The following is a 57,203-nucleotide window of genomic DNA, read 5'->3' on the forward strand; positions in this document are numbered from 1 at the left end:
AGGACGCGGCCTACGCCTACGGTGTGCGGCTCGTCGCCAAGCTGCGCGAGCTCATTCCGCGGCAGGCGTTCGAGGTGCCGATCCAGGCCGCCATCGGCTCCCGGGTCATCGCCCGCGAGACGATCCGCGCGATCCGCAAGGACGTCCTCGCCAAGTGCTACGGCGGCGACATCTCGCGTAAGCGGAAGTTGCTGGAGAAGCAGAAGGAAGGCAAGAAGCGGATGAAGATGGTCGGTTCCGTGGAGGTCCCGCAGGAGGCCTTCATCGCGGTGCTGTCCAGCGACGAGGGCGGCAAGAGCAAGAAGTGACCAGGGCGGCTTGTGCCGCCTGTCGCACCCGTACCGAAAAGCGCCCGTCCGGCTCAGGACGGGCGCTTTTCGGCCATCCAGAGAGGTGTCAATCGTTACATGTACACGGCATGGACTGGCTGCTCCGAAGAGCGGACGTGCGCTCTGTTCGTTATGAAGCGGCAGCCCGTAGGCACTTACGCGCCGCCGATGTGCGCTCTACTCTGATCGCGGCTCAATGGTTACTCGCAAGTTAAACAACCAGCCAGTCGTGCATGCTGCCGCAGGCCCGGAGGACGTCGTGAGCGAAACCCACACCCAGATCGAGAACCGACCGCCATCGGTGGCGACCCTCTTCACCGAGCGCGTGTCGGCCACGCCGAACGCCGAGGCGTACCGCTATCCGGTGCCCCCCGCCTCGGGAACGGGGCCCGATGACTGGAAGTCCCTTAGCTGGGGTGAGGCCGCCGAGCGGGTCTACGCCATCGCGGCCGGCCTGATCGACCTCGGGCTCGCCGCCGAGGAGCGGGTCGCGCTCGCCTCCTCCACCAGAGTCGAGTGGATCCTCGCCGACCTCGGCGTGATGTGTGCGGGCGGCGCGACCACCACGATCTACCCGTCCACCAATGCCGAGGAGGCGGCGTACATCCTCGCCGACTCCGAGAGCTTCGTGCTCATCGCCGAGGACGCCGCCCAGCTGGCGAAGGCCCGTGAGCGCCGCGCCGAGCTGCCCACGCTGCGGCATGTCGTCGTCGTCGACGCCGAAGGCGTCGAGCCGGACGCCGCCGACCCCGAGGGCTGGGTGCTGACCCTCGCCGATCTGGAGGCCCGCGGCGCCGCGTACCTCGAGAAGCATCCCGAGGCCGTCAAGGAGCGGGTCGCGGCCATCACCCCCGACCAGCTCGCGACGCTCATCTACACCTCCGGCACCACGGGTCGCCCCAAGGGCGTGCGCCTGCCGCACGACAACTGGTCGTACATGGCGAAGGCCACCGCCGCGACCGGCCTCATCACCCAGGACGACGTGCAGTACCTGTGGCTGCCGCTCGCGCACGTCTTCGGCAAGGTGCTGACCTCCGGCCAGATCGAGGTCGGCCATGTCACCGCCGTCGACGGCCGCGTGGACAAGATCATCGAGAACCTGCCGGTCGTCCAGCCCACCTACATGGCGGCCGTGCCCCGCATCTTCGAGAAGGTCTACAACGGAGTCGCCGCCAAGGCCCGGGCCGGCGGCGGCGCCAAGTACAAGATCTTCCAGTGGGCCGCCGGCGTCGCCCGCGAGTACGCCAAGGTCTCGCAGGACAACTTCCGCCGCACCGGCACCGCCTCGGTGCCCTTCGGTCTCGGCGCCAAGCACAAGGTCGCCGACGCGCTCGTCTACTCCAAGCTCCGCGAGGCGTTCGGCGGCCGGCTGCGCGCCGCCGTCTCCGGCTCCGCCGCCCTCGCTCCCGACATCGGCTACTTCTTCTCCGGCGCCGGCATCCACATCCTGGAGGGCTACGGGCTCACCGAGTCCAGCGCCGCGTCGTTCGTCAATCCCGGTGAGGCGTACCGGACTGGCACGGTCGGCAAGCCCGTGCCCGGCTGCGAGGTGCGTATCGCCGACGACGGCGAGATCCTCCTGCGCGGCCCCGGCATCATGGAGGGCTACCACAAGCTGCCCGAGAAGACGGCCGAAGTCCTCGAATCCGACGGCTGGTTCCACACCGGTGACATCGGGGAGCTGTCCGCGGACGGCTACCTGCGCATCACGGACCGCAAGAAGGACCTGATCAAGACCTCCGGCGGCAAGTACATCGCGCCGGCCGAGGTCGAGGGCCAGTTCAAGGCCGTGTGCCCGTTCGTCTCCAACATCCTGGTGCACGGCGCGGACCGGAACTTCTGCACCGCGCTCATCGCCCTCGACGAGCCCACGATCCTCGGCTGGGCCGAGGAGAACGGCCTGGGCGGCAAGTCCTACGCGGAGGTCGTCGCCTCCCCGCAGGCCGAGCAGCTCATCGAGGGCTATGTGCAGCGCCTCAACGAGGGCCTGCAGCGCTGGCAGACGATCAAGAAGTTCCGCCTGCTGCCGCGTGACCTTGACATCGAGCACGGCGAACTGACGCCCAGCCTCAAGCTGAAGCGTCCGGTCGTCGAGCGGGAGTACAAGGACCTGATCGAGGACATGTACGCCGGCTCCCGGGAGGCGTGACCGCCTGCACGGGCGATCTGACGGCCGGTCCCGACACCGGGACGGGCCGTACCGAACGCCTCCTCCTGACGTGACGCCGGGTGCCGAGGAGCCGTGCCCGGCAGGGGAGAACGCCGCACGACCGCGACACAGGCGTGCGGCGTGATCCTCGCAACACACCGTACGACCAGCCGGAATGCGAAAGGACCCCACCAGTTCGGTGACTCCGTGCTTATGGGCGGGCTCGGTCTGTCACCCTGTCGGTGTCAGAGCGGCGCACACAGCACCGACCAGGAGCCGCACGTGGGGTCCATTCCGTTGCAGCGAGACACCGGCAACCGGCCCGCACCCATGTCCACCGGGTTGTCAGAGCCCGGCGCGGGGGTCCGCATCAGCCTGCCCGGGAGCCTCCTGGCGCCCGGCACAGCACGGCGGCTCGTCCGCGAGGCCGTCGCCGAGTGGACCGGGCTCGGCCTGCTCGACGCATGTGCCCGCTGCGACGGGCTCGCCGGCGGCTGCCCGCCCGGCACTCCCTGCCCCGAGCGGCTCGCGGACGACGCCGCCCTCGTCGCCGGGGAACTCGTCACCAACGCCGTCGTCCACGCGGGCACGGCAGCCGATCTCGTGTGCCGGTTCGAACATCCCGCCGAAGACGCCGCCGACGCTGCGGACCAAGCCGCCGTGATCGTCGAGGTCTCCGACCACCACCCAGACCGCCCGGTCCACAGCCACCCGCACGGCTTCGACCAGTCGGGCACTCCCGACTACGGGCGCGGCCTGCACCTCGTGGCGGCCCTCGCCGAACGCTGGGGCGTCACCTACCGCGCCGCGCTCAAGACCGTATGGGCCAGGCTGCCGCTCGACGGTCGCGGCATCCGGCCGCGGACCGGCGAGCAGGCCGTGCCCCTGCACAGGCCCCCGCTCGGCGACGCCGCCCCCGAGGCCCTCGCGCCCGGGCGGGACGACCACCACTGGCTGGCGCGCGGCGGAGCGGCCTCCTTCCTGGCGGAGGCGTCGGACCTGCTCGCCGGGCAGCTCGACGAGAACATGGTCGCCGCCCTCGCCGGACAGCTGCTCGTGCCGAGGCTCGCAGACTGGTGCGCCGTCTGGCTCGACGGCGACACCGGCTGGCACGGCCTGCGCGAACCGGGCCGCACGGCGGTCGCGCCGCGCCTGGCCGGGGTCTGGCACCGCGACGAGGCCGCCGTGGAAGAGCTGCGGGCCGCCCTCGGCACGGAGGCGCCCAAACCGCCCGACCCCGGCTTCAGCGGGCCCGTACCGGTCCCGTGGCCGGCCGCGCACCAGGCCGTCCACCAGGGCGTGCACCCGGACCGGGACACGGGCGGGGGCGCGGACGGTCGGCAGAGCGGCGGGACGGCGCTGGCGTACCGGCTGGCCGCGGGCGGCCGAGGGCTCGGCGTGCTCGTCGTCGCCCAGCAGGACACCACCCGGCTGCCCGACGAAGTGACCGCGCTCGTCGAGGACTTCACCCGCCGGGTGGCCCTCGCCATCAGCGCCGCCCGCGAATACACCCGGCAGGCCACCATCAGCCGCGTCCTCCAGCGGGGGCTGCTCCCCAGCAAGGTCGGCCAGATCCCCGGCGTGGACACCTGCCTGGTCTACGAGCCGAGCGGGGACGGCGTCGCGGGCGGCGACTTCTACGACGTCTTCCGGGCCGGGTCGAGCGGCCGCTGGTGCTTCGTACTCGGCGACGTCCAGGGCAGCGGTCCCGAGGCCGCCGTCGTCACCGGACTCGCCCGCCCCTGGCTGCGACTCCTCGCCCGCGAGGGCTATCAGGTCGGCCAGGTGCTCGACCGGCTCAACGGCCTGCTCCTCGACGATGCCATGGAGGCCGCCGAGGCCGCCGCCCTGCTCGTCACGGGCGGGCACGGGCCCGGCCTGCCGGAAGGGCAGCACTCCCGCTTCCTGTCCCTGCTCTACGGCGAGGTCGTGCCCTCGCCGGACGGCCGCGGCGGCGCCCGGTGCACCCTCGCCAGCGCCGGCCACCCGCTGCCGCTGCTGCTGCGCCCTGACGGCACGGTCACCGTGATCGCCGAGCCGCAGGTGCTCCTCGGGGTGGTCGACGACGTCGCGTACCAGAGCAGCACCTTCGACCTGGCGCCGGGCGAGACGCTGCTCTGCGTCACCGACGGCGTGACCGAGAGGCGCTGCGGACGCCGCATGTTCGACGACGAGGACGGTCTCGCCGCGGTCCTCGCCGGGTGCGCGGGGCTGTCGGCGAAGGGTGTGGCGGAACGGATCAGGGCTGCGGTGCACGCGTTCGCGCAGACGCCGCCCGGCGACGATCTCGCGCTGCTGGTGCTCCAGGCGGGATGATGCCGCCGGTGACGGACAATGGGGGGCATGCCTTCCGTACTGCCCGACGGCGAGCCCGTCCCCGACGACGGCTCGCTGCCGGCGACCGCCCTCGACGACGCGGGTGACCGGCCGCTCGCCTTCTACCTGCACGTGCCGTACTGCGCCACGCGCTGCGGCTACTGCGACTTCAACACCTACACCGCGACCGAGCTGCGCGGCTCGGGCGGCGTGCTCGCCTCCCGCGACAACTACGCCGAGACGCTGGCCGACGAGATCCGGCTGGCCCGCAAGGTCCTCGGCGACGACCCCCGCCCGGTGCAGACCGTCTTCGTCGGCGGCGGCACGCCGACGCTGCTCGCGGCCGGGGATCTCGTACGGATGCTGGGCGCGGTACGGGAGGAGTTCGGCCTCGCCGACGGCGCGGAGATCACCACGGAGGCGAATCCGGAGTCGGTGGGCCCGGAGTATCTTCAGGCGCTGCGGGCGGGGGGCTTCAACCGGATCTCGTTCGGCATGCAGAGCGCCCGGCAGCATGTGCTGAAGGTGCTCGACCGCACGCACACCCCCGGCCGCCCGGAGGCATGCGTCGCCGAGGCGCGGGCGGCGGGCTTCGAGCACGTCAACCTCGACCTGATCTACGGCACACCGGGCGAGAGCGACGACGACTGGCGGGCCTCGCTGGAAGCGGCGGTCGGCGCGGGGCCGGACCACGTGTCGGCGTACGCGCTGATCGTCGAGGAAGGCACGCAGCTGGCCCGGCGCATCCGGCGCGGCGAGGTCCCGATGACGGACGACGACGTCCACGCGGACCGCTACCTGATCGCGGAGGACGTTCTCGCGGGCGCCGGCTACTCCTGGTACGAGGTGTCCAACTGGGCCACCTCCGAGGCCGGCCGCTGCCTGCACAACGAGCTGTACTGGCGCGGCGCCGACTGGTGGGGCGCGGGCCCGGGAGCGCACAGCCATGTGGGCGGCGTGCGCTGGTGGAACGTGAAGCACCCCGGCGCGTACGCGGCGGCACTGGCCGAGGGCCGCTCGCCGGGCGCGGGCCGCGAGGTGCTGAGCGCCGAGGACCGCCGGGTGGAGCGGATCCTGCTGGAGCTGCGGCTGCGGGAGGGCTGCCCCCTCGACCTCCTCAGGCCGGAGGGCCTCGCCGCCGCGCGCCGCGCCCTCGCCGACGGGCTCCTGCAGACCGGTCCGTACGAGGCCGGGCAGGCGGTTTTGACCCTGCGCGGACGCCTCTTGGCGGACGCGGTGGTCAGGGATCTCGTCGACTGATCACCCCAACGGGTGAGCCACTGCGGAACCGGGGTTCGATCCCTACTCTGATGCATAGGCTGCCGCCGTCAGCTGACGGCGGCAGAGACCGGAGGACTGCGGAGATGACCGCTGTGGACGACCGATCGATGACCACCGACGTCGTGGAGTTCTTCGAGAATCTCGAAGTTCCCGAGGGATACAAGGTGGAGCTACTCCGGGGGGAAATCGTGATGATGGCGGGGCCGGACCTGGTCCACAACGACATCGTGGACGCCCTGCTGGACCACTTTCCGCGTAAGCGGTGGAGGCGGCTCCAGACCCAGGACATCGACCTTCTGGGCGAGACCAGTGAGCCCCAGCCCGACCTGGTCGTCCTTGAGCGTGGTGCCGGGCCGGCCGCCGGTCGCCTGCTTCCCGCCCAGGTGGTTTCCCTCCTCGTCGAGGTCGTCTCCAAGACCAGCGTCCACCGCGACTACGTGGTCAAGCGCTCCATCTACGCGGCGGGCGGCGTCCCCGTCTACCTGATCGTGGATCCGCGCGGCGCCGAGTGCCTGGTCCTGACCGAGCCGAGCGGTAGCGGCGAGGCCGCCGATTACCGCTCCGAGCGGAAGTGGAAGTTCGGCGAGACCCTGCACCTGCCGGTCCTCGACGTGGACGTGGACACCAGCGAGTTCGGCGTCTACCCCGGCGCGACTCCTCCGGTCACCCGGGCTCCGTGACGAAGTCGATCTCCGTCACGAAGTCGATCAGTTCCTCGACCCGGCCCAACAGCGCCGGCTCCAGGTCCTTGTACGAACGCACCCGCGACAGGATGTGCTGCCAGGCCGCGCCCGTGTTCTCCGGCCAGCCCAGCGCCCGGCACACGCCCTTCTTCCAGTCCTGGCCGTGCGGGACCCGCGGCCACCCGGTGATGCCGAGCGACGACGGCTTCACCGCTTCCCACACGTCGATGTACGGGTGGCCCACGACCAGCACATGCGGGTCCGTGACCGAGGCCGCGATGCGCGATTCCTTGGACCCGGCGACGAGGTGGTCGACCAGGACGCCGAGGCGTGCGTCCGGACCGGGTGCGAACTCCTCGACGATCGACGGGAGATCGTCGATGCCCTCCAGGTACTCGACGACCACGCCCTCGATGCGCAGGTCGTCTCCCCACACCCGCTCCACCAGCTCCGCGTCGTGGCGGCCCTCCACGTAGATGCGGCCGGCGCGGGCGACCCGGGCCCGCGCGCCGGGGACCGCGAGCGAGCCCGAGGCCGTACGGACGGGGCGGACCGGTGCAGAGGCGGACGGGCGGACCAGCGTGACCGTCCTGCCCTCCAGCAGGAAACCCCGCGGCCGGAGCGGGAAGACACGGTGCTTGCCGAAGCGGTCCTCCAGCGTGACGGTGTCCGCCTCGCAGCGGATCACCGCCCCGCAGAAGCCGGTCGTGACCTCCTCCACCACCAGGTCGGGTTCCGCGGGGACCTCCGGAACCGGTGCCGACCGCTTCCACGGGGGCGTCAGGTCAGGGCTGTAACTGCGCATGTCGCATGACGATACGACCGGTTCCCCTACGACACGCCGAAGCGTGCCGCGAGCAGGTCACGCTGCCTCCGCACGAACGCCGCGTCCACCGCCGCACCGTGCCCCGGCACGTACAGCGCGTCCTCGCCGCCCAGCGCAAGCAGGCGGTCCAGCGCCGCCGGCCAGCGCGAAGCGATCGCGTCGGGGCCCGCCTGCGGCTCGCCGGACTCCTCCACCAGGTCCCCGCAGAAGACGACTTCCGGCTCACCGGGCACGAACAGCGCAAGATCGTGCCCCGAGTGGCCGGGACCGACGTTGGCCAGCAGCACCCGGCGGCCGCCCAGGTCGAGCGTGCACTCGCCGCTCACCGGGTGGTGCGGCAGCACGAGCAGATCGGCCGCCTCCGCGGCCGCGGCCTCCGGGACCCCGTGCCGTACCGCGTCGGCGCGGATGGTGTCCCGCTCGCGGCTCAGCAGCGCGTCCATGCCGACCGCCCCGTAGATCTCCGCACCCGCGAAGGCGGCCGTACCCAGCACATGGTCGAAGTGCGGGTGGCTCAGTGCGATGTACGTCACGCGGCGCCCGCCCGCCAGTGCCTGCGCCTGCCCACGGACCTCGGCGCCCTCGCGGATCGTCGAGCCCGTGTCGTACAGCAGGACGTGGTCGTCGCCCACCACCAGGCCGACGGTCGCGTCCCAGGTCGGCATCCTGCGCCGGCCGACGCCCTCGCCCAGCCGTTCCCACCCGAAGTCTTCCCAAGCGGCGTCCATACGGCGACGCTATCCGCATCGACCAGCACAGGTCTCGCGATAGCGTGGTCGGCCGCCCTTGCTAGGGGCGTACCCCGCCGCCGTACACTGGCCGGGGGAATGTTGGCACTCGGCCGTATCGAGTGCCAGGCCACACCTACGACCGGCAGCTGGAGGTGCGCGCGATGCTCAGCGAACGCAGACTCGAAGTCCTGCGCGCCATCGTCCAGGACTACGTCGGCACCGAGGAGCCGGTGGGCTCCAAGGCGCTGACCGAGCGGCACCAGCTCGGCGTCTCGCCGGCCACCGTCCGTAACGACATGGCCGTGCTGGAGGAGGAGGGCTTCATCGCCCAGCCCCACACCAGCGCCGGCCGTATCCCCACGGACAAGGGGTACCGGCTGTTCGTCGACAAGCTGGCCGGGGTCAAACCGCTGTCGTCGCCCGAGCGCCGTGCGATCCAGAACTTCCTGGACGGAGCCGTCGACCTCGACGACGTCGTGGGCCGTACGGTCCGGCTGCTCGCGCAGCTGACCCGGCAGGTCGCCGTCGTCCAGTACCCCTCGCTGACCCGTTCGACGGTCCGGCACGTGGAGTTGCTCTCGCTCGCGCCCGCCCGGCTGATGCTCGTGCTGATCACGGACACCGGCCGCGTCGAGCAGCGGATGGTCGACTGCCCCGCGCCGTTCGGCGAGACCTCGCTGGCCGACCTGCGGGCCCGGCTCAACAGCCGCGTCGTCGGCCGCCGTTTCGCGGACGTGCCGCAGCTGGTGCAGGACCTGCCGGAGTCGTTCGAGAGCGAGGACCGCGGCACGGTCTCCACGGTGCTCGCGACCCTGCTGGAAACCCTGGTCGAGGAGACCGAGGAGCGGCTGATGATCGGCGGCACCGCCAATCTCACCCGCTTCGGACACGACTTCCCCCTGACGATCAGGCCGGTGCTGGAGGCGCTGGAGGAGCACGTCGTGCTGCTCAAGCTGCTCGGCGAGGCCAAGGAATCGGGCGTGACCGTGAGGATCGGGCATGAGAATGCCCACGAGGGACTGAACTCCACGTCCGTCGTCTCGGTCGGCTACGGTTCGGGCGGCGAGGCAGTCGCCAAACTCGGCGTGGTCGGACCGACCCGCATGGACTACCCCGGAACGATGGGAGCGGTACGCGCAGTGGCACGTTACGTCGGACAGATCCTGGCGGAGTCGTAAGTGGCCACGGACTATTACGCCGTACTCGGCGTACGCCGCGACGCATCGCAGGACGAGATCAAGAAGGCCTTCCGCCGCCTCGCGCGCGAGCTCCACCCGGACGTGAATCCGGACCCGAAGACGCAGGAGCGCTTCAAGGAGATCAACGCCGCGTACGAGGTGCTGTCGGACCCGCAGAAGAAGCAGGTCTACGACCTCGGCGGAGACCCGCTGTCCCAGTCCGCCGGCGCCGGCGCGGGCGGCTTCGGCGCGGGCGGCTTCGGCAACTTCTCGGACATCATGGACGCCTTCTTCGGCACGGCGTCGCAGCGCGGGCCCCGTTCGCGCACCCGCCGCGGCCAGGACGCGATGATCCGCCTGGAGGTCGAGCTCAGCGAGGCGGCCTTCGGTACGACCAAGGACATCCAGGTCGACACGGCCGTGGTGTGCACGACGTGCTCCGGCGAGGGCGCCGCGCCCGGCACCTCGGCGCAGACCTGCGACATGTGCCGCGGCCGCGGTGAGGTCTCGCAGGTGACGCGGTCCTTCCTGGGCCAGGTCATGACGTCCCGCCCCTGCCCGCAGTGCCAGGGCTTCGGCACGGTCGTGCCGACCCCGTGCCCGGAGTGCGCCGGCGACGGCCGCATCCGGTCGCGGCGGACGCTGACCGTGAAGATCCCCGCCGGTGTCGACAACGGCACCCGGATCCAGCTCGCGGGCGAGGGCGAGGTCGGCCCCGGCGGCGGCCCCGCCGGCGACCTGTACGTCGAGATCCACGAGATCGCCCACCCGGTCTTCCAGCGGCGCGGCGACGATCTGCACTGCACGGTGACGATCCCCATGACGGCGGCGGCGCTGGGCACGAAGTGCCCGCTGGAGACGCTCGACGGTGTGGAGGAGGTCGACATCCGGCCCGGTACGCAGTCCGGCCAGTCGATCCCGCTGCACGGCCGCGGCATCACGCACCTGCGGGGCGGCGGCCGGGGCGACCTGATCGTCCACGTCGAGGTGACGACGCCGACGAAGCTGGACCCCGAGCAGGAGCGTCTGCTGCGGGATCTGGCGAAGCTGCGGGGCGAGGAGCGGCCGACGGGTCAGTTCCAGCCGGGACAGCAGGGGCTGTTCTCGCGCCTGAAGGACGCGTTCAACGGGCGGTAGCCCGGGGGTGGCGAGCGGCCTGCGGTAGCGGGGGCTCCGCCCCCGGGGCTCCCGAACCTCAATCCCGTCCTGTGGCCTGGCGGCGTGGGTGGTACTCCCGGCGGGGCCGGATGTCGCTGAGTGAGATCGGCCCGGCCGGCGATTGAGGGCACTCCGCCTGCGGCCTGGTGACCGGGGGCCCCGGAGAAGCCAGGGTGAGTACCCCACCCTTCGGCGAGCGCAAAGGCGAGGACGGGCATGAGAACCGCGTCGTAGTGCCAGTCGGTCGACCAGTAGTGGTCCTCGGCGGAAAGGAAGCGCCAGCCGAGGGTGGGCAGGGCCCCGACCAGCAGCGGCGAGCGCAGGGCGAGCAGGCCGGTCGTCGGAAGCAGGAGCCAGGCCGGCGTGCGGTGCGGGACCTCGGGCGCAGCCTGGGAAAGCGCCCGCCGCAGGCACCGTGTACCGCCTTCCGGAACGGGGGATTCGGCCCCGTCGCGGGGACATGGCACGATGCGTGCATGTCCTCCGCGCTGACCGATCTATGCCGTCATCCGATCGTGCAGGCCCCCATGGCGGGCGGCGCGTCGTGCCCCCGTCTCGCCGCCGCCGTGTCCGATGCCGGCGGGCTCGGTTTCCTCGCCGCCGGGTACAAGACGGCGGACGGCATGTACCAGGAGATCAAGCAGATCCGCACCCTCACGGCGCGGCCCTTCGGCGTCAATCTCTTCATGCCGCAGCCCGGCACCGCCGACCCGGCGGCCGTCGATGTCTACCGGCAGCAGCTCGCCGGTGAGGCCACCTGGTACGAGACGCCCCTCGGCGACACCGACGCGGGGCGGGACGACGGCTACGAGGCGAAGCTCGCGATCCTGCTCGACGATCCCGTCCCGGTCGTGTCCTTCACGTTCGGCTGCCCGTCCCGCGACGCGCTCGCATCGCTGGGTGCCGTGGGCACGCTCACCGTGGTCACCGTCACCACGCCGGAGGAGGCGCAGGTCGCCGAGCGGGCCGGAGCCGACGCCGTGTGCGTGCAGGGCATCGAGGCAGGCGGCCACCAGGGCACCCACCGCGACGACCCCGACGCGGACGGCTCCGGCATCGGGCTGCTCTCGCTGATCCCGCTCGTCCGCGAGGCCGTGCGGATTCCCCTCGTCGCGGCCGGCGGCCTGATGCGCGGCGCCCAGATCGCCGCCGTGCTGGCGGCGGGAGCGAGTGCCGCGCAGCTCGGGACGGCGTTCCTGGTGTGTCCCGAGTCCGGCGCGAACGCCCTGCACAAGCAGGCCATGACCAACCCCGTGTTCGTCCGTACCGAGCTGACCCGCGCCTTCTCCGGGCGGCCGGCACGCGGGCTGGTGAACCGTTTCATGCGCGAGCACGGCCCGTACGCCCCCGCCGCCTACCCCGAGATCCACCACCTGACGAGCGGACTGCGCAAGGCGGCCGCGAAGGCCGGGGACCCGCAGGGCATGGCGTTGTGGGCCGGGCAGGGCCACCGGCTGGCGCGCGAGCTGCCCGCCGGGCAGCTGGTGGAGGTCTTCGCCGCGGAACTGGACGCCGCGCGTGCCGCGCTGGCGCTCGGGGGTGCGCGATGACCGCCCCCGTGTTCGTCGTCGACTCGCTCTCGGGCGCCGCGCCGGGCGCCGTCGTCACCCTGGACGGTCCCGAGGGGCGGCACGCGGTGTCCGTGAAGCGGTTGCAGCCGGGTGAGGAGATCGTCCTGACGGACGGTCAGGGCCAGGGTGCGGCCGGCACCGTGCTGGCCACCGAGGGCAAGGACCGGCTGACGATCGAGGTGCACGCGTGCCGGGCCGAACCGGAGCCGACGCCTCGGATCACCGTCGTCCAGGCCCTGCCCAAGGGCGACCGGGGCGAACTCGCCGTGGAGACCATGACGGAGACCGGCGTCGACGCCGTCGTGCCGTGGGCGGCCGCCCGCTGCATCACCCAGTGGAAGGGCGAGCGCGGCGCCAAGTCGCTGGCGAAATGGCGTTCCACGGCCCGGGAGGCGGGCAAGCAGTCGCGCAGGCTGCGTTTCCCGGAGGTCGCGGAGGCGTCAACGACCAAGCAGGTCACGGCACTTGTGGCCGACGCCGACTTCGCCGCCGTGCTGCACGAGGAGGGCGCGGAGCCGCTGGCCACCGCCGAACTCCCCGAGCAGGGCTCGATCGTGCTGGTCGTCGGGCCCGAGGGGGGCGTGTCCCCACAGGAGTTGGAGGCGTTCGCCGCGGCGGGTGCGAAGCCGTACCGCCTGGGCCGCAGCGTGCTGCGCACGTCCACCGCCGGAACAGCGGCGACGGCGCTGCTCCTGGGCCGCACCGGCCGCTGGTCCTGACGCGGGCGGGCGGGGCTGGACAGGGGCATGACGCGGGCGGGCGGGGCTGGACAGGGGCATGACGCGGGCGGGCGGGGCCTGAACGGGAGCCTGACGCGGACGTGGCTGGGGGCCGCGAGGCACCGCGCTGCTCCTGGGACGTACGGTCGCACACTGGCCACAACCGGTCTTTTGCCGCAGCCCCCGCTGGTGGCACTCTTCCCGCCATGAGCGTGCTGAGAATCGTGGTCCCCATCGGTGCCTGCGGGATCGCCGTCGCGAGCCTTGCCGGATGCCAACCGGCGGCCGGTGGGCTCGACTCCGCCGCCGTGGCCGTCACCACCGACCGGACCGCGACCGCCACGCTGGAACGGCTGACCTTCGACGTGGCATGGCTCAGCTGCACCGCGAAGGCGGATCCGGCCACAGGGGCGTCGAAAGCGGCCTCGGGGGAGTCGAAGGCGGCCGGCGGCGCGGCCGTCGACTGCCGGGGAGAGACCGGATCCGGCCAGGACATCACCGTCAAGGGCCGGGTGACGGACGAGCGCGCCGGCAGGTGCGTACGCGGGGATATGACCGCCCGGATCGACAGGAAGATCGTCTTCCAGGCGACCATGCTCGGAGACTGCTCGGCGGTGCCGACCACCACACCGCCCCGGCCCTCCGACGGGTCCCGGCCCCGTCCCGCGGTCACCGAAACCGTCACGGTCACCGAGACCGTCACCGTGACCGCCGTTCCGGCCAAGTGATCCAAAGCCTCCCGCACAGGCCACCCACCTGCCTAGGGTGACGGTGTGACGCAGCCTGCCTACCTCCGGTTTCCCCATCTGCACGGCGAGTCGATCGCCTTCACCGCCGAGGACGACGTCTGGGTGGCGCACCTCGACGGCGGCCGCGCATGGCGCGTCAGCGCCGACGACGTGCCCGTGAGCCGTCCGAGAATCTCGCCCGACGGCACGCACATCGCCTGGACCTCGTACCGCGACGGCGCGCCCGAGGTGCATGTCGCGCCCCTCGACGGCGGGCCGTCGGACCGGCTCACCTACTGGGGCAGTGACAAGACGTCCGTACGCGGCTGGACCCCCGACGGCCATGTCCTGGCGCTCACCACCCACGGGCAGGCGTCGCTGCGCCGCACCTGGGCGCGGGCCGTGCCGCTCGACGGCGGCCCCGCCACGACCCTGCCGTACGGGCCCGTCGGCGATGTCGCCTTCGGCCCGCGCACACTGCTGCTGTCGGCGACAATGGGACGCGAGGCCGCCGCCTGGAAGCGCTACCGGGGCGGTACCGCGGGCAAGTTGTGGATCGAGACGGCCGCTGACGGAAAGCCCAGTGACGAGGCGGCCGGGGGCCGGGAGTTCATCCGCCTCCACGAGGACATCGACGGCAACGTCGAGTGCCCGCTCTGGGTCGGGGAGCGCATCGCCTTCCTCTCCGACCACGAGGGCGTCGGCGCCCTCTACTCGTCGCTGCCCGACGGCGCCGATCTCCGGCGCCACACCGGCATCGACGGGTTCTACGCCCGCCACGCCGCCACCGACGGCACCCGCGTCGCCTACGCCGCGGCCGGCGAGCTGTGGGTCCTCGACGACCTGGACGGCGCCGAACCGCGCCGGCTCGACATCAGGCTCGGCGGCCAGCGCACCGATCTGCGCCCCCGGCCGGTCGACGCCGACCATCACCTGGGCGACGCCGCCCCCGACCACACGGGCCGCGGCAGCGCGGTCGAGGTCCGCGGCGGCATCCACTGGGTCACCCACCGCGGAGGGCCGGCGCGTGCGCTGGCCGTGGAACCCGGCGTACGGGCCAGGCTGCCGCGCACGTTCCGGGTCGGCGGCGAGGAGCACGTCGCCTGGGTGACCGACGCCGAGGGTGACGACGCGCTCGAATTCGCGCCGGCGACCGGGGCAGCGGCGGGTGCCCCGCCGCGCCGGCTCGCCGCCGGCCGGCTCGGCCGCGTCCTGAGCCTCGCCGTGGCCCCCGACGGCAGTCGCGCGGCCGTCGCCTCGCACGACGGCCGGGTGCTCCTCGTCGAACGCGAATCGGGCGAGGTGCGCGAGGTCGACCGCAGTGAGCACGGCGACGCCCAGGGGCTCGTCTTCTCGCCCGACTCCGGCTGGCTCGCCTGGTCACACCCCGGCCCGAGCCCGCTGCGCCAGATCAAACTCGCCAACACAGGTGATCTGACGGTCTCCGAGGCGACGCCCTTGCGGTTCGCGGACTTCCAGCCCGCGTTCACGCTCGACGGCAGGCACCTCGCCTTTCTGTCCGAGCGGGCCTTCGACCCCGTCTACGACACCCATGTCTTCGACCTCGCCTTCATCGGCGGCTGCCGGCCGCATCTGATCACGCTGGCCGCGACGACGCCGTCGCCGTTCGGTCCGCAGCGGCACGGGCGGGCCTTCGACTCCGACAAGGACGATCCGTCCGACTCCGCCACCGACGAGGGCGCGCCCGTCACCCGTATCGACCTCGACGGACTCGCGGACCGCATCGTGCCGTTCCCCGTCGAGGCCGCCCGCTACTCGACGCTGCGCGCCGCGAAGGACGGGCTGCTGTGGCTGCGGCATCCGCTGCGCGGAGTCCTCGGCACGACCCGTGCCACGCCCGACGACCCGGGCCCGAAGACCGTGCTGGAGCGCTACGACCTGGCCCAGCAGCACGTCGAGGAACTGTCCGGCGACGCCGCCTACTTCCGCGTCAGCGGCGACGGCAGGCGGGTCCTGCTGCACACCGACGACAAGCTCAAGGTCGTCCCCAGCGACCGGCGGGCCTCCCGCGACGAGGACTCCGACACCAACATCACCGTCGACCTCAGTCGCGTGCGCCGGACGATCGATCCGGCCGCCGAGTGGCGGCAGATGTACGACGAGGCCGGCCGGCTGATGCGCGACCACTTCTGGCGCCCGGACCTCGGCGGCGTCGACTGGGACGCGGTGCTGGAGCGCTACCGGCCGGTGCTGGCCCGGGTCGCCACGCACGACGACCTGGTCGACCTGCTGTGGGAGGTGCAGGGCGAACTCGGCACGTCGCACGCGTACGTCATGCCGCGCGGCGGGTACGGCAGCGGCGCGACACGGCAGGGGCTGCTCGGCGCGGACATCTCCCGCGCCGAGGACGGGTCGTGGCGGATCGACCGCATCCTGCCGTCCGAGACCTCCGACCCGGACGCCCACTCGCCGCTCGCGGCACCCGGGGTCGCGCTGCGCGCGGGCGACGCGATCGTCGCCGTGGACGGGCGGCCCGTCGACCCCGTACGGGGCCCCGGGCCGCTGCTCGTCGGCTCGGCCGGCAAGCCCGTCGAACTCACCGTGTCCCCGGCGGGCGGCGGCGATCCGCGGCACGCCGTCGTGGTGCCCCTGGCCGACGAGGAGCCGCTGCGCTACCACGCGTGGGTCGCGGACCGCAGGGCGTACGTCCACGAGAGGTCCGGCGGACGGGTCGGCTACCTCCATGTGCCGGACATGCAGGCGCCGGGCTGGGCCCAGATCCACCGGGACCTGCGGGTCGAGGTGACACGTGAAGGTCTCGTCGTCGACGTACGCGAGAACCGCGGCGGCCACACGTCGCAGCTCGTCATCGAGAAGCTGGCCCGCCGCATCGTGGGCTGGGACCTGCCACGCGGAATGCAGCCGTCCAGCTACCCGCTGGACGCTCCGCGGGGGCCGGTGGTGGCGGTGGCGAACGAGTTCTCCGGCTCGGACGGCGACATCGTCAACGCGGCGATCAAGGCGCTCGGCATCGGCCCGGTGGTGGGCACGCGGACCTGGGGCGGCGTGGTGGGCATCGACAGCCGCTACTCCTTGGTCGACGGCACGCTGGTCACGCAGCCCAAGTACGCCTTCTGGCTGGAGGGTTACGGCTGGGACGTGGAGAACCGGGGCGTGGATCCGGACGTGGAGGTGGTGACGACTCCGCAGGACCACGCGGCGGGGAGGGACCCACAACTGGACGAGGCGATCAGGATGTCACTGGCGGCCCTGACGGAGAACCCGGCGAAGACCCCGCCGAGCCTGCCGTAGCTCCCGCCCCGGGTCCTCCCGGGTCCCTCCGGTCCGTCGGTGTCCTTCCGGTCCCTGGCGGTTCCTTCCGGTCCCTGGCCGGTCCCTCCGGTCCCTGGCCGGTCCCTCCGGTCCCTGGCGGGTCCCTCCGGTCCGTCGGTGTCCTTCCGGTCCTGCACGGGTCCTACCTGGTTCATCGGTCCTACCGGTCCCTCCGGGTCCCTCCCCGGGCGGGAGCTCCGCAACAGGCTCGCGAAGGCTGTGCCGGCGATCGTCATCGCCTCGGCTGTCGCGGTCAGACCGGCCCCTCCCGGCCTCCTGGGCCGCCCTTCCAGGCCCGTCCTCCCGGGCGCAGCGCCGACGTTGCCGGCGCATGGGCCAGGCTGCGGGGCCCGAGCCGTACACCGGGGCTCACAGCGCCGCCTGGCCGGGTTTCCCGGCGGGGCCGGATTCGCCGATGCGGCTGTGGTGCCGGGCTGCGGCGATCCCGGGCCGTCCGGCGCCTCCTACGGCTGCCTGGCCAGGGGAGCCCCGAAGGGCCGTACGGGGCCGGGGTCGACGCCCTGGTTCCGGGGTCGGCGCACCGCCCACATCACCAGGCGGGCTGCGGGGCCCGAGCCGTACACCGGGGCTCACAGCGCCGCCTGGCCGGGTTTCCCGGCGGGGCCGGATTCGCCGATGCGGCTGTGGTGCCGGGCTGCGGCGATCCCGGGCCGTCCGGCGCCTCCTACGGCTGTCTGGCCAGGGAGGAGCCGAAGGGCCGTACGGGGCCTGGGTCGATGCCCAGGCCCGATGGCGGGGAACCGCCCACGGGCCCTCCCACGGCCGTCGAGCCAGGGAGGAGCCGAAGGGCCGTACGGGGCTCGGGTGGCGCCCCGGTTCCGTGGCCGGGGCACCTCCGCCGCCATCCGCAGGGGAGGGCGGGGGAAGGCCCGTCCAGGCCGATAGCATGCCGTCAGCAGTGACACACCACCCGCGAGGAGGCGCCCCGCGCATGGCCGGAGAACCGCAATCGGACTGCCTGTTCTGCAAGATCGCCGCAGGGGAGGTCCCCGCCACCATCGTGCGCGAGACCGAGACCACCGTCGCCTTCCGGGACATCAACCCCCAGGCGCCCACCCATGTCCTGGTCATCCCCAGGGCCCACTACCGCGACGCCGCCGCCCTCGCCGCCGCCGTGCCGGAGCTCGCCGCGGACGTGCTGCGCGAGGCAGGTCAGGTGGCCGCCGACGACAAGGCCGACGCGACCGGCTACCGCATCGTCTTCAACACCGGCTCCGGCGCGGGCCAGACCGTCTTCCACGCCCACGCGCACGTCCTGGGCGGCCGCGGTCTCGAGTGGCCTCCCGGGTAGGGGTGGGACAGAGCAGTGTCCGTACGTGAACTGGTGGTGCTCGGCACCGCCAGCCAGGTCCCGACCCGGCACCGCAACCACAACGGCTATCTGCTGCGCTGGGACGGCGAGGGCATCCTCTTCGACCCGGGCGAGGGCACCCAGCGGCAGATGCTGCGCGCCGGTGTCTCCGCGCACGACATCGACCGGATCTGCGTCACGCATTTCCACGGTGACCACTCGCTGGGCCTGGCCGGGGTGATCCAGCGGATCAACCTCGACCAGGTCCCGCATCCGGTCGTCGCGCACTATCCCGCGAGCGGTCAGCGTTTCTTCGACCGGTTGCGGTACGCGACGGCCTACCGCGAGACCGTGCCGCTCGTGGAGACGCCCGTCGCCGCCGACGGCATGTTCGCCAAGACCGCCGCGTACACGCTCCACGCGCACCGGCTCTCCCATCCCGTGGAGTCCTACGGCTACCGGCTCGTCGAGCCCGACGGCCGCCGGATGCTGCCCGACCGGCTCGCCGCGCACGGCATCAAGGGTCCGGACGTCGGCCGGATCCAGCGCGAGGGCTCGCTCGGCGGCGTCACGCTCGACGACGTCAGCGAGGTCCGGAGCGGACAGCGGTTCGCCTTCGTCATGGACACCCGGCTCTGCGAGGGGGTGCACGCCCTCGCCGAGGGCTGCGACATGCTGGTCATCGAGTCCACGTTCCTCGACGAGGACGAGCGACTGGCCACCGAGCACGGCCATCTGACGGCAGGTCAGGCCGGCCGCGTCGCGCACGAGGCAGGCGTACGGCACCTGGTCCTGACGCACTTCTCGCAGCGTTACACGGACGCCGCCGACATCTTCGAACACCAGGCCAGGGCCGCCGGGTTCGACGGCGAGGTGACCGTCGCCCGGGATCTGTGGCGCATCCCCGTGCCCAAGCGGTCCTGAAGGACATACGGCCTAGAATCGGGACATGTCCCTCCCCAAGGCCGAACTGCACCTGCATGTCGAAGGAACCCTGGAGCCCGAGCTCGCCTTCGCTCTCGCTGCGCGCAACGGGGTTCACCTGCCCTTCGCGGACGCCGGAGAGCTGCGCAGGGCGTACGACTTCAAGGACCTCCAGTCGTTCCTCGACCTGTACTACGGGCTGATGACCGTGCTGCGCACCGAGGACGACTTCGCCGAGCTGGCGGACGCCTATCTGGCGCGCGCCGCGGAGCAGGGCGTGCGGCATGCGGAGGTCTTCTTCGACCCGCAGGCGCACACCGCCCGCGGTGTCCCGATCGGCACGGTGATCGAGGGCCTGGGGCGCGCGCTGGACGGCGCCCGGGAGCGGCACGGGGTGTCCACGCGCCTGATCATGTGCTTCCTGCGCGACGAGCCGGCCGATTCCGCGCTCGCGACGCTGCGGGAGGCGGAGCCGTATCTGGAGCGGATCACGGGGATCGGTCTCGACTCGGCGGAGGTCGGGCACCCGCCGTCGAAGTTCCGCGAGGTCTACGAGGCCGCGGCCGCCCTCGGGCTGCGCCGGGTCGCGCACGCGGGGGAGGAGGGCCCGGCCGCGTACGTCCGCGAGGCGCTGGACGTGCTCGGCGTCGAGCGGATCGACCACGGGCTGAGGTCGATGGAGGACCCCGACCTGGTGGCGCGGTTGGTGCGCGAGCGAATCCCGCTCACGCTGTGCCCGCTGTCCAACGTCCGGCTGCGAGCCGTGGACACTCTCGCGGACCACCCTCTGCCGAGGATGATGGCGGCCGGTCTGATGTGCACGGTCAACTCCGACGATCCCGCCTACTTCGGCGGGTACGCGGGCGACAACTTCCGTGCCGTCCGCGAGGCGTTGCCGCTCGGCGACGAGGACCTGCGCGAGCTGGCCCGCAACTCCTTCCTGGCGTCGTTCCTCGACGACGAGGAGGAACTGCGGGACCGGTATCTGGCCGAGGTCGCGGCGTACGACTTCGGGCGCGCCGCGCACGACTCCGGGCGCCGGGGCTAGCGGGTCGCCGGGCCCGTCCAGTCCGCCGGGACACGGGCGACGCGCACCCGCTGCGGATGGTCGCCGACGGACACGGTCGCGACCTTCCTGCCGGTCGGGAAATCGATCGCGGTGACGGCGTCGGCGCCGCTCTCCGAGATGACGCAGGACCGCCCATCGCGGCTCACCGTCGCCCAGTACGGCACGGCGTGCCACGGGCACCACCCGCGCCGCCGCAACGCAGGCGACCGTGCCGGCGCGCTCCCACGGGCGGGCCGAGGTCCCGCAGCCGGGCGACGCCTTCCCGTCGGGCGGGCGGCGCATCGCGGATGGGTGGACGAGCCCCCGGCCCCGGCGTATGCGTAGGGTGATGTCTCCCCTCGGGCACGGCGGCCCTCGCGCAGGCGGCGGCGCCGCCCGCCGTGCGCAACGCAGGCGACCGTGCCGGCGCGCTCCCACGGGCGGGCCGAGGCCGCGCACCGCAGGCCGACGTCTCCCGCCGGGTGGGCGCCGCGTCGCGGCCGGGTGGACGGGACCCAGTCCCTACGCGCACGGCAGTGTCTCCCGCCGAGCACGGGCTCCGGGCATCACCCACGCCGCCGCCCCCGCGCCGCTACCCACCGCATGGTTTCGGGCAGACTGGCCTGATACCTGCACCACGTACGGGAGCGCACGGTGACCACTCGCGACGGAGAGCACCTGGGCATGGCGGCCGGCCTGGATCCCCTGGCCGCCCTGCGGACGCCTGCGGATCCCCCCTGCGACGTCTATCTCACGGGCAGCGTCTTCCTCGACATAATCTTCACCGGCCTCGACTCCGCCCCCGTCCGCGGTACGGAGTCCTGGGCGAGCGGCATGGGCTCCAGCCCCGGCGGCGTCGCCAACATGGCCACCGCGCTCGCCCGCCTCGGGCTGCGGACGTCCCTGGCCGCTGCCTTCGGTGACGACCACTACGGCGAATACTGCTGGGACGCGCTGGAACAGGGCGAGGGCATCGACCTCACGCTCTCCCGCACCGTTCCCGGCTGGCACTCGCCCGTCACCGTCTCCATGGCGTACGAGGGCGAGCGCACCATGGTGTCCCACGGGCACGAGGCGCCGCCGCCCGAGCCCGCCCCCGAGTGCCCGCCTCACGCGCGCGCGGCCATCGCCTCCCTCGCGCCCGACCGCGCCGAGTGGATCGCCCAGGCCGCCCGCAAGGGCACCCGGATCTTCGCGGACGTCGGCTGGGACGACTCCGGTCGCTGGGACCCGGCCGACCTCGCGGACCTGGAGCACTGCGAGGCGTTCCTGCCCAACGCCGAGGAGGCGATGCGCTACACCCGCACCGACTGCCCGCTCGCCGCCGCGCACGCCCTGACCGAGCACGTCCCGGTCGCGGTCGTCACGCTCGGTGCCGAGGGCGCGTACGCCGTGGACGGCTCGACCGGTGAGTGCGCGCAGGTCCCGGCCATCGAGGTGCAGGCGCTGGACCCGACCGGCGCGGGCGACGTGTTCGTGGCGGGCTTCGTCACGGGCACGCTCGCCGACTGGCCGCTCGCCGACCGTCTGGCCTTCGCGGGACTGACGGCGGCGCTGTCGGTGCAGGAGTTCGGCGGGTCCCTCTCGGCGCCGGGCTGGTCGGAGATCGCGGCCTGGTGGCAGTCGGTGCAGGGCCTCCCCGACCAGGATCCCACCGCCCTGCGGCGCTACGCCTTCCTGGCGGACCTGCTGCCGGCGGCGGCCCGCCCCTGGCCGCTGCGCCGCGCGGTCCCGACGATCGGCTTCGGCCGCAACGGCTGAGCGCGCCCAGGAACCCCGCCCGGCCCCGGAAAAGCCCTCGGTCCTGTCAGTGACAGGTCGTACCCTGGATGGTCCAGAGGTTGTCGAGCAGCGAGAACCCTGCAACGGGAGGTATGTGCAGGCCACAGAGCCGGCCCATGACTCAGACACCCACAGCCCAGACCCCAGCGCCGGGGCAGGCGCGAGCCCACTTCACCGTCCCCGCCAAGCATCCGATGGTGACGGTCCTCGGCTCTGGTGACGCCCTCCTGCGCGTGATCGAGAAGGCCTTCCCCGCGGCAGACATCCATGTCCGGGGCAACGAGATCAGCGCGGTCGGCGACGCTACGGAAGTCGCGCTGATCCAGCGCCTGTTCGACGAGATGATGCTCGTGCTCCGCACCGGGCAACCGATGACGGAGGACGCAGTGGAACGCTCCATCGCCATGCTCAGGGAGGAGACGGGGGGCAAGGCCGTCGAGACCCCGTCGGAAGTGCTCACCCAGAACATCCTCTCCAGCCGCGGCCGCACCATCCGTCCCAAGACGCTCAACCAGAAGCGGTACGTGGACGCGATCGACAAGCACACGGTCGTCTTCGGCATCGGCCCCGCGGGCACCGGCAAGACGTACCTCGCCATGGCCAAGGCCGTGCAGGCGCTGCAGTCCAAGCAGGTCAACCGCATCATCCTGACCCGGCCAGCGGTGGAGGCCGGTGAGCGCCTCGGCTTCCTGCCCGGCACGCTGTACGAGAAGATCGACCCGTATCTGCGCCCGCTCTACGACGCGCTGCACGACATGCTCGACCCCGACTCGATCCCGCGCCTGATGGCCGCGGGCACGATCGAGGTCGCGCCCCTGGCATACATGCGCGGCCGCACGCTCAACGACGCGTTCATCATCCTCGACGAGGCACAGAACACGAACCCCGAGCAGATGAAGATGTTCCTGACGCGGCTCGGTTTCGACTCGAAGATCGTGATCACCGGTGACGTGACGCAGGTCGACCTGCCGGGCGGCACCAAGAGCGGTCTGCGCCAGGTCCGGGAGATCCTGGACGGCGTGCAGGACGTGCACTTCTCGCTGCTCACCTCGCAGGATGTCGTACGGCACAAGCTCGTCGGCCGTATCGTCGACGCGTACGAGCAGTACGACAACCGAAACGGGAAGTAGACCAGCCGCACCATGTCGATCGACGTCAACAACGAGTCCGGAACCGAGGTCGACGAGCAGGCGATCCTCGATGTCGCCCGCTACGCGCTCGCGCGGATGCGTATCCACCCGCTCTCCGAGCTCTCGGTGATCGTCGTGGACGCCGAGGCCATGGAGCAGCTGCACATCCAGTGGATGGACCTCCCCGGTCCGACCGATGTCATGTCCTTCCCGATGGACGAGCTGCGTCCGCCGGGCAAGGACGACGACGAGCCCCCGCAGGGTCTCCTCGGTGACATCGTGCTCTGCCCCGAGGTCGCCAAGAGGCAGGGCGAGGAAGCCCCGACGCAGCACTCCATGGACGAGGAGCTCCAGCTCCTCACCGTCCACGGGGTGCTGCATCTGCTCGGTTACGACCACGAGGAGCCGGACGAGAAGGCGGAGATGTTCGGGCTGCAGGCCGCGATCGTCGACGGCTGGCGGGCGGGGAAGGGCCTCACCGGCCCTTCCCCGGCGCCGACCGTCTCATGATCGGCCAACTGCTCGCGGGCGCCGTCGCGCTGGTCGTCGTCGCCTGGCTCGCCGCCTGCGCGGAGGCCGGTCTCGCCCGGGTCTCCAGTTTCCGCGCCGCCGAGGCCGTACGGTCGGGTCGGCGCGGCGCCGCCAAGCTGGAGCAGGTCGCCGCTGACCCCACCCGCTATCTCAACGTCGCCCTGCTCGTGCGGGTCGCGTGCGAGATGGCGGCCGGGGTGCTCGTCACCTATGCGTGCCTCGAGGAGTTCGAGGAGACCTGGTCGGCGCTGCTGGTCGCCATAGCCGTGATGGTGCTCGTCAGCTATGTCGCCGTCGGTGTCTCGCCGCGCACCATCGGCCGTCAGCACCCGCTGAACACCGCGACCGCCGCGGCGTACGTCCTGCTGCCGCTGGCCCGGATCATGGGCCCGATCCCACAGCTGCTGATCCTCATCGGCAATGCGCTCACGCCCGGAAAGGGCTTCCGCAAGGGGCCGTTCGCCTCCGAGGCCGAGCTGCGGGCCCTGGTCGACCTCGCCGAGCGGGAGTCGCTGATCGAGGACGACGAGCGCCGCATGGTGCACTCGGTCTTCGAGCTGGGCGACACCCTGGTGCGTGAGGTGATGGTCCCGCGCACCGACCTCGTGTCCATCGAGAGGTTCAAGACCGTGCGGCAGGCGCTGACGCTGGCGCTGCGCTCCGGCTTCTCGCGCATCCCCGTCACCGGGGAGAACGAGGACGACGTCGTGGGTGTCGTCTACCTCAAGGACCTGGTCCGCAAGACGCACGTCAACCGCGACGCGGAGGCCGATCCGCTCTCCACGGCGATGCGTCCGGCCGTGTTCGTCCCCGACACGAAGAACGCGGGTGACCTGCTGCGCGAGATGCAGCAGAAGCGCAACCACGTCGCCGTCGTCATCGACGAGTACGGCGGCACGGCGGGCATCGTCACGATCGAGGACATCCTGGAGGAGATCGTCGGCGAGATCACCGACGAGTACGACCGGGAGCTGCCGCCGGTCGAGGAGCTCGGCGACGGACGCTTCCGGGTCACCGCGCGCCTCGACATCGGCGACCTCGGCGAGCTGTACGGCCTGGGGGCCGACGAGCTCGACGACGAGGACGTCGAGACGGTCGGCGGCCTGCTCGCCAAGGCGCTGGGCCGCGTCCCGATCGCGGGCGCGCGTGTGGTGGTCGACCTGCCGGACGGACGTGCCCTGCGACTGACGGCCGAGTCCCCCGCCGGCCGGCGGAACAAGATCGTCACGGTGCTGTCGGAGCCGGTGGAGAAGCGGGCGGAAGAAGGGGCGATGGGGTGAAGGCGAAGGAACTGCGGGCGTTCTGCCTCGGGTTCAACGCGGCGGTCGAGGAGTTTCCCTTCGGCCCCGAGACGTCGGTGTTCAAGGTGCTGGGCAAGATGTTCGCCCTCAGCGCGCTGGACGCCGAGCCCCTGACCGTGAACCTCAAGTGCGAGCCGGAGCAGGCGGTCCAGCTGCGTGCGGACCACCCGGCGATCGTGCCGGGGTGGCACATGAACAAGCGCCACTGGAACACCGTGACGGTGGGCGGGCTCCCGGACCGGATGGTCCGGGAGCTGATCGAGGACTCGTACGACCTGGTGGTGGCGGGTCTGCCGAAGGCGGAGCGCCTCCGGCTGGACCGGGGCTAGCGGGACCGCCCTGCGGGCGGGGGCCCCGCGCCTGCGGCCCCGGCGGGGCGAGGCGCAGGTCCCGGGGCGGGCTCCTGCGTCGATCTCCCCCTGCGGCCTGGGGGCGTGGGTTGGGTCCCCTGGCAGCCAAGGAAGGTGCCCCGGCGGGGCGAGGCGCAGGTCGCCTGGCGGGCTGCTGCGTCTCGCTCTCCCCCTACGGTCCGGCGGGCCTGGGGTGCAGGGCTCCCGGCGAAGCCAGGGAAGGTGCCCCTCCGGGGGCCCCTGCGTCTCCATTTCCCCCTGCGGCCTGCGGGCGTGGGTGGGGGTCCCTTGGTGAAGCCAGGGGAGGTGCCCCGGCGGGGCGAGGCGCAGGTCCCCTCCGGACTGGGGGCGTGGGTGGGGGTCTCCCGGCGAAGCCAGGGAAGGTTCCGTCGGCGGGGCTGGGTTCCGCGGAGCGAAATCAGCCCGTCCGGCGATTGGGGACACCGCGCGAAGCGCGGTACGGGGCCCGGGGCGAAGACCCGGAGGCCGTGCCCGCCAGGGCACCGGGCCACGGGGGCTGGGGCGGAGCCCCAGTTGTGGGAAGGGGCGGGGAGGGGAGAGTCACCCCCTCCGCGCCGCACCCCGCAGCCCCGCGCCCACCAGCAGCGCCGCCGCCACCACCACCCCCGCGTCGATCGCCAGCACCAGCCGCACGCCCTCCAGCAGGGACGTGCCGGTCGTCGTCGCGAGGACGCCGAGCAGCGGGATGCCGACCGTGATGCCCACCTGCTGCGTCGTCGTCACCAGGCCCGTGGCGAGCCCCTGTTCCCCGTCGGGGACCCCGGACGTCACCGTCACCCCGTACGAGATGATCGCGCCGAGGTGGCACATGCTCGCCAGCGAGACGCCGATCCCGGCCAGCAGCGCGCCCGACTCCGCGCCCACGCCCACCAGCGCCGCGACGAACACGCCCTGGCCCAGCAGCGAGTACACAAGCGTCCGGTGCGCCCCGATGCGGCCGATGACCTTCGGCACCAAGGAGCCCGCGAACACCGAGACGACGCCCTGCACACCGAAGACCAGACCGGTCGCGAACGCCGAGAGCCCCAGCGTCTCCTGGAGGTAGAGGGTGAGCACGAACACCACCGTGCTCATCATCGAGAACGTCACGAAGCCGCCCAGGTTGCCGAACGCGACCGTACGGCGGCGCAGCATCGGCAGGGACACCAGCGGTGCGTCGCTGCGGGACTCCACGACGGCGAACACGATCAGCAGCGCGATGCCCGCGACCAGCGCGAGAAGGACGTCTGTGCCGCCGAAGCCCCGGTCCGCGGCCGTGGACAGGGCGTAGATCACGGCCAGCAGACCGCCGGTGACGCTCACCGCACCGGGGATGTCGAGCCGGGGCCGCTCCGGCGTCCGCGACTCGGGCAGCAGCCGGAGCGCGAGCGGCAGGACGACCAGCGTGAAGAGCGCGAGCAGCCCCATCGTGGAGCGCCAGCCCAGCGTGTCGGTCATGACGCCGCCCAGCACCATGCCGATGGTGAAGCCGAGGGACAGCAGGGTGCCGCTGATGCCGAGCGCCCGGTCGCGCTGAGGGCCTTCCGGGAACGTGGTGGTGAGCAACGACATGCCGGTCGGCACGATGACGGCCGCGCCGAGGCCCTGCAGCGCCCGGCCGACGAGGAAGGAGGCCGGGTCCCAGGCGAAGGTCGCGAGCAGCGAGGCGGCGCCGAAGAGGGCGAGGCCGCAGAGGAAGAGCCTGCGCCGCCCGTACAGGTCGGCGATCCGGCCGAACAGCAGGAGGAAACCGCCCGACGGCAGCGCGAAGGCGGTGACCGCCCACTGCAGGGCGGCCGGGCTCAGGCCGAGGTCCCGGCCGAGGTCGGGCAGTGCCACGTTCAGTACGGAGAAGTCCAGGGCGACCATGAACTGGGCGGCGCACAGCACGAAGAGGATCAGCCGGGCCCGGGGATCGAGCCGGGGCGGCGGGACGGTGCCCGCAGGCGTGGGGAGGGAGGTGTCGGTAGTCATGGCCACCACCCTCCGGCGGCCGGAATACCCGTGGGGAGCGGGGACTTATCCTGTTGCTCGCACCACCACGCTGACGGACGGGGGAAGCAGGTGGCCACGTCCGAACCGGACGCGATGAAGGCGCATCGCCTGGCAGAGCTGCGCGAGTTCCTGATGAGCAGGCGTGCGCGGATCAGTCCGGCCGAGGCGGGGCTGCCCGACGGCGGCGCCCGCCGCCGCACTCCGGGTCTGCGCCGGGAGGAGGTAGCGGTTCTCGCGGGTGTCGGCGTCTCCTGGTACCAGTGGCTGGAGCAGGGCCGGGACATCACCGTGTCCCCGCAGGTGCTCGACGCGGTGGGCCGGGTGCTCAGGCTCAGCAGCACCGAGCGCCGCCATCTGTATGTGCTGGCCGGGCTCAACCCGCCGCCGCCGGAGGTGGATCCGGGCGACAGGGACATGTGCGCGGGACTGCGTCGGCTGATCGACACGTGGATGCCCTACCCCGCGCACATCATGGACGTCTACTGGAACACCGTGATGTACAACGACGCGGCGGCGATGGTGCTCGGCATGCGCCCCGGCGTCGTCCAGAACTGCCTCCTCGCGTTCTTCACCGACCCCGTCTACCGGGCCCGCAGCGGGGGTTGGGAGGAGGTCGCCCCGCGGCTGGTCGCCCAGTTCCGGGCAGCCTGCTCCGAATGCCCCGACGACGAGGGCTTCAAGGCCGTGGTGGAGGAGGCGAAGGCGCTCAGCCCGGAGTTCACCGAACTGTGGGAGCGGCGTGACATCGCCCCCGGCGGCCAGATCCGCAAGGAGATGGAGCATCCGCTGGTCGGCAGGCTGGTGGTGGAGTCGACCCAACTGCGCGTCCCCGCCCGGCCGGACCTGGTGATCGTGATGCACACTCCGGTTCCGGACGCGAAGGCGGACACGGCCGCGAAGCTGGCGTGGCTGGCGAGCCCGGAGGGCCGACGCGGGGCGATCTATCCAGTGGCGGGATGACCTCGGGTTATGTGTATCGTCTGTGCGTCATCAGGGGAGGGGGGAAGCTCCCCAACGAGCTGTTTCCCATGGGGAGAAGCACTTTCATGCATATGCGCATCCGTCGCGGCATCGCCGCGGCACTGACGGTCTCCGCCCTCGGCTTCACGTCCGTCGCCTGCGGCGGCGCGAGCGACAAGAAGTCGGACTCCTCCACGGAGAAGGGCGGCTCATCGGCGTCCGAGAAGCCCGCCGAGGACAAGAAGGTCTCCACGGAGCCGCTGACGGCCGAGCAGATGAAGGCCTCCACGCTCGAACTCGGCGACCTGCCGTCCGGGTGGAGCGTCCGCAAGATCCCGTCCTCGAACGACCCGGCCCCCAAGGCCGACAAGCCCGAGTGCCAGCCGATCGCCGACATGATGGGCGTGGTCAAGGCCACCAAGGGCGATGAGATCGACTTCGTTCAGGCGGACGGCAAAATCGAGCTGGACCAGCGGGTCTTCACCTTCCCCGGCACCGGCGCCGCCGACTACGTCAAGGCGGTCGACACGGCCCTGGCCACCTGCACCACCGTGTCTTTCGACATGGAGGGCACCAAGGTCCCCGTCAAGATCGCGCGGGTCGACGCCCCGAAGGCCGCCGAGGCCTCCCAGGCGTTCACGATGGCCATGGCGTTCGCCCCCGGCATCGAGATCAAGGTCCACATGCTCGTCGCCCACCAGGGCACCGGGGCCACCCGTGCCGTGTACAAGAGCGCGGATGCCGCCGAGGCGCAGAAGACGTTCGGCGACCTCGTCACACGCATCGGTGACAAGCTCGTCAAGGGCGCCACCAGCTGACCGCCCACCACCTCATGACCGGCCGCCCGGAGCTCCTCCGGGCGGCCGATCTATGCTCGGGGCATGACGCAGAGCACCGACCTCGGCCCCGAGGACCGCAAGATCATCACGCTGGCCCGCAGTGCCCGGGCCCGCAACGGTGTGCCCGAGGGTGCCGCCGTGCGCGACGAGACCGGACGCACGTATGTCGCGGGGACCGTGGCGCTCGACTCCCTGAAGCTCAGCGCCCTGCAGACAGCGGTCGCGATGGCCGTGGCGTCCGGGGCGAAGTCCTTGGAGGCCGCGGCCGTCGTCTCGGAGGCGGACACCGCGTCCGACGCGGACCGTGCCGCCGTACGCGACCTCGGCGGCGCCGCGACCCCGGTGCTGCTGGCCGGCCCCGACGGGGCGCTCAGGTCCATGGTGACCGCCGGCTGACCCGCGCGGGCCCTGGCGTCACCGGGGGCTTCCGGCGTGGGGGACAATGGGCGCCATGAGCGCTCGTACCCAGTCCTCCGAAGCCCCCCACCGGGCCGGCTTCGCCTGCTTCGTCGGTCGTCCGAACGCGGGCAAGTCCACTCTGACGAACGCTCTGGTCGGCCAGAAGGTGGCCATCACCTCCAGCCGTCCGCAGACGACCCGGCACACCGTGCGCGGCATCGTGCACCGCCCCGACGCGCAGCTGATCCTGGTGGACACCCCGGGGCTGCACAAGCCGCGCACCCTGCTCGGCGAGCGGCTCAACGACGTGGTGCGCACCACGTGGGCCGAGGTCGACGTCATCGGCTTCTGCCTGCCTGCCAACGAGAAGCTCGGTCCGGGCGACCGGTTCATCGCCAAGGAGCTCGCCGGGATCAGGAAGACCCCGAAGGTCGCGATCGTCACCAAGACCGACCTGGTCGACTCCAAGACCCTCGCCGAGCAGCTCATCGCCATCGACCGGCTCGGCAAGGAGCTGGGCATCGAGTGGGCGGAGATCGTCCCGGTCTCGGCGGTCGGCGACAAGCAGGTGCAGCTGGTCGCGGACCTGCTGATCCCGATGCTGCCCGAGAGCCCGGCGCTCTACCCTGAGGGCGATCTCACCGACGAGCCGGAGCAGGTGATGGTCGCGGAGCTGATCCGCGAGGCCGCGCTGGAAGGCGTACGGGACGAGCTGCCGCACTCGATCGCGGTCGTCGTCGAGGAGATGCTGCCGCGTGAGGACCGCCCGGCGGACCGTCCGCTGCTGGACATCCACGCGAACGTCTACATCGAGCGGCCCAGTCAGAAGGGCATCATCATCGGCCCGAAGGGCAAGCGCCTGAAGGACGTGGGCATCAAGTCCCGCAAGCACATCGAGGCGCTCCTGGGCACCCCCGTCTTTCTCGACCTCCATGTGAAGGTCGCCAAGGACTGGCAGCGCGACCCGAAGCAGCTCCGCAAGCTCGGATTCTGACCCGGGCCGGCGGCCGGCGGCTTCTGGACCGGGGAGCGCGGGGACAGTCGCGGTCGGCCGCGACCAGTCGCCCGGGCCGCGTGTCGGGCCTCCGCGACGGCAAACCGGCCGACCAGCCCTCGTGCTGCTCGGCCGCGCTCACATCGGCAGCCATGAGCGCCGAGCATCCCCAGTCGGCGCAGCGCCGGGCCGTGGCCCGTGGTGAGTCGCTGTCCCCGTCGGCCGCCGGCAGGGCCACTGGACACGGGCGGAGGCACTTCTCACAGCATGGTCCCCGCACCCCTGCGTAACGCCGCATAACAGCGTTACCCTGCTGCCGTGCCAACCGGAGTTCCCGCCCCCACCGCCGCTTCCCCGGCCCCCTCTGTCCGCCGCCTGCTTCTCGACGAGGCCGCCCGCGTCCTGGCCGAGCAGGGACCCGCCGCGCTCAGCGCCCGTCGTCTCGTGAAGGCGGTCGGCGCCTCGACCATGGCCGTCTACACCCACTTCGGCTCCATGCCGAACCTGATCCGTGAGGTGATGCGGGAGGGGTTCGACCGCTTCCGCATCAGGGCGCTGGCCGTTCCGCAGAGCGAGGACGCCGTCGCGGCCGTCGCCGCGCTGTGCCGCTGCTACCAGGACTTCGCCCGCGACGAGCCGCACGTCTACGCGGTCCTGTTCGGCGGCTCCACCCTGGCCGGATTCGAGCTGGACGACGAGGACCGCAGCATGGGCGTGTCCGTCCTGCGCCTCCCGCGCGACGCGGTCCGCCGCAGCGTGGCGGCGGGCCGCTTCCGCGCGGACGTGGACCCGGACCTGCTGGTGCGCCAGCTCTTCGCGCAGATGCACGGGATCGCCCAACTGGACCGAGCCGGCTACATCATGGGCGGCTACACGCCCGAGGACGTCCTCACCGGCGCGCTCGTCGACTTCGCCGTCGCCGCGGGCGACGAACGGGAGCGCGCCGCCCGCTCGGTGGCTGGCGGTCTCCGGGCGAACGGCGTCACGAACCCTCCTTGAGCACCAGCGAGATCAGGTCCCGCTGGGCCTCGGACAGCCGCGGATCGGAGCAGTACACGGTCCGCCCGTCCACCGTGATCTGGTAACTGAACCCGTCGGGCACCCCGACCGGGGGCGTTTCCCGGCCCTCGGCCATCGCGCGCTCGGCGAGGCTGCGCACCTCGCCCGCGTCGGCGCGCCCGTCGGTCTCCACCTCGGCGAGCCGCTCGATCCCAGCGAACCCGCCCGTACGCCTTACCTGGATACGCATGGCTCCCGTTCTAGTACGGATCGTGTGCGGGCGACACCGGAACGCCCCGCCGCCGCCCGCCCGCACCCTGCCGCCGGCTCAGCCGGCGGTCTGGACTCCGACCTGCGACCAGGCCTTCAGCACCGCCTCGTGCTCCTCGCCCTCGCCGAACCGGTCGCGGGCCGCGGCCACCGTCAACCGGGCGAAACTGGCGAAGTCCGCGTCCACGGAGAGGTCGCCGCCGGTCAGCACGTCGAACCAGATCTGCCCCGCCCGCTCCCAGGCCCGGCCGCCCAGCCGGTTCGCCAGCAGGTAGAAGGCGTGGTTGGGGATGCCCGAATTGATGTGGACGCCGCCGTTGTCGCGGCCGGTGCGGACGTAGTCCGCCATCGTCGCCGGCTGCGGGTCCTTGCCGAGCACGTCGTCGTCGTACGCGGTCCCCGGCGCTTTCAGGGAGCGCAGGGCCTTCCCGGTGACGCGCGGAGCCAGCAGGCCCGCGCCGATCAGCCAGTCCGCCTGGTCGGCCGTCTGTCCGAGCGTGTGCTGCTTGACCAGCGAGCCGATCACGTCCGACACGGACTCGTTGAGCGCGCCCGGCTGGCCGAAGTAGCTCAGGTTCGCCGTGTACTGGGTCAGGCCGTGGGCGAGTTCGTGGGCGATGACGTCGACGGCCACGGTGAAGTCGAGGAAGATCTCCCCGTCCCCGTCGCCGAACACCATCTGCTCGCCGTTCCAGAAGGCGTTGCCGTACTTCTCGCCGTAGTGGACGGTCGCGCCCAGCGGCAGGCCGTCGCCGTCGATCGAGTTGCGTCCGTACGCGGTGCGCAGCAGTTCGAAGGTGGCGCCGAGTCCCGCGTACGCGCGGTTGACGGCGGCGTCCGCGACCGGCTCCTCGCCCTCGCCGCGCACCTTCGTGCCCGGCAGAGCGGTGCCGCTCTCGGCGTCGTAGAGCGTGCGGCGGGGGCCCTCGGCGGCTTCCGGAGCGGGCCGGGCGGCCGGGCCGAGAACCGTGGTCAGCCGCCGGCCGGTGCGCTGTGCGGCGTCCGCCTGGAGGGTGCGACGGGCGGGTTCGGAGAGGACGGGATCGCCCGAGCGGGCGAGCTTGTCGAGGATGTGCGGCGGCACGATGCCGCAGAAGACCGGGGTATGAATGTCCATGTCCGGCAATGTGGCAGTGAGTGCAGTAACTGTCACGAGATGCGACATCGATTAGTGAAATGGAGTGATAGGCCACATTTGACCGTTACTGCTCGGTCGTCCCGCATACTGGAACAGACGCGCGCTCCCGCCAAGGCTCAGTTAGCCTTCTTCGCATCATGCGTTTCGGGCTGCTTCTCCTTAGCTGCCGCGGCGAGGGCCTGTAGTCGTAGGCCGACCCCCTCACCGCGGAGTCTGGTGCTGCTTCGACACAGTCGGCCGTCCCTAGATGGACCCCGAGGAGCCCTACGCAATGTCCCAGTCTCAGTGGATCGGCCGCTCCACCCCGATCACCAACACGACGCACACGCAGAAGCCGTCCGGGATGCCGATCCACAAGTACGGCCGTTACGAGGCCGTGGAAATCCCCGACCGCACCTGGCCCGAGCAGCGGATCACCAAGGCGCCGCGCTGGCTGTCCACCGATCTGCGCGACGGCAACCAGGCGCTGATCGACCCCATGAGCCCCGCCCGCAAGCGCGAGATGTTCGACCTGCTGGTGCGTATGGGCTACAAGGAGATCGAGGTCGGCTTCCCTTCCTCGGGCGAGACGGACTTCGCCTTCGTGCGCTCCATCATCGAAGAGGGCGCGATCCCCGACGATGTCACCATCTCGGTACTGACGCAGGCCCGTGAGGACCTGATCGAGCGGACCGTCGAGTCCCTGGTCGGCGCCAAGCGCGCCACGGTCCACCTGTACAACGCCACCGCGCCGACCTTCCGCCGTGTCGTCTTCCGGGGTTCCAAGGACGACGTCAAGCAGATCGCCGTCGACGGCACCCGCCTGGTGATGGAGTACGCGGAGAAGCTGCTGGGCCCCGAGACCGCCTTCGGCTACCAGTACAGCCCCGAGATCTTCACAGACACCGAGCTGGACTTCGCCCTGGAGGTCTGCGAGGCGGTCTGCGACGTGTGGCAGCCCGGCCCGGGCCGCGAGATCATCCTCAACCTGCCCGCCACCGTGGAGCGTTCCACGCCCTCCACGCACGCCGACCGGTTCGAGTGGATGTCGCGGAACCTGACCCGGCGCGAGCACATCTGCCTGTCCGTGCACCCGCACAACGACCGCGGGACCGCCGTAGCCGCGGCCGAGCTGGCGATCATGGCGGGCGCCGACCGCATCGAGGGCTGCCTGTTCGGGCAGGGCGAGCGCACCGGCAACGTCGACCTGGTCACCCTGGGCATGAACCTGTTCTCGCAGGGCGTCGACCCGCAGATCGACTTCTCGCAGATCGACGAGATCCGCCGCACCAGCGAGTACTGCAACCAGATGGAGATCCACCCGCGCCACCCCTACGCGGGCGACCTGGTCTACACCGCCTTCTCCGGCTCCCACCAGGACGCCATCAAGAAGGGCTTCGACGCGCTGGAGGCTGACGCGGCCGCGCAGGGCAAGACGGTCGACGAGATCGAGTGGGCCGTGCCGTACCTGCCGATCGACCCCAAGGACGTCGGCCGTTCCTACGAGGCCGTCATCCGCGTCAACTCGCAGTCGGGCAAGGGCGGCATCGCCTACGTCCTGAAGAACGACCACAAGCTGGACCTGCCGCGCCGGATGCAGATCGAGTTCTCCCGGATCATCCAGGCCAAGACCGACACGGAGGGCGGCGAGGTCACCCCGGCCGCGATCTGGTCCGTCTTCCAGGACGAGTACCTGCCGAACCCGGACAATCCGTGGGGACGCATCCAGATCCGCTCCGGCCAGACCACCACCGACAAGGACGGCGTCGACACCCTGACCGTCGAGGCGGTCGTCGACGGTGCCGAGACGGTGCTGACCGGCTCCGGCAACGGTCCGATCTCCGCGTTCTTCGAGGCGCTGAACGCCATCGGAGTCGACGTACGACTGCTGGACTACCAGGAGCACACAATGAGCGAGGGCGCGTCCGCGCAGGCCGCCTCGTACATCGAGTGCGCCATCGACGGCAAGGTCCTGTGGGGCATCGGCATCGACGCCAACACCACGCGCGCCTCACTGAAGGCCGTCGTCTCGGCCGTCAACCGCGCGGGTCGCTGATACTCCGAAGATCTTTCCCTCTCGCCGGGCGTGCTCGCATCCGAGTGCGCCCGGCGATTTTGCGCCGTTGTGCGCCTGATTCGGCATCGCGCGGATCCGGCCATGTCCGCGCGTACTCCCGTCGGGGTGCTGACGCGGCCTCAATCGTGTGGCTAACATCACGTCCACGCGGCAATGTTGCCGTGGGGGCACCACCCGTGCCCAAAGGGCTACGGGGAAGTTTACGGAGGTGCGGCGTGCTGCCAGCCCGGGGAGTGTTCGGCCGGAAAGTGCGGGTCTGCGGCATTCAGCGGGTTTGCGGTGTTCATACGTCCTGGAGCACCGTCGGCGACGGGGAGTTCTTCTGCCCCGGCTGCGGAGGCGACCGCAACTACCGCCGTCGCACCGGACTCCGCCGCTTCACGCTCCTCGGCGTGCCCCTGCTGGGCCGCGGCATCGCGGGGCCCGTCGTCGAATGCGCCGCCTGCCACACCCACTTCGGCCCCGACGCCCTGGATCACCCCACCACGAGCCGGTTCTCGGCCATGCTGAGGGACGCCGTGCACACCGTCGCCCTCGCGGTCCTCGCCTCCGGCGGCACCTCCTCCCGCTCCGTGCGCGAGACCGCCGTGCACACCGTCCGTGCCGCAGGGCTCGACGACTGCACCGAGGAGCAGCTGACCTCCCTCATCGAGGCGCTCGCCGCCGACACCGGCCGCTATGTCACCGACACCACCCCTTACGGCGCGGCGCTCGCCATCGAACTGCACGAGGCGCTGGAGCCGCTGGCCCCCCATCTCGCCCCCGCGGGCCGGGAGTCGATCCTTTTGCAGGGCGCCCGTATCGCCCTCGCCGACGGCCCCTACACCCCCGCCGAGCGGGAGGTGCTGTCCACCGTCGGCGCCGCGCTCCAGTTCGGCGAGGACGACACGGCGCGTCTGCTCGAAACGGCACGGACCCCGTTCTGACCGCTCCCGCGGGCGTACTCCCCAGGGAGTAGCCGACCTCGGACGACACCTGGGGCAGTACGCCCGATCTCGGTCCTCCGTGCGACGAAACTCCCTCCGCGCGACGGGAATCTGGTGACGCAAACGCGCCACCCGACCCGTGACGAAGGGGAGACGCCCCATGGGTGCCCTGCCGACCGCAATCGAGCCACCGCCGACGAGAGCGCCCGCCCGCCGGGTCCTGCCCTGGGCGATCGTCGTCCTCTGGGCCGCCGTCATCGCCCTCGCCTTCCCCTTCGCCGGCAAGCTCGACGACGCCCAGCGCGACAACGTCGTGGACTACCTCCCGGCGAGCGCCGACTCCACCCAGGTCGCGCGAATACAGCAGGCCCTGCCCGGCGGGGAGTCCACCGACCTGGTCGTGGTCTTCCACCGCGACCGCGGGCTGACGGACGCCGACCGCGCCCACGCGCAGGAGCGGCTCGACGCGATCGCGGACGCCCACGAGCTCGCGAGCGGCCCGCCGCAGGGCGTGCCGTCGAAGGACGGCACCACACTGATGTACCCGGTGTCGACCACGGAGCCCGGCACCGACAACGACGCCCGGGCCGCCCTCGTCGACGACGTGCGCGAACGACTCGGCAGCGACCCCGTCGAAGGGCTCGACGCCGAACTCGGCGGGACCGGCGCCGTGCAGACCGACATGGAAAAGGTCTTCGGGACCATCGACGGCACCCTGATGCTCGCCACCGTCCTCGTCGTGGCCGTCCTGCTGATCCTCACCTACCGCAGTCCCTTCCTGTGGCTCGTGCCGCTGGTCGTCGTCGGCGCCGCCGCGGTCGCCTCCCAAGCCGTCGTGTACGGCCTCATCCAGGGCTTCGGCCTCACCGTCACCAGCCAGAGCGCCGCCATCATGACCGTCCTCGTCTTCGGCGCCGGCACCGACTACGCCCTCCTCCTCGTCGCCCGCTACCGCGAGGAACTGCGTCGCGTCCAGCGGCCGTACGACGCCATGCTGGCCGCCCTGCGCGGCTGTGGACCCGCCGTCCTCGCCTCCTCCGGCACCGTCGCCGCCGGACTGCTGTGCCTGCTCGCCGCCGACGTCAACAGCGCGAGCGGGCTCGGGCCGGTCGGCGCCGTCGGCGTCGTCTGCGCGCTGGCCGCCATGCTCACCCTGCTTCCGGCGGTTCTGGTGCTCCTCGGCCGCCGCGTGTTCTGGCCGCTCGTGCCCGTACACGGCGGTGAGCCGAAGCAGCGGCGCTCGCTGTTCGGCGCGATGGGCACTTCCGCGGCCCGCCGCCCCGGCGTCGTCCTCGCGGCGGGCACTGTGCTGCTCGGGACCCTCGCGCTCGGCGCGCTGGGCGCGCCGGGCAACCTCACCCAGGAGGACACCTTCACCGAGCGGCCCGAGTCCGTCTCGGCGATGAGGACGCTCGCCGACGCCTATCCCGACAGCGGCAACCAGCCCATCAGCGTCGTCGTCCCGTCGGACACCACCGGCCGGGCACTGGAGGACGTCCGCAGCACCGACGGAGTGGCGAGCGCCCGGCCCGGCCGCAGCGGCGACGGCTGGACGGAGATCACCGTCTTCGCCAAGGACGCGCCCGAGAGCGCCGGGGAGACCGCCACCATCGAGGCGCTGCGCGCGGAGGTCGACGGCGCCCACGTCGGCGGCCCCAGCGCCCAGCAGCTCGACCTCGCGGACACCAATGCCAGAGACCGCGTGATCGTCGTCCCGCTCGTGCTGGGCGCGGTACTGCTCATCCTGATCGCTCTGCTGCGCAGCCTCGTCGCACCGCTCATGCTCATCGCCGCGGTCGTCGCCGTATGGGGCGCGGTCATGGGGCTCGGGGGGCTCGTCTTCGAACCGCTTTTCGGCTTCCAGGGAGTCGACCCCAGCCTGCCCCTGCTGTCCTTCGTCTTCCTCGTGGCACTCGGCGTCGACTACGGCATCTTCCTGATGCACCGCATGCGCGAGGAGGCGCTGAACGGCGCCGACCCGCGAGCCGCCGCCCTCACCGCCCTGCGTACCACGGGCGGCGTGATCGCCTCCGCGGGCATCGTGCTCGCCGCGACGTTCGTCGTGCTGATGAACCTGCCACTTGTGCCCCTCGTCGAGATGGGCTTCCTGGTGGCGGTCGGCGTGCTGCTCGACACGTTCCTGGTCCGTACGTACCTGGTGACATCAGCGAGCCTGCTGCTGGGGCGGCGGGTGTGGTGGCCGGGGAACCTGTCGCGGACGGGCCGGAAGGAGGGGACGCAGATGGTCTCGGAGCCGCGCCACCCGGAACCGGCGGGGCGCCGGTAGGTGGCTGTGCCTTCCCCCACCCGGCCGGGTGGGGGGTCCCCGGCGAAGCCAGGGGTGCCCCCATCCCGAACAGGGCTTCGCCCCCAGCCTCGTGGCGCCGTGCCCTGGTGGGCGCGGGCGCGGGCTTCGGGGCTTCGCCCCACGCCCCGTCCCGACCGCCCTTCGGGCGGTGTCCTCGAAGTCCCCCTGGGCTTCGCCGGGGAGCCCCCGGACAGGCTGCTTTCGCGCAGCGAGATCCAGCACTGCTGGGGCTGGGGCCGCCAGCCTCCTACGCCCTGCGGCGTGGGTGGGGACCCCCGGCGAAGCCAGGGGGGTGCCTCGATCGTGAACCGGGGCTTCGTCCCAGGCCCGTACCGCCCTTCGGGCGGTGTCCTCGAACCGCCCTTGGGCGTCGCCCGGGAGGACCGACGAGCTGGAGTTGCTCGCAGGGCAACTTCCAGCCCCGCCGGCGCACTCCTCTGGCTTCGCCGGGGGCTCACCCACGTGCCGTCCAGGCCGTAGGGGACTGTCCTCGAACTCCCTGGGCTTCGCCCGAGACGCTGGAGCAGGCTGCTTTCGCGCAGCGAGATCCAGCATCGCTGGGGCCGGGCCGTCGGCCCGTAGGCGCGGGGCCCCGGGGGAGGGGCCCCCGGAAACGGGGAGGGGCGGGGTGGGGAAACGACAGCGACTGGCTCAGGATGGAACCGTGACCGCCCGACCCGCACCCCATCTCGGCGAGCGCCTGCTCACCGCCGTGAGCCGCGACCCCCTCACCGTGCCCCACCGCACCCGCAACGACGCCGTGTTCGCCGCCGTCGTCGGCGTGGCGGGACTCGTGCTGGCCCTGTTCGACGACGGCCGGCGGCCCGACGCCCTCGGCTGGGCGCTGCTCGCCGGGACCGCCGTGCCCCTGGTGTGGCGCCGGGCGCGCCCCGGCCTCGTGCTCGGCGCCGTGCTGCTGTGCGTCGCGCCCTACCACGCGCTCGACAACGCCCACGCCGCCCCCGTACCGGCGTCGCTGCTCGCCCTGTACACGTACGCCGCCACCGCGCGCCCCCTGCACACGCTGTTCGTCGGCGGCGGCGTCATCGGCATCGCCGTCACCGTGATGTTCGGCGTCGGCGCCCATGAGGGGCTGGAGACACTGCGCACCTCCGGCTGGATCCTCGCCGTGCTGGTCTTCGGCGTCGACGTACGCGTCTACCGCCTCTACATCGCCTCTGTGGTGGGCCGTGCCGAACGGGCCGAGCGCACGAGGGAGGAGGAGGCAGCCCGGCGGGTGGCCGAGGAACGGCTGCGCATCGCCCGCGATCTGCACGATCTGCTGGCTCACTCCATCACGCTCATCGGCGTCCAGACGTCCGTCGCCTCCCACGTCCTGACCGTCGACCCGGACCGCCTCGACCGGGCCCAGATCGCCAAGGCGCTCGACGACATCGCCGACACCTGCCGCACCGCGCGCGGCGAGCTGCGCACCACCCTGGAGGTGCTGCGCGCCGACGGCCCGGACGGCGACGGGCCGCTGCCCGACCTGGCCGCGCTGCCGGGACTCGTACGGGCCGCGGGCGCGCGGCTGACGCTGGACACGGGAGAGGGCGCGCTGCCACCCGCGGTGGAGGCTGCGGCGTACCGGATCGTGCAGGAGTCGCTGACCAACGCCGTGCGCCACGGCGGTGCGGACGCCCGTGTCGAGGTCGTCCTCACCCGGCGCGGCGGGACGCTGCATGTCAGGGTCACCGACGACGGCACGGCGTCGTCCGGCACCGCGGGAACACCCTCGGGGCCGTCCGGATTCGGCATCATCGGGATGCGTGAACGCGCCCGCAGCGTCGGAGGGACGCTGTCGGCCGGTCCGCGCACGGACGCGGCCGGCTTCGCGGTCGCCGCGATGTTGCCCCTGGAGCCCACGGAGGCCGCCGCATGATCCGCGTACTGCTCGCCGACGACCAGACCCTCGTACGCGCCGCGTTCGCGATGCTCGTCGAGTCCGCACGCGACATGGAGGTGGTGGGCCAGGCCGGGACGGGCGCCGAGGCCGTCGAACTGGCCCGGAGCGAACGGGCGGACGTCGTCGTCATGGACGTCCGCATGCCCGAGCTCGACGGCATCGAGGCCACGCGCCGGATCGCCGCCGACGAGGACCTGGCGGGCGTGAAGGTGTTGGTGCTCACGACGTACGACACGGACGAGCACATCGTCGAGGCGCTGCGTGCGGGCGCGTCCGGATTCCTGGTGAAGGACACCAGACCGGCCGACCTGCTGGCCGCGATCCGCACGGTCGCGGCGGGGGAGTCCCTGCTCTCCCCGGGCCCCACCGCACGGCTGATCGCCCGCGTCCTGAGCGCACCGCGGCTCCCGCGGGCGGGCGGCCCGGACGGTCTGACGGACCGGGAACGCCAGGTCCTGACGCTGGTCGCCCGCGGGCTGAACAACACGGAGATCGCGGAGTCCCTGGGCCTGAGCCCGCTGACGGCCAAGACCCATGTGAGCCGCATCATGGGCAAGCTGGGCGCCCGCGACCGGGCCCAACTGGTCATCGCCGCCTACGAGTCGGGCCTGGTGACACCGGGCGCGTAGCGCCGCGGTCAGGGACTCAGGGCACGATGTTGTGGTTGATGCGGAACAGGTTCTCCGGGTCGTACCGGCGCTTGACCGCGCGCAACCTGTCGTAGTTCTGCCGGTAGTTGGCGCGCACGCGGTCCTGGTCGTCGGCGTCCATGAAGTTGACGTAGCCAGCCTCCTCGGTGTGGGGGCGCAGTGCCGTGTCGTACGCGCGGGTCCAGGCGATGTTGTGTGCGGTGTCGGCCGGGTCGGTGTAACTGGCGCCGAAGGCGTGGGAGTAGGCCGCGTCCCGGTAGGCGAACGCGGTGTCCTCGGCCCCGACCCGGTGGCACGCGCCGTCGATCGGGAAGAGCACGGTGTCGCTCTCCATCGAGGGGATCGTCTCGCCGTACGTCATGTGGACGTCGATGGCGCCGTCGGTCAGTTCGCGGCTGAAGTTGCCCTTCCAGTAGTGGTAGAGGCCCGGCGGCAGGTCTTCGTCGAAGATCGTGTTGATCACGGGGTGCGGCATCCGGTCGAGGATCTGGCCGATGACCGGCCCGAGTTCGCCGAGCCGGGCGCGGATCCTGTCGTCCTCGTCGGCGGGGCCGCTGAAGCAGGTCAGGACACCGCAGACCGGGCGGCCGTGCCAGCGCTCCGGCAGGAACGGGGCCTGGGGCCCGAGAAGGACGGCGAAGATCGCGTTGAAGTCCTCGGGGGCGCCCGCGTTCATGTCCCGCCAGCGACGCGCCACGTCGCCGTCGAGCGGGTAGAAGGTGGGCCCGCCGAGGATGTCGCGCACGGGATGCAGGCGGTACGCGAACGAGGTGACGACACCGAAGTTGCCGCCTCCGCCGCGCAGGGCCCAGAAGAGGTCGGGGTGGTGCTCGGCGTCGCAGGTGACGAGGGTGCCCTCCGCTGTCACGACGTCGGCCGAGATCAGGTTGTCGCAGCTCAGGCCGCAGCGGCGGGAGAGGTGCCCCATGCCGCCGCCGAGGGTGAGGCCGGCGATTCCGGTGGTGGAGACGACCCCGCCGGTGGTGGCGAGGCCGAAGGCGTGCGTGGCGTGATTGAAGTCGCCCCAGGTACAGCCGCCCTCGGCACGTGCGGTCCGGGTACGGGGTCCACGCGGACCGAACGCATCCGGGACAGGTCGACGACCAGTCCGTCGTCGCAGGTGCCGTGTCCGGCGACGGCTTGGCTGCCACCGCGGACCGCGAGCGGCAGGGCGTGGTCGCGGGCGGTGTGCATGGCGGCGATCACGTCGCCGGCGTCGACGGCCAGGACGACGACGGCCGGCCGGCGGTCGTGGATCGCGTTGTAGACGCGGCGTGCCTCGTCGTAGGCCGGATCGCCGGGCTCGATGACGTTGCCGCGCACGGTCTCGTGCAGCAGCTCCCGAGCCGGACCGGGCAGCAGGGCGGTGAGCGCGGACGGGGCGGAGGGGGTGGTGAGCGTGGTCATGACGGCACCAGCTTTCGGGTCCGGCGAGGGCGTCTGGGTCTCACCAGTCCGTTCTAGGCCGGGGGCACCGCGGCGCACATCGCCTGAACCGTCCACTCCGCCCGGGTGCGTGACATGGGCAGAACGGCCCATGCCCGGCAGAGGCAGGCCGCCGATTGGACCGCACCTGCCGTGACCGGCCCCAGGGTTGCTTGACCTGGTGTCTGGCGACCTCGGCGAGGTGCCGGGGGACACCTGGAGCCACCACTCGTATGCGAAACGCTGCTGTTGTCGAGGTCGTCGACCATCACCACGCTGTCGGAGCGCCAGTACGGTCGTCGTGGCCGGTGAGGTCGAGCGGGTCGGTGGTGATGGCGCGATGCCGACCGGTGGGCCGGGGGTGGCTGCCCCGGCCCACCGCGGCCGGTCCCGCTCCTCAACCGCTCCCTTTACTCCTTCAGCAGGTATGCGGCGTGGACGGTCTGCTCGAGCTTGCCGCCCTGCTCATCGGCCACGTGCAGGCGTAGCGCGACTTTCCCGTCGGTGTCGGCCAGCTCGGGGTGGCGGATGGCGGCGCGGTAGCTGCGGTCCGGGAGCTTGACCGGTGTGTGGGTCTGCTGCCACGTCTTGCCGCTGTTGTAGGAGACCTCGATCCTGACGTCCTTGATCGGAACTTGCGGGGCGTCGAACTGGGTGGCGGGCTTGAGTCCCAGGATGAACGGCGCACCGGCCCGTGCCGCGTTGTTCCCGTCGAGCGAGAGGTCCCAGATGTTGTTGACCACCGGCAGCGGCGTCCAGTCGTCCTCGGGCGTACCGGAGGAGGCGAAGGTCCACACGGTGTGGCTGGTGGTGGACAGCTGCCAGTTGTCCACCTGTTCCTTGACATCATGTTCGACCCGATAGGTGGCCTTTTCTCCGCTGCCGACGGTGAACTGTCCCGAAGGGTACGGACGGGTCGCGATCAGTTCACCGTTCTCGTACACGCGCGTCTCGCTGTCATTGGCGGGGAACGCAAAGGCGTGCTCGGGGTTCGAGTCGATGATCGACGACATGTTCAGCAGGATCGTGTTGCCTCGCCGGGAGGGCGGCACATGGACCGTGGTGATGCCCGGCACCAGCGGGGCCTTGAACCATTCCTTGGTCTCCTGGTGGCCAGGCTTGTCGTACCTGTCCGCGAAGCTGACGGAGGGGTACCGGCCGTAGGGCCATTGGCTCCAGCCCGACTGGCCGTACCGGTTGCCACCGTCCGCGATGACGTGGTGCCGCGCCCGCTGCGGGAGCTTCGACTCGACGAAGTAGCTGAACGCGCCGAACTGGTAAGGCCGGAGCGCGAGCAGGGTGTAGGCGCCGGTCTGATCGGGGTACTGGGCGTGGAATTTCGACGTGAACGACGCCAGCTCGTCGTCGGTGTACCGGTAGGTGAGCGAGTCGGGGATGCGGTCCTTCTCCGGCAGCATGAGCATGTAGTCGTACGGCACGGACGCGACCGCGTGGATGTCGAGCCGGACCCGGCCGGACTTCAGCAGTTCGAGCAGCTTGCGGCCCTCCTCGTGGCTGATCTCGAGGGGCGGGATCTTCGCGAGCCACACCGAGTCGTCGTGGAACACGCCCGGCTGGTCACCGTAGATCAGCGTGGCCTTGGCCTTGCGCTCCGCAGCGGTGGCGATCAGATCCCTCGAGGGCACCTCAGGGCTGTGGGCAATGAGCGCGATCTTGCCGCTCACGTCCTTGCCCTCGTAGTCCTCGGGCCGTCCGGCTCCGACGTCGACCACCTCCAGGCGGTACCTGCCGTCCAGACGCGCGTTGGAGAATCCGCCGATCAAGCCCATGTAGGCCGGGTGCAGCGTGACGCCCGACCCGACGGTGCGGACCCGCGGCAGCATCGGTGCGATCCGGTGCTGGTGGGTGCTGTACTCGAACTCGCCGCCCGCGGCGGTTTCGGACGGTACGGCCGAGAGCCTGGTTGTCGTGTCGGAGGTGCCGCTGATGACGAGCAGGTCCACCTCGCCCTGTTTGCGGTACACGTTCTGGCTCTGCTGGTAGTGCTCGGTGCGCCTGTCGAGCCGCAGCTCGATCGGCTTCGCCTTGCGGGCGTCGAAGACCAACTCGCGCTCCTGGGCGAGCTTGGCGTCCGGGAGCGCGAAGGCGGTCTGCTCGATCTCGTACCGGTTGGGCTCGTCATTGGTGGAGACGAAGGCCGAGACCGAGAACGGGCCCTCATCCCCGACCTTGACGGTGCCCTCGCCGGTCCCGCCGTCGATCTGGACGACGAACTGCTCACCGCTGGACTGGCTGGCCAGCACCACCCAGGCGGAGGCCGGGCGACCCTGACGGTCGATGGCCTTCAACGGGACTTCACGCGCCCTGAGTTTGGTGAAGGCGACGGTCGTGCGCAGAGGGGAGCCGTCGCCGGCGCTCGCCGTCAGGGCGCCCGCGAAGATGCCGAACGGGCCCTTGGCGAGGTCGAGGGTGACGGTGGCGTCCGCGGTGCCTCCGGCGGGCACGGTGAGGTTGGCCGGCTCGACCTTGAGCTGGTCGCCGCCCGCCGGGACACCCTTGTCGTCGGCCACGTCGGCCACGTCGGCCACGTCGGCCACGTCGGCCACGTCGGCCACGTTGGCCACGTCGGCCTTGAGGTCGAGGACGACGGGCTGGTCACCGGTGTTGCGGTAGGTGACCGTCTTGACCACCGGTTCCACAGCGTCATCGCCGAAGGGAAGCTCGAAATAGCCGAGGTTGAGGGTGCCCGTGGACGCGCTCACGGTGTGGCTGCTCGCCCTGGCCACGTCCACGCGCCCGGAGCCCTGCTGGTACGGGGTCAGGTCGGGCAGTGCCTTGGCGGTGCTGGTGAGCGCGGCCTTGAGGCGGTCCGCCTTCCAGTCGGAGTGTTGCTGGAGGAGCAGCGCCGCGGTGCCGGAGACGTGCGGGGTGGCCATGGAGGTGCCGCTGGCCCGGGCGTAGTTGTCGTCGACGGGGTCGTTGTCACCGACGAGGGTCCCCTTGACCCGGGCGGCGGCGACGCCGGCCCCGGGTGCGGTGAGCTCGGGCTTGATCGCGTTGTCGCCGATGCGCGGCCCCCGGCTGGAGAATCCGGCCGGCTCATCCTGCTTGCTGACGGCGCCCACGGTCAGGGCGGCGTCGGCGGCGGCGGGCGAGCCGATGGTGCGCGCTCGGGGTCCGGAGTTGCCCGCGGCCACGACGAACAGCGCGCCGGTGGACTCGGTGAGATTGTTGACCGCTTCGGAGGACGGGTCGGTGCCGTCGCTGGCCTGGTCGGATCCCAGGCTCAGGCTGACGACCTGTGCCTTGCTCGCGGCCCACTCCATCCCGGAGATGACCCACGACTCCATGCCGGATCCGTCGTCGCCGAGCACCTTGCCGTTGAGGATGGTGGCGTCCGGGGCCACGCCCCTGTACTTTCCGCCGGACGCGGCACCGGTGCCGGCTATGGTCCCGGCCACATGGGTGCCGTGGCCGGTCCGGTCGTCGGTCCCGGTGTCGCTGCCGCTGAAGTCCTGCTCCGCGGTCACCTTGCCTTCGAGGTCCGGGTGCTTGGCGATCCCCGTGTCGAGGACGGCGACGGTGACGCCCTTGCCGGTGTACCCGGACTTCCACACCTCGGGCGCGCCGATATGCGGAACACTGACGTCCAAGGCGGCCTTGACCTTGCGGTCCAGCCAGACCTTGGTAATGCCGTCCGCGAGCTTCAACGAGCCAGGCGATGCGGCTGGCTTGGCCAGTGCGCCCCCCGGCGCGATCCCGGTGAGGTCCCGCCAGAAATCAGCGGCCTGCTTCTTGTCCGCCTGAACCGCGGTGGCGTTGATGCTCCGCAGTTCCCGGGCCTTGACGCTGCCGTCGAGTGCGGGCCGGTCCGTCCGGCCGCGGGCCGTCCGCTTCTCATAGGAAAGGATCAGCGGCAACGCTGTCAGCTTGCTGTCGTCGTAGCCGTCCTTGATCAGCCGGGTGATGTTGAACAGCTCCCGGTCGATCAGACCCGCCGTGACGTAGGGCGCGGCCTGCTTGGGCAGGAAGTAGGTCTCCTTGCCCTTCGTCCAGGAGAGGTGGCCGGCGCCGGCGGAGGCCTGCACGGACGCCGCGATCCTCCCGTCGGGCTGGACGGCGGCGGAGATGACGTCACCGGTGACCAGGGTCAGGATGTGGGGCTTGGTCTTGCCTGCCTCGATTCCGGGGTTTTCTGACGATGTGATGGGGGGTGGCGTCGGACTCGGGTCGGCGACGGCCGGAGGCATTCCTACGACCATGAACGCCACGCCGATACCGGTTGCCAAGACCCTCGAGCGCGTGCGCATCGGTGCTCCCTTCAGATGGTGCTGTAGGGGGGTCTGTGCATGGGTGATTGTGAAGGTGTAGACCAATGCGCGCCAGCATGCAGGTCGAGGTTTCTGGTTCCACCTCAGGTCGGAGAGCTGAAATTCGTCTCGGGGGCTGACGATCCGTCGGAAATGGGCAGTTCGTGCAACCAGTTCCGGAGGCGTCGCACCCCGCGAGGGGGCCGGCGGCGGCCATGGGGGAGCGCGCCGGTGGCGTGGGCGGCCGACGTGTCGATGCCGCCGAAGTGCCGCTGAATGATCGGCTGTGGAAGCCCTTCAGGGGTTGATCAAGCCGCCGGAGCGGTGGAGGGTTCTCGCTGTGAATGGCGCGAGCCTTTCACGAATTGGTCTGTACCTTGACAGCCAAAAAGGTCTAGTCCAGCCTTTGTTGGCGATGGAGTAGCAAGCGCCATTGGAAGTCGTGCACCGATCACGCCCGGGCCTTGCTCCAGTGCTCAATCGATCGCCTTACGGTCCGGGTGCCGTGCCACGCAGCGCTCTCCAAAGGAGTCGATCATGCGCTGGACCAGTACATTCGTCGCCTTATCAGCGTTAGCTGCCGTGCTTTTGCCCATCGCGCCCGCACAGGGCGCGGCGTCCGACAAGGACGACCGGGCACCGGCCGCCGGCCGTGCGCCGAACCCGGTGACCCACTCTGCGACGCTCCTCACCGGAGATCGGGTCATCGTCACCCAACTCCCCCACCGGCGGTACGAACTCAGGGTGCTCCCGGGTCCGGGTCGCAAGGACATCGGATTTATCAGACACATATCCAGAGACCAGGACGGCGTTGACCGTATCGTGGTGATTCCCGACGACGCACGGTCACTGGTGTCGTCCGGTGCGCTCGACGGCAACCTGTTCGACGTTGCGGAACTGGTACGTCAGCACCGGGACGACAAGTCCCGCAGCACGTTGCCGTTGCTCGTCTCCTCCCGGTCCGACGAGACCCCGGCCACGGTCGGGATCGCCAGGGTGACCCGCCGACTGCCCAGCCTGGGCGGCTCGTCGGTCGTCGCCGACAAGAAGACACTCGGCAAGCTGTGGGCCTCGCTCGTCACCCGGGGTGCCGGGAAGCAGAGCAGGCTCAAGGACGGAGTCACCAGGGTCTGGCTGGACGGCGAGGCCCGCCTCACCGACGAGGAAAGCAACACCCAGATCGGCGCGCCGGCGGCCTGGGAGGCGGGGTACACCGGCAAGGGCGTGACCGTCGCCGTCCTCGACGGCGGCTACGACGCCACCCATCCCGACTTCGGCTCTACCGTTGTCGAGGCCAAGGACTTCACCAATAGTCCTGACGGAGTCAAGGACACCTTCGGGCACGGCACCCATGTCGCCTCCACCATCGCGGGATCAGGAGTCGCGTCCGGCGGCAGGCACAAGGGAGTCGCCCCCGACGCCCGGTTGCTGATCGGCAAGGTGTGCGGCGCGCAGTCGTGCGACTTCTCGGCCATCCTCGCCGGGATGGAGTGGGCCGCGCAGCGTGCGAAGACAGTCAACATGAGCCTCGGCGCCCGTGCCACCGACGGAACCGACCCGCTCTCCGCCGCAGTGAACCGGCTCTCCGCCCAGTACGGCACCCTCTTCGTCGTCGCGGCGGGCAACAGCGGCAGCGCGTCGGGCACGGTTGCCACCCCGGCCGCTGCCGACGCCGCCCTCGCCGTCGGCAGCGTGTCCAAGACCGACCGGGTCAGCGGGTTCTCCTCGCGCGGGCCGCGGGTCCGCGACTTCGCGGTCAAGCCCGATATCGCCGCGCCCGGTCAGTCCATCATCGCGGCGCGCGCCGCGGGCACGTCCATGGGCACGCCCGTCGACGATCACTACACCACCGCCAGCGGTACCTCGATGGCCAGCCCGCATGTGGCGGCCAGCGCTGCGATCCTGGCCCAGCAGCACCCCGACTGGTCGGGCAAGACGGTTAAGGCGGCGCTGACCAGCACCGCCAAGCCCGTCGCAGGCGCAGGCGTCTTCGACCAGGGCAGCGGCCGGGTCGACCTGGCCCGCGCCGTCAAGCAGACCGTCCGCGCCACTACCACCGCTGTGGACTTCGGGCTGCTGAAGTACCCGCAGACCGATCTCCCGCCCGTCACCAAGTCCGTGACGTACGCCAACGACGGCGACGCTCCGGTCACCCTGTCCCTCCAGGTCACTGGGGCGGGACCGGGCGGAACCGAGCTGCCTGACGGTGCGTTCGCCGTTGCGGATAACGATGTCACCGTGCCCGCGCACGGCACGGCCACCGTCGACCTGACGGTCACGCCCAAGGCGCTGCTCGCGGGCGGTCTCGGCAGCTTCGGCGGGCGCGTCACCGCGACCGGGCCCGACGGCGCCACCGTCACCACGCCGTTCGCCGCGACCACCGAGCCCGAGTCGTTCGAGCTGACGGTCAAGGCCCTCGACCGCGCGGGCAATCCGGCCGGTCCCAACCTCGACCACTATGTCGATCTGGTCAACCTCGACGGTGGCGACTCCCCCAAGCTGCCGCCGCTGACGGACGGCACGCTGACCGTACGTGTTCCCAAGGCGACATACGGCCTGAACGCGCTCGTCGACACGCCGACGCGAGGCAAGCCGGCGCAGACGGCCAACAGGACATGGGCGAGCGTCCCGCAGATCGTCCTCGACAAGCCCATGACGATCACCCTGGACGCCCGTGAGGGCACGAAGATCGAGGTGAAGGCCGACAAGCGGGACGCCGTACGCCACGTCGCGGACATCGACCAGATCTACGTGGCCGGCAAGGCGGGCGCCGGCATCACCGTGCACACCAACTACCGCAGCTACCGCGGCGAGGAGCTCTACGCCATCCCGGTGGAGGCCGACCCCGCCAGGTTCGACTTCGGCATCTACCAGACCCTCCTGCCGGCCTCGGGAAGCAGCGAGAGGTACGCGTACTACGTCGCCCAGCCGTCGTCGGGCGGGATCCCGGACTCGCTCAGCTACCGGGTGCGCGACCGCGATCTGGGGCAGGAGCGCGCGCTGTACCGCGCGCAGGGCACCGACGCCCTCGGCACCCGCTCCTCCACCCCGCATTACCTGCCGAACCAGTCCCTCGTGAACGCGGCCTTCGACGACATCCCCCTACCGTCGAGGCGCACGGAGTTCTACTCGGCGAGGGAGGACATCCGGTGGAGCCACTACCTGTGGCAGCGCTCGACCGACGTGCCGGAGATCAGCGACTTCGACGGGCACGTCGAGGCCGGGTACTACGGCTACAAGCCGGGTGAGCGGCGTACGCACACCTGGAACTCCGCGGTGATCGGCTCCGACATCTCCATGCACCCGTGGAACCAGGTGGTCAGGCTCGGCGACAACCTGCTCGCCCAGGTCTGGCCGTATTCGCCGGGCGATCCCGGCCACTCCGCCCCCTCCGCACTCAGCGCGCAGTACATCACCGCGCAGACCACGCTCGCCAAGGAGGACGGCACGGTGATCGGGACCACGCCGAAGCCATGGGGCTTTTGGGCAGTGCCCGCGGAGAAGGGCCGCTACACCCTGGAGGTGACGTCGAACCGCAGCCCCAAGTGGGCGTCCCTGGCGCCTGAGACCAGGACCACGTGGTCGTTCCTGTCCGAAAACGCGGCCCAGGTGACGTACCAGCCGCTGCTCACGCTCAACATGACCGGACCGTTCGACACCTACAACCGGGCACCCGACCGGCCCTGGTTCCCCCTGAAGATCACCGTCGGCGCGCAGCCGGAGTCCACGGGGACCGGCCAGGTGGAGAAGGTCACGGTCGAACAGTCCGCCGACGATGGCAAGACCTGGCAGCGCGCCGAGGTGAAGCACATCAACGGCGACACCTGGGGTGCGCTGCTCGCCAGGCCATCGGACGGAGCGCAGTTCGTCTCCCTGCGCGTCAAGGCGGAGGCGGCGAATGGCGACTCGATGGAGCAGACCACGATCCGCGCCTACGGCCTGAAAGGCTAGGCGGTTTCCTTCGGTCATCGGGCGGACCAGAGGAACCAGAGGAAGACGCCCGTGATGTGGAGTGCGGCCAGGTGGACACGGTCGTACGCGCCGCGGTCGCCCCGGTTGTGGGTGCCGTGCTGCCGTTCGGCCTGGCCTGCCCGGCCGCTCTCCGCCGCGCTCCGCGTTGCTCGGCGACATGGCCCGCAGCCGGTACGCGGCGGTTGGTTTCCTGAACCACCGAGCCCGCTCCTGGGCTTTTCCCGGCGAGAGCGCGAACACATGCGGCCGGGCCGTTCCTGACGGCACGCCCAGGGTGAGCGAGACCGACTCCTTCGCCGCGTCGAGCGCTACGGCCTGAGGGAAGATCACGCCCTCGATGCCCAGCAGGCCGCACCTGGAGTGGATCTGGCTGGTCCGCACCGCTTGGGTCTCGCCGTACGCGGGCCCCGACAGCCACCCCGTCAGCCGCACCGGCACGGTGGCGCTCGAACCGTCCGGGTAGGAGGCGACCGCGGGTACGGTCACGTTCCCCGTGTCGCCGGAGCCGAGGACGTGCACCTTCGCTTAGGCACCGCGCGGGACGGCGACCTTCTGGCCGGCGAGCGACGGCGTTGTTGTTCCTCAGGCCAGGCCGTGGGAGCAGGCGTAGGACGTGGCGGCGGCGCGGGAGGTCACGCTCAACTTGGCGTAGATGTTGTTCAGGTGCCGGGCGACGGTGTGCTCGCTGATCACCAGCTCGCGGGCGATGTCCCGGTTGGTGCCGCCCGCCGCGACCAGCCGCAGCACCTCGGCCTCCCGCGGGGTCAGACCGTCGGGCAGCGCCCTGGCCCGCTCGTTCAGCAGCGCCGCCGCGCGCCGGGCGTCGGGGACCGCGCCGAGCTGCTCGAAGGCGGTCCGGGCGGCCCGCAGCTCCAGCCGCGCGGCCTCGGTGTCACCGGCGGCCCGGTACGCGGCGGCCAGCAGCATGCGGACCTGAGCCGTCTCGTACGGGATACGCATCTCCCGCCAGGCCGTCAGCGCGCAGCGCAGCGGGCGCAGGGCCGAGTCGGGATCGCGGTCGCCGTCCTGGGCGAGCGCGAGCGCGCCTCGGGCGGTGTCGGCCATGGCGCCCAGCAGGGTCACACCCGCGGTGCTGGGGCCGAGTCGGGCGAGCGTCTCCAACTCCTCGACCTGAGCTCGGCACGGTCCACGTCCCCGACGGCCAGGGCCACTTCTGTCTGTGCGGCGAGCAGCCGGGAGCGGCCCAGCAGGTCGGCGGGGGCGTCGTCGCACTCCGCGAGGGCCAGGCGCAGGCCGGTGATGGCGGCGTCGGCCTTCCCCTGGGCCAGGCGCAGGAGGGCGAGGCCGGGCTGCGGGACGAGGCCGAGTTCGTGGGCGGCGGCGTAGGAGGCCGCGGCGGCGTCGAGCCGGCCCCGGCGGTGCTCGATCTCCCCGGCCGCGTAGTGGGCTGCCGCGGCCGCTTCAAGACAGTCGGGCCACACCTCCTGGCAGACCCGCTCGGCCTCGGACGCGGCGAGCGGCCATGCGCCGAGCAGGTCGAGCACCTGGACGCGGTGCACCCGGCACAGCCCGCGGAACGGATTGTCGACGGGGGCGGAGGCATGCGGGACCTCGGCCGCGGCGGGACGGGACGGCTTGGTGTCGCCGGAAGGCGGTGTGATGGAGCCGGAGGGCGGCGTGACGTGTTCCGACCAGGGCACCGAGCACCATGCCATGGCCGCGCCCGTCCATTCGGCGGCCCGCGCGAAGTCCGCGCGGCCTCCATGCACCGGGTGAGCGCCAGGCAGTACAGCAGGCCGGTAAACATCCCGCTCAGCTCGCCCGCCGTGACCGAGCACCCCCGCCCGCAGGCGACGCACCCCGCCCGGGCGTCCCGCACCCCCCCGGTGGCTGAAAACCACGCCTTGTCGCCCCGGACCCGTGCCCCAACAATGCGCATGACAACTCTGGCCGTCACATCGGCCACTCACGTCGCATCAGAGGGGACCCCCACATGAACAAGCCTCTCGCCGGCGCGCTGCTCGCCCTCACCCTCGTCGGAGCGGGCGCCGGACCAGCAGTCGCCGCCGACACGGCCACCGAACCAGCCGTGCGCGCAAAGGCGGTGACCTTCGCGGGAACGGTCGCGCTCAGCAACTGTTCCGGCTCCGTCGTCAGGACCGCCGCGTCCCAGCCGAGCGACCCCGCACTCGTACTGTCCAACGGCCACTGCCTGGAGACCGGCTTTCCCGGGCCCGGCGAGGTGGTGATGGACCAGCCGTCCTCGCGCAGCTTCGGTCTGCTCGACTCCGCCGGATCCCGCGTCGCCACCCTGCGCGCCGACAAGATCGCGTACGCGACGATGACCGACACGGACGCCTCGCTCTACCAACTCACCACCACCTACGGGCAGATCGAGTCCCGCTACGGCATCAAGGCCCTGGAGCTGAACACCACCCGCCCGGCCGAGGGCACGGCCATCAAGGTCGTCTCGGGCTACTGGAAGCGGATCTACAGCTGCAGCATCGACGGCTTCGCCTACCGGCTCAAGGAGGGCGCCTGGACCTGGAAGGACTCGGTCCGCTACACCTCCAGCTGCAACACCATCGGTGGCACATCCGGTTCCCCGGTCGTCGACAACGCCACCGGCAAGGTCGTCGCCGTCAACAACACGGGCAACGAGTCCGGCGGTCGGTGCACCGACAACAACCCGTGCGAAGTCGACGAGAGCGGCAACGTGACGGTGCGCGAGGGCATCAACTACGGGCAGCAGACGTACCCCCTGGCAGCCTGCATCGGCCCGGGCAGCAAGATCGACCTGAACCGCGCGGGGTGCACTGTCCCCAAGCCGTGAAGGCCGAGGGCCCGGCGGCTGCTGCGCTGCTGCCACCGGGCCCTCGTGCGCGGCGCCTACGCCCCGCTCGCCTTGAGCATGTCCTCGCGCTCGACGATCTTCACGCGCTCGCGGCCCTGCGGCTCGCCCAGGGCCTTCTCGGCCGCGTCCAGGCGGTACCAGCCGTCCCACGTCGTGAAGCGGATGTTCCGGTCTGCGAGGAAGGACTCCACCGCCTCCGGCTCCGGTGAAGCGGGCGTCTGCAGACGGCCGTCCGCGTAGTCCGCCAGCAAGTTGGCGACGGTCTCGTTCGCGTCGCCCTTCGTGTGGCCGATCAGCCCGACCGGACCACGCCGGATCCAGCCGGTGACGTACGTCGAGTCCAGGTGCTCGCCGGACTCCTCGATCACGCGGCCGCCCTCGTCGGGGACCGTGCCCGACTCGATGTCCCAGGGGAGCTTGGGCAGCTCGTCGGAGAGGTAGCCCACGGCCCGGTAGACGGACTGGACGTCCCAGTCCTTGAACTTGCCCGTGCCCTTCACATTGCCCGTGCCGTCGAGCGCGGTGCGCTCGGTGCGCAGGCCCACGACCTTGCCGTCCTCGCCGAGGATCTCGGTGGGCGACTCGAAGAAGTGCAGGAACAGTTTGTGGGGACGCTCGCCGACGTCCCGGATGGCCCAGTTCTCCAGGGTCTTCGCGACCATGTCCGCCTGCTTGTTGCCCCGGCGGGTCTCAATGGAAGCCTCGTCGTAGTCGATGTCCTCGGGGTCGACGATGACTTCGATGTTGGGGGAGTGGTCCAGCTCGCGCAGCTCCATCGGGCTGAACTTCGCCTGCGCCGGGCCGCGACGCCCGAAGACGTGGATCTCCATGGCCTTGTTGGCCTTGAGGCCGTCGTAGACGTTCGGCGGGATCTCGGTCGGCAGCAGCTCGTCCGCCGTCTTCGCCAGGATGCGCGCCACGTCGAGCGCGACGTTGCCCACACCGAGCACGGCCACCTTCTCGGCCTCCAGCGACCAGGTGCGCGGCCAGTCCGGGTGGCCGTCGTACCAGGAGACGAAGTCCGCCGCGCCGTACGAGCCGTCGAGCTCGATCCCGGGTATGTCAAGCGCGCGGTCGGCCGTCGCGCCGGTGGAGAAGATCACCGCGTCGTAGAAGGTGCGCAGATCGTCGAGGCTGAGGTCGTTGCCGTAGTCGACGTTGCCGAAGAGACGGATCTGCGGCTTGTCGAGCACCTGGTGCAGGGCCGTGATGATGCCCTTGATCCGGGGGTGGTCGGGGGCGACGCCGTACCGGATCAGCCCGAAGGGCGCGGGCATCCGCTCGAAGAGGTCGATGGAGACGCCGGGCTCGGCGGCGGCCACCTCGGACTTCAGCAACGCATCGGCGGCGTAGATCCCGGCGGGGCCGGCTCCGACGATGGCTACCCGCAGGGGGCGGGGCATGTTCAGGTTCCCTTCGAGCGGCGACAACTGGCTCGTCGGCCACCCTAAACAAAGGCAAGCCTAAGTTTGTACTCACCCCTGGCCTATGACCTCATAAGCCGGGCTTATGCCTTCCCAAAGGTCTGCTTGATGAACGTACCCCAGGTGCCGGCGCCGATGATCAGTACGGGGCCGGTGAGGTTCTTGCTGTCCCGTACGGGCACGACGCCGGGGACGTCGTCCAGCACCTCGACGCAGCTGCCGCCCTCGCCGTTGCTGTGCGTGCTCTTGCGCCAGGCGGCGCCGGGGAAGTCGTACGCGACTTCGACGCAGTTGCCGCCGTTCGCGTCGCTGTAGCTGCTCTTGCGCCACTGGGCGTTGCTCAGGTCGTACTCGCGCATCGTCTGTAGTCCTCCGCCGCCGACTCGATCAAGGCCAGGGACGCCTCCGGCGACAGCGCGGCGGCCCTGAGCAGATCGTAGGCCGCCTGGGATCGCTTCACCACAGCCGGATCGTCCAGCAGGTTCCCCGAATACACCGCTTCCGTATAGGCGGTTGGCGGAGCGTCCTCGAATTCCATGAGGCGCAAATCCTTGCCCATGAGGGGATATGCCCCGGCCGCGTAGGGGAGGACCTGGACCAGGGCCTTCCGCTCGTGGACGAGCGTCGCGATGTGCTCCAGCGCCTCGGCCATGACGGCCGGGCCGCCGACGGGGATGCGAAGCACCGACTCGTGCAGGATCGTCCAGTAGACGGGCCGTGCAGCGCTGTTCAGGATGAGGGCGCGGTCCAGGCGGGCGCGGATCCTCTCCTGAACGGACTCGTCCGAGGTGAACGGGTTGTCCGCGAGCATCATTGCCCGCATGTACGCCTCGGTCTGCATGAGCCCTGGCACCAGCGTGGGCGCGAAATCGCAGATCTTCGTCGCCAACGCCTCCAGCTCCGCCGCGGCGGCGAAGTACTCCGCATAGCGGGAGTCATTGATCAGCTTGCGACACATTCGCTCGAAAATACCGTCGGTTTGCAGTATCTCGTCGATCCGCTGTGCCACATCCAACTGCGGCTTCCTGATCGCCTGTTCGAACTGGCCGATGTACCCGCCCGAAACGAACACCCGACCGCCCAGTTCCTCCTGCGTGAGCTGAGCGACCTCTCTGCGCCGCTTGAGCTCCGCGCCGAAGAATTCCCACGCCGCCTGACGCGGAGCTTTGGCCATGGATCAACCCCCTTGTGCAGCCGCCCAGTTGTAGTGGGCACAGCCTTGTTCAGCGTACTCGGGCAGCGTCACGATCTTCATGCGAAACGTGAACTCCGAGCAGAAAGGGAATCCATGCCGAGAAACGAAAAGACCGGACACGCGACCATGTGCATGAGCGACGCGGAGGAAGCAGTGAACGTATTGCGCGCAGCCCTGAAACGGTCCGGCATCACGCTGCCCTCCCTGCGCGTCGAACCCGCCTCATACGCCCGGGACACGCCGTGCCCGCTCGTCGAATCGGGGCGCTGCTCGGTGGACACTGTCCGCCTGATCGCGGCAGCTCTGCCCAGGGAAGGGGGCCGTACGCCATGACCCTGCCCATCGGTACGTACGTCGTCGACACCCGCACCGGCCGGGTGGGCCGGCTCATGGGGCAGGCAGGTCCCTTCCTCTCGCTGAGACCCGTCGGCGGCGGCCGGGAGTGGGAGTGCGCCCCGGAGGAGGTGCGGCCCGCGACGGCGGCGGAGCGGATCAGCGCGACGACGGCGTACGTGAACGCGCGCAGCCGGGGCGAGCTGCCGTAGGCCGGGCTCAGTAGTAGCCGGTCTCGCCGTCCAGGAGTTCCCGGATGGTGTCCATGTGGCCCGCGTGCCGGGCGGTCTCCTCGACCATGTGGATCAGCATCCAGCGCAGCGAGGCCTTGGCGGAGGCGAAGTCCGGGTGGCGGCCGACCTCGTCCAGGGAATGCGTGGCGATGATCTCGTCCGAGATCGCGCACTGCTTCTCGTACTCGTCGAGGAGCTGCGCGAGCGGAACGCCCTCGACGCGCATGTCGGCGTCCTCGGGGTCCTCGGAGAACTGGGGCCCGTCGGCGGGGCGGCCGAGGAACACCACCTCGAACCAGGTCTGTTCGGTCCACCGCAGATGGGAGACGATGCCCGCCATGGTCATCAGGGGCGAGGAGGGCAGGACCGGGCGGTGGGCGTCCTCCTCGGACAGGTCCTCGCACTTGTAGTGGACGATCGCGCGCTGCATCGCGTACCAGCCGAGCAACTGTGTCCGCTCGTCCGCGGAGAAGGGTGGCCGTACGCGGGAAGGTGTCATGGCCGCGGACGCTATCGCAGCGGCCGGCGCGGAAGCACCGCTTTTTTCGGCCGGGCGGAAGCGGGCAGCGGAAGCGGGCCGGATCAGCTCGGCGCGCGTACGCCGCGCCGGGACAGGACGACATGGGCGACGACGCCGGACAGCAGGCCCCAGAAGGCCGACCCGATGCCGAAGAGGGTGAGGCCGGAGGCGGTGGCGAGGAAGGTGATCAGTGCCGCCTCCCGGTCCCGCGGCTCCTGCATCGCCCCGGTGAGA

Annotated in this window: 44 protein-coding genes and 5 pseudogenes (2 of these 49 cut by a window edge); 33 read left to right on the top strand and 16 right to left on the bottom strand. The window is 71.3% G+C overall.

What is annotated here, in order from left to right; all coding sequences use genetic code 11:
• The 5 genes from lepA to ACH5AF_RS02060 all read left to right on the top strand — a co-directional run.
• On the top strand, positions 1–308 hold the 3' end of the coding sequence (gene lepA, locus ACH5AF_RS02040; protein ID WP_398899348.1) for a translation elongation factor 4. 1,558 nt of this gene lie to the left of the window's left edge; the window shows 308 of its 1,866 coding nt (coding positions 1,559–1,866); its start codon lies off the left edge, out of view; its stop codon occupies positions 306–308.
• Positions 309–588: 280 nt separating this feature from the next.
• Positions 589–2,478: an AMP-dependent synthetase/ligase gene (locus tag ACH5AF_RS02045; RefSeq protein WP_398899349.1), complete on the top strand. Its 1,890-nt coding sequence runs from the start codon at positions 589–591 to the stop codon at positions 2,476–2,478.
• 330 nt (positions 2,479–2,808) lie between these two features.
• Positions 2,809–4,794, top strand: a complete 1,986-nt coding sequence (locus tag ACH5AF_RS02050; RefSeq protein WP_398899769.1) for a SpoIIE family protein phosphatase — start codon at positions 2,809–2,811, stop codon at positions 4,792–4,794.
• Positions 4,795–4,821: 27 nt separating this feature from the next.
• Positions 4,822–6,054, top strand: a complete 1,233-nt coding sequence (gene hemW / locus ACH5AF_RS02055) for a radical SAM family heme chaperone HemW (RefSeq protein WP_398899351.1) — start codon at positions 4,822–4,824, stop codon at positions 6,052–6,054.
• Between the two features lie 104 nt (positions 6,055–6,158).
• On the top strand, positions 6,159–6,755 hold the full coding sequence (locus ACH5AF_RS02060) for a Uma2 family endonuclease (protein WP_398899353.1): 597 nt from the start codon (positions 6,159–6,161) through the stop codon (positions 6,753–6,755).
• Here ACH5AF_RS02060 and ACH5AF_RS02065 read toward each other — a convergent pair.
• Positions 6,739–7,563: a DUF3097 domain-containing protein gene (locus tag ACH5AF_RS02065; protein WP_398899356.1), complete on the bottom strand. Its 825-nt coding sequence runs from the start codon at positions 7,561–7,563 to the stop codon at positions 6,739–6,741. The two genes, ACH5AF_RS02060 and ACH5AF_RS02065, sit on opposite strands and share 17 nt — an antisense overlap.
• A 26-nt stretch (positions 7,564–7,589) precedes the next feature.
• Positions 7,590–8,312 carry an MBL fold metallo-hydrolase gene (locus tag ACH5AF_RS02070; RefSeq protein WP_398899358.1) on the bottom strand — a complete coding sequence of 241 codons (723 nt, stop codon included), beginning with the start codon at positions 8,310–8,312 and terminating at the stop codon, positions 7,590–7,592.
• A gap of 164 nt (positions 8,313–8,476) precedes the next feature.
• Between ACH5AF_RS02070 and hrcA the strand changes: the two genes are divergently transcribed.
• Positions 8,477–9,493, top strand: a complete 1,017-nt coding sequence (gene hrcA / locus ACH5AF_RS02075) for a heat-inducible transcriptional repressor HrcA (RefSeq protein WP_398899770.1) — start codon at positions 8,477–8,479, stop codon at positions 9,491–9,493.
• Positions 9,494–10,630 (top strand): molecular chaperone DnaJ, encoded by a 1,137-nt coding sequence (gene dnaJ, locus ACH5AF_RS02080; protein WP_398899360.1) that lies wholly within the window; start codon positions 9,494–9,496, stop codon positions 10,628–10,630.
• A gap of 197 nt (positions 10,631–10,827) precedes the next feature.
• Here the strand turns inward: dnaJ and ACH5AF_RS02085 are convergent.
• Positions 10,828–11,019 (bottom strand): annotated as a pseudogene (locus ACH5AF_RS02085) (DUF2079 domain-containing protein); the annotation flags it as partial.
• A 108-nt stretch (positions 11,020–11,127) separates the two neighbouring features.
• On the opposite strand from ACH5AF_RS02085, the gene ACH5AF_RS02090 reads away from it, so the two are divergent.
• The 7 genes from ACH5AF_RS02090 to ACH5AF_RS02120 all read left to right on the top strand — a co-directional run bounded on the left by ACH5AF_RS02090 (position 11,128) and on the right by ACH5AF_RS02120 (position 20,247).
• A complete protein-coding gene (locus tag ACH5AF_RS02090; protein WP_398899362.1) occupies positions 11,128–12,201 on the top strand; it encodes a nitronate monooxygenase in 1,074 nt (357 codons plus the stop codon).
• The gene (locus ACH5AF_RS02095; protein ID WP_398899364.1) at positions 12,198–12,941 is read left to right on the top strand and encodes a 16S rRNA (uracil(1498)-N(3))-methyltransferase; all 744 of its coding nucleotides are present in this window, start codon (positions 12,198–12,200) and stop codon (positions 12,939–12,941) included. The genes ACH5AF_RS02090 and ACH5AF_RS02095 overlap by 4 nt, the downstream gene beginning before the upstream one ends.
• 206 nt (positions 12,942–13,147) lie before the next feature.
• Positions 13,148–13,669, top strand: coding sequence for a hypothetical protein (locus ACH5AF_RS02100; RefSeq protein ID WP_398899366.1), 522 nt, complete (start codon positions 13,148–13,150; stop codon positions 13,667–13,669).
• 45 nt (positions 13,670–13,714) lie between these two features.
• A complete protein-coding gene (locus ACH5AF_RS02105; RefSeq protein WP_398899368.1) occupies positions 13,715–16,942 on the top strand; it encodes a S41 family peptidase in 3,228 nt (1,075 codons plus the stop codon).
• Positions 16,943–17,915: 973 nt separating this feature from the next.
• Entirely contained in the window at positions 17,916–18,275 is a 360-nt protein-coding gene (locus ACH5AF_RS02110) for a histidine triad nucleotide-binding protein (protein ID WP_398899372.1), read from the top strand.
• 15 nt (positions 18,276–18,290) lie between these two features.
• Complete coding sequence (locus ACH5AF_RS02115; RefSeq protein WP_398899375.1) at positions 18,291–19,199, top strand: ribonuclease Z; 909 nt, start codon at positions 18,291–18,293, stop codon at positions 19,197–19,199.
• A gap of 25 nt (positions 19,200–19,224) precedes the next feature.
• Positions 19,225–20,247, top strand: a complete 1,023-nt coding sequence (locus ACH5AF_RS02120) for an adenosine deaminase (RefSeq protein WP_398899377.1) — start codon at positions 19,225–19,227, stop codon at positions 20,245–20,247.
• On the opposite strand, the pseudogene ACH5AF_RS02125 reads toward ACH5AF_RS02120, so the two are convergent.
• Positions 20,244–20,432 (bottom strand): annotated as a pseudogene (locus ACH5AF_RS02125) (YncE family protein); the annotation flags it as partial. The gene ACH5AF_RS02120 and the pseudogene ACH5AF_RS02125 overlap by 4 nt on opposite strands.
• Before the next feature lie 499 nt (positions 20,433–20,931).
• Between ACH5AF_RS02125 and ACH5AF_RS02130 the strand changes: the two are divergent.
• From ACH5AF_RS02130 to ACH5AF_RS02150, 5 genes are all read left to right on the top strand, one after another.
• Positions 20,932–22,008 carry a carbohydrate kinase family protein gene (locus ACH5AF_RS02130; RefSeq protein ID WP_398899771.1) on the top strand — a complete coding sequence of 359 codons (1,077 nt, stop codon included), beginning with the start codon at positions 20,932–20,934 and terminating at the stop codon, positions 22,006–22,008.
• Positions 22,009–22,145: 137 nt separating this feature from the next.
• On the top strand, positions 22,146–23,159 hold the full coding sequence (locus ACH5AF_RS02135) for a PhoH family protein (protein ID WP_398899379.1): 1,014 nt from the start codon (positions 22,146–22,148) through the stop codon (positions 23,157–23,159).
• Between the two features lie 12 nt (positions 23,160–23,171).
• Positions 23,172–23,669: an rRNA maturation RNase YbeY gene (ybeY, locus tag ACH5AF_RS02140; protein WP_398899381.1), complete on the top strand. Its 498-nt coding sequence runs from the start codon at positions 23,172–23,174 to the stop codon at positions 23,667–23,669.
• Positions 23,666–24,970 (top strand): hemolysin family protein, encoded by a 1,305-nt coding sequence (locus ACH5AF_RS02145; RefSeq protein ID WP_398899383.1) that lies wholly within the window; start codon positions 23,666–23,668, stop codon positions 24,968–24,970. The genes ybeY and ACH5AF_RS02145 overlap by 4 nt, the downstream gene beginning before the upstream one ends.
• Positions 24,967–25,320 (top strand): MmcQ/YjbR family DNA-binding protein, encoded by a 354-nt coding sequence (locus tag ACH5AF_RS02150; protein ID WP_398899385.1) that lies wholly within the window; start codon positions 24,967–24,969, stop codon positions 25,318–25,320. The genes ACH5AF_RS02145 and ACH5AF_RS02150 overlap by 4 nt, the downstream gene beginning before the upstream one ends.
• Positions 25,321–25,902: 582 nt before the next feature.
• Here ACH5AF_RS02150 and ACH5AF_RS02155 read toward each other — a convergent pair.
• Positions 25,903–27,315 carry an MFS transporter gene (locus tag ACH5AF_RS02155; protein ID WP_398899387.1) on the bottom strand — a complete coding sequence of 471 codons (1,413 nt, stop codon included), beginning with the start codon at positions 27,313–27,315 and terminating at the stop codon, positions 25,903–25,905.
• A 114-nt stretch (positions 27,316–27,429) separates the two neighbouring features.
• Here ACH5AF_RS02155 and ACH5AF_RS02160 point away from each other — a divergent pair, with 114 nt between their 5' ends.
• The 5 genes from ACH5AF_RS02160 to ACH5AF_RS02180 all read left to right on the top strand — a co-directional run bounded on the left by ACH5AF_RS02160 (position 27,430) and on the right by ACH5AF_RS02180 (position 31,527).
• A complete protein-coding gene (locus ACH5AF_RS02160) occupies positions 27,430–28,296 on the top strand; it encodes a helix-turn-helix transcriptional regulator (RefSeq protein WP_398899772.1) in 867 nt (288 codons plus the stop codon).
• 86 nt (positions 28,297–28,382) lie between these two features.
• Positions 28,383–29,114, top strand: coding sequence for a hypothetical protein (locus tag ACH5AF_RS02165; RefSeq protein WP_398899389.1), 732 nt, complete (start codon positions 28,383–28,385; stop codon positions 29,112–29,114).
• A 63-nt stretch (positions 29,115–29,177) separates the two neighbouring features.
• Positions 29,178–29,531 carry a cytidine deaminase gene (locus ACH5AF_RS02170; protein WP_398899390.1) on the top strand — a complete coding sequence of 118 codons (354 nt, stop codon included), beginning with the start codon at positions 29,178–29,180 and terminating at the stop codon, positions 29,529–29,531.
• A gap of 46 nt (positions 29,532–29,577) precedes the next feature.
• Positions 29,578–30,528, top strand: a complete 951-nt coding sequence (era, locus tag ACH5AF_RS02175) for a GTPase Era (RefSeq protein WP_398899391.1) — start codon at positions 29,578–29,580, stop codon at positions 30,526–30,528.
• Between the two features lie 318 nt (positions 30,529–30,846).
• Positions 30,847–31,527, top strand: a complete 681-nt coding sequence (locus tag ACH5AF_RS02180) for a TetR/AcrR family transcriptional regulator (protein WP_398899393.1) — start codon at positions 30,847–30,849, stop codon at positions 31,525–31,527.
• On the opposite strand, the gene ACH5AF_RS02185 is transcribed toward ACH5AF_RS02180, so the two are convergent.
• On the bottom strand, positions 31,511–31,777 hold the full coding sequence (locus ACH5AF_RS02185; RefSeq protein ID WP_398899395.1) for a protealysin inhibitor emfourin: 267 nt from the start codon (positions 31,775–31,777) through the stop codon (positions 31,511–31,513). The two genes, ACH5AF_RS02180 and ACH5AF_RS02185, sit on opposite strands and share 17 nt — an antisense overlap.
• Before the next feature lie 78 nt (positions 31,778–31,855).
• Entirely contained in the window at positions 31,856–32,914 is a 1,059-nt protein-coding gene (locus tag ACH5AF_RS02190) for a M4 family metallopeptidase (protein ID WP_398899397.1), read from the bottom strand.
• Positions 32,915–33,206: 292 nt separating this feature from the next.
• On the opposite strand from ACH5AF_RS02190, the gene leuA reads away from it, so the two are divergent.
• The 5 genes from leuA to ACH5AF_RS02215 all read left to right on the top strand — a co-directional run bounded on the left by leuA (position 33,207) and on the right by ACH5AF_RS02215 (position 40,760).
• Positions 33,207–34,970: a 2-isopropylmalate synthase gene (leuA, locus tag ACH5AF_RS02195; protein WP_398899399.1), complete on the top strand. Its 1,764-nt coding sequence runs from the start codon at positions 33,207–33,209 to the stop codon at positions 34,968–34,970.
• Positions 34,971–35,206: 236 nt separating this feature from the next.
• On the top strand, positions 35,207–35,917 hold the full coding sequence (locus ACH5AF_RS02200; protein WP_398899401.1) for a TerB family tellurite resistance protein: 711 nt from the start codon (positions 35,207–35,209) through the stop codon (positions 35,915–35,917).
• A 160-nt stretch (positions 35,918–36,077) separates the two neighbouring features.
• Positions 36,078–38,204, top strand: a complete 2,127-nt coding sequence (locus ACH5AF_RS02205) for an MMPL family transporter (protein ID WP_398899403.1) — start codon at positions 36,078–36,080, stop codon at positions 38,202–38,204.
• A 685-nt stretch (positions 38,205–38,889) separates the two neighbouring features.
• Positions 38,890–40,107, top strand: coding sequence for a sensor histidine kinase (locus ACH5AF_RS02210; RefSeq protein WP_398899405.1), 1,218 nt, complete (start codon positions 38,890–38,892; stop codon positions 40,105–40,107).
• Positions 40,104–40,760: a response regulator gene (locus tag ACH5AF_RS02215; protein ID WP_398899407.1), complete on the top strand. Its 657-nt coding sequence runs from the start codon at positions 40,104–40,106 to the stop codon at positions 40,758–40,760. Before ACH5AF_RS02210 ends, ACH5AF_RS02215 begins: the two co-directional genes overlap by 4 nt.
• A gap of 16 nt (positions 40,761–40,776) precedes the next feature.
• Here the strand turns inward: ACH5AF_RS02215 and ACH5AF_RS02220 are convergent, their stop codons facing one another.
• From ACH5AF_RS02220 to ACH5AF_RS02230, 3 genes and pseudogenes are all read right to left on the bottom strand, one after another.
• A complete protein-coding gene (locus ACH5AF_RS02220) occupies positions 40,777–41,901 on the bottom strand; it encodes an FAD-binding oxidoreductase (RefSeq protein WP_398899773.1) in 1,125 nt (374 codons plus the stop codon).
• Between the two features lie 5 nt (positions 41,902–41,906).
• Positions 41,907–42,320 (bottom strand): annotated as a pseudogene (locus ACH5AF_RS02225) (hypothetical protein); the annotation flags it as partial.
• A 296-nt stretch (positions 42,321–42,616) separates the two neighbouring features.
• Positions 42,617–46,477, bottom strand: a complete 3,861-nt coding sequence (locus ACH5AF_RS02230; protein WP_398899409.1) for a S8 family serine peptidase — start codon at positions 46,475–46,477, stop codon at positions 42,617–42,619.
• A gap of 582 nt (positions 46,478–47,059) precedes the next feature.
• Between ACH5AF_RS02230 and ACH5AF_RS02235 the strand changes: the two genes are divergently transcribed.
• Both ACH5AF_RS02235 and ACH5AF_RS02240 read left to right on the top strand, forming a co-directional pair.
• Positions 47,060–50,428: a S8 family peptidase gene (locus ACH5AF_RS02235; protein WP_398899411.1), complete on the top strand. Its 3,369-nt coding sequence runs from the start codon at positions 47,060–47,062 to the stop codon at positions 50,426–50,428.
• Between the two features lie 358 nt (positions 50,429–50,786).
• Positions 50,787–50,912: a hypothetical protein gene (locus ACH5AF_RS02240; protein ID WP_398899413.1), complete on the top strand. Its 126-nt coding sequence runs from the start codon at positions 50,787–50,789 to the stop codon at positions 50,910–50,912.
• Positions 50,913–51,031: 119 nt separating this feature from the next.
• Here ACH5AF_RS02240 and ACH5AF_RS02245 read toward each other — a convergent pair.
• A pseudogene (locus ACH5AF_RS02245) lies at positions 51,032–52,247 on the bottom strand (LuxR C-terminal-related transcriptional regulator); the annotation flags it as partial.
• A 156-nt stretch (positions 52,248–52,403) separates the two neighbouring features.
• Between ACH5AF_RS02245 and ACH5AF_RS02250 the strand changes: the two are divergent.
• A complete protein-coding gene (locus tag ACH5AF_RS02250; RefSeq protein ID WP_398899415.1) occupies positions 52,404–53,243 on the top strand; it encodes a serine protease in 840 nt (279 codons plus the stop codon).
• A gap of 56 nt (positions 53,244–53,299) precedes the next feature.
• Here the strand turns inward: ACH5AF_RS02250 and ACH5AF_RS02255 are convergent, their stop codons facing one another.
• The 3 genes from ACH5AF_RS02255 to ACH5AF_RS02265 form a co-directional block, all read right to left on the bottom strand.
• The gene (locus ACH5AF_RS02255; RefSeq protein ID WP_398899417.1) at positions 53,300–54,667 is read right to left on the bottom strand and encodes an FAD-dependent oxidoreductase; all 1,368 of its coding nucleotides are present in this window, start codon (positions 54,665–54,667) and stop codon (positions 53,300–53,302) included.
• Positions 54,668–54,771: 104 nt separating this feature from the next.
• A complete protein-coding gene (locus ACH5AF_RS02260) occupies positions 54,772–55,047 on the bottom strand; it encodes a DUF397 domain-containing protein (protein ID WP_398899418.1) in 276 nt (91 codons plus the stop codon).
• Positions 55,029–55,862 carry a Scr1 family TA system antitoxin-like transcriptional regulator gene (locus tag ACH5AF_RS02265; RefSeq protein ID WP_398899420.1) on the bottom strand — a complete coding sequence of 278 codons (834 nt, stop codon included), beginning with the start codon at positions 55,860–55,862 and terminating at the stop codon, positions 55,029–55,031. Before ACH5AF_RS02265 ends, ACH5AF_RS02260 begins: the two co-directional genes overlap by 19 nt.
• Before the next feature lie 350 nt (positions 55,863–56,212).
• Here ACH5AF_RS02265 and ACH5AF_RS02270 point away from each other — a divergent pair, with 350 nt between their 5' ends.
• Positions 56,213–56,428, top strand: coding sequence for a hypothetical protein (locus tag ACH5AF_RS02270; protein WP_215184360.1), 216 nt, complete (start codon positions 56,213–56,215; stop codon positions 56,426–56,428).
• A 7-nt stretch (positions 56,429–56,435) separates the two neighbouring features.
• Here ACH5AF_RS02270 and ACH5AF_RS02275 read toward each other — a convergent pair whose 3' ends face one another.
• On the bottom strand, positions 56,436–56,948 hold the full coding sequence (locus ACH5AF_RS02275; RefSeq protein ID WP_398899422.1) for a DinB family protein: 513 nt from the start codon (positions 56,946–56,948) through the stop codon (positions 56,436–56,438).
• Between the two features lie 83 nt (positions 56,949–57,031).
• Positions 57,032–57,203 (bottom strand): annotated as a pseudogene (locus ACH5AF_RS02280) (benzoate/H(+) symporter BenE family transporter) (its annotated part continues 332 nt past the right edge of the window); the annotation flags it as partial.

This window comes from Streptomyces sp. NPDC018833 (assembly GCF_044390825.1).
Taxonomy (GTDB): Bacteria; Actinomycetota; Actinomycetes; order Streptomycetales; family Streptomycetaceae; genus Streptomyces.

What these genes read in the sequence shown, in the direction of transcription:
- ACH5AF_RS02205 (WP_398899403.1), top strand. Translation starts at nt 36,078, where the DNA reads ATGGGTGCCCTGCCGACCGCAATCGAGCCACCGCCGACGAGAGCGCCC.
- ACH5AF_RS02120 (WP_398899377.1), top strand. Translation starts at nt 19,225, where the DNA reads ATGTCCCTCCCCAAGGCCGAACTGCACCTGCATGTCGAAGGAACCCTG.
- ACH5AF_RS02060 (WP_398899353.1), top strand. Translation starts at nt 6,159, where the DNA reads ATGACCGCTGTGGACGACCGATCGATGACCACCGACGTCGTGGAGTTC.
- ACH5AF_RS02250 (WP_398899415.1), top strand. Translation starts at nt 52,404, where the DNA reads ATGAACAAGCCTCTCGCCGGCGCGCTGCTCGCCCTCACCCTCGTCGGA.
- ACH5AF_RS02240 (WP_398899413.1), top strand. Translation starts at nt 50,787, where the DNA reads ATGCCCAGCAGGCCGCACCTGGAGTGGATCTGGCTGGTCCGCACCGCT.
- ACH5AF_RS02230 (WP_398899409.1), bottom strand. Translation starts at nt 46,477, where the DNA reads ATGCGCACGCGCTCGAGGGTCTTGGCAACCGGTATCGGCGTGGCGTTC.
- ACH5AF_RS02265 (WP_398899420.1), bottom strand. Translation starts at nt 55,862, where the DNA reads ATGGCCAAAGCTCCGCGTCAGGCGGCGTGGGAATTCTTCGGCGCGGAG.
- ACH5AF_RS02065 (WP_398899356.1), bottom strand. Translation starts at nt 7,563, where the DNA reads ATGCGCAGTTACAGCCCTGACCTGACGCCCCCGTGGAAGCGGTCGGCA.
- ACH5AF_RS02185 (WP_398899395.1), bottom strand. Translation starts at nt 31,777, where the DNA reads ATGCGTATCCAGGTAAGGCGTACGGGCGGGTTCGCTGGGATCGAGCGG.
- ACH5AF_RS02160 (WP_398899772.1), top strand. Translation starts at nt 27,430, where the DNA reads ATGAAGGCGCATCGCCTGGCAGAGCTGCGCGAGTTCCTGATGAGCAGG.
- ACH5AF_RS02135 (WP_398899379.1), top strand. Translation starts at nt 22,146, where the DNA reads ATGACTCAGACACCCACAGCCCAGACCCCAGCGCCGGGGCAGGCGCGA.
- hemW (WP_398899351.1), top strand. Translation starts at nt 4,822, where the DNA reads ATGCCTTCCGTACTGCCCGACGGCGAGCCCGTCCCCGACGACGGCTCG.
- ACH5AF_RS02090 (WP_398899362.1), top strand. Translation starts at nt 11,128, where the DNA reads ATGTCCTCCGCGCTGACCGATCTATGCCGTCATCCGATCGTGCAGGCC.
- leuA (WP_398899399.1), top strand. Translation starts at nt 33,207, where the DNA reads ATGTCCCAGTCTCAGTGGATCGGCCGCTCCACCCCGATCACCAACACG.
- ACH5AF_RS02165 (WP_398899389.1), top strand. Translation starts at nt 28,383, where the DNA reads ATGCATATGCGCATCCGTCGCGGCATCGCCGCGGCACTGACGGTCTCC.
- ACH5AF_RS02050 (WP_398899769.1), top strand. Translation starts at nt 2,809, where the DNA reads ATGTCCACCGGGTTGTCAGAGCCCGGCGCGGGGGTCCGCATCAGCCTG.
- ACH5AF_RS02170 (WP_398899390.1), top strand. Translation starts at nt 29,178, where the DNA reads ATGACGCAGAGCACCGACCTCGGCCCCGAGGACCGCAAGATCATCACG.
- ACH5AF_RS02270 (WP_215184360.1), top strand. Translation starts at nt 56,213, where the DNA reads ATGACCCTGCCCATCGGTACGTACGTCGTCGACACCCGCACCGGCCGG.
- era (WP_398899391.1), top strand. Translation starts at nt 29,578, where the DNA reads ATGGGCGCCATGAGCGCTCGTACCCAGTCCTCCGAAGCCCCCCACCGG.
- ACH5AF_RS02145 (WP_398899383.1), top strand. Translation starts at nt 23,666, where the DNA reads ATGATCGGCCAACTGCTCGCGGGCGCCGTCGCGCTGGTCGTCGTCGCC.
- ACH5AF_RS02130 (WP_398899771.1), top strand. Translation starts at nt 20,932, where the DNA reads ATGGCGGCCGGCCTGGATCCCCTGGCCGCCCTGCGGACGCCTGCGGAT.
- ACH5AF_RS02155 (WP_398899387.1), bottom strand. Translation starts at nt 27,315, where the DNA reads ATGACTACCGACACCTCCCTCCCCACGCCTGCGGGCACCGTCCCGCCG.
- ACH5AF_RS02260 (WP_398899418.1), bottom strand. Translation starts at nt 55,047, where the DNA reads ATGCGCGAGTACGACCTGAGCAACGCCCAGTGGCGCAAGAGCAGCTAC.
- ybeY (WP_398899381.1), top strand. Translation starts at nt 23,172, where the DNA reads ATGTCGATCGACGTCAACAACGAGTCCGGAACCGAGGTCGACGAGCAG.
- hrcA (WP_398899770.1), top strand. Translation starts at nt 8,477, where the DNA reads ATGCTCAGCGAACGCAGACTCGAAGTCCTGCGCGCCATCGTCCAGGAC.
- ACH5AF_RS02255 (WP_398899417.1), bottom strand. Translation starts at nt 54,667, where the DNA reads ATGCCCCGCCCCCTGCGGGTAGCCATCGTCGGAGCCGGCCCCGCCGGG.
- ACH5AF_RS02215 (WP_398899407.1), top strand. Translation starts at nt 40,104, where the DNA reads ATGATCCGCGTACTGCTCGCCGACGACCAGACCCTCGTACGCGCCGCG.
- ACH5AF_RS02100 (WP_398899366.1), top strand. Translation starts at nt 13,148, where the DNA reads ATGAGCGTGCTGAGAATCGTGGTCCCCATCGGTGCCTGCGGGATCGCC.
- ACH5AF_RS02110 (WP_398899372.1), top strand. Translation starts at nt 17,916, where the DNA reads ATGGCCGGAGAACCGCAATCGGACTGCCTGTTCTGCAAGATCGCCGCA.
- ACH5AF_RS02190 (WP_398899397.1), bottom strand. Translation starts at nt 32,914, where the DNA reads ATGGACATTCATACCCCGGTCTTCTGCGGCATCGTGCCGCCGCACATC.
- ACH5AF_RS02095 (WP_398899364.1), top strand. Translation starts at nt 12,198, where the DNA reads ATGACCGCCCCCGTGTTCGTCGTCGACTCGCTCTCGGGCGCCGCGCCG.
- ACH5AF_RS02070 (WP_398899358.1), bottom strand. Translation starts at nt 8,312, where the DNA reads ATGGACGCCGCTTGGGAAGACTTCGGGTGGGAACGGCTGGGCGAGGGC.
- ACH5AF_RS02275 (WP_398899422.1), bottom strand. Translation starts at nt 56,948, where the DNA reads ATGACACCTTCCCGCGTACGGCCACCCTTCTCCGCGGACGAGCGGACA.